This is a genomic window from Streptomyces sp. NPDC056628 (assembly GCF_042792555.1).
Lineage (GTDB): Bacteria > Actinomycetota > Actinomycetes > Streptomycetales > Streptomycetaceae > Streptomyces.
Window position 1 is genome coordinate 51742 of record NZ_JBHTWG010000001.1, and the last position, 56846, is coordinate 108587.

Annotated in this window: 51 protein-coding genes and 1 other RNA gene (1 of these 52 running past the window's edge); 33 read left to right on the top strand and 19 right to left on the bottom strand. The window is 72.9% G+C overall.

Features of this window, described 5'->3' with window-relative positions; translation table 11 throughout:
* Positions 1–145 precede the first annotated feature (145 nt).
* From ACFRAC_RS00190 to ACFRAC_RS00205, 4 genes are all read right to left on the bottom strand, one after another.
* Entirely contained in the window at positions 146–1060 is a 915-nt protein-coding gene (locus tag ACFRAC_RS00190; protein WP_382919049.1) for a carbohydrate ABC transporter permease, read from the bottom strand.
* Positions 1057–2403, bottom strand: a complete 1347-nt coding sequence (locus tag ACFRAC_RS00195; RefSeq protein WP_382919051.1) for a carbohydrate ABC transporter permease — start codon at positions 2401–2403, stop codon at positions 1057–1059. Before ACFRAC_RS00195 ends, ACFRAC_RS00190 begins: the two co-directional genes overlap by 4 nt.
* Positions 2404–2407: 4 nt before the next feature.
* Positions 2408–3784, bottom strand: coding sequence for an ABC transporter substrate-binding protein (locus ACFRAC_RS00200; protein WP_382919054.1), 1377 nt, complete (start codon positions 3782–3784; stop codon positions 2408–2410).
* 149 nt (positions 3785–3933) lie between these two features.
* Complete coding sequence (locus tag ACFRAC_RS00205) at positions 3934–7242, bottom strand: FHA domain-containing protein (RefSeq protein ID WP_382919887.1); 3309 nt, start codon at positions 7240–7242, stop codon at positions 3934–3936.
* Between the two features lie 358 nt (positions 7243–7600).
* On the opposite strand from ACFRAC_RS00205, the gene ACFRAC_RS00210 reads away from it, so the two are divergent.
* The 4 genes from ACFRAC_RS00210 (at position 7601) to ACFRAC_RS00225 (ending at position 12789) form a co-directional block, all read left to right on the top strand.
* Complete coding sequence (locus tag ACFRAC_RS00210; RefSeq protein WP_382919055.1) at positions 7601–9226, top strand: protein kinase; 1626 nt, start codon at positions 7601–7603, stop codon at positions 9224–9226.
* A 236-nt stretch (positions 9227–9462) separates the two neighbouring features.
* The gene (locus ACFRAC_RS00215) at positions 9463–10704 is read left to right on the top strand and encodes a serine/threonine-protein kinase (RefSeq protein ID WP_382919057.1); all 1242 of its coding nucleotides are present in this window, start codon (positions 9463–9465) and stop codon (positions 10702–10704) included.
* Positions 10705–10788: 84 nt separating this feature from the next.
* Complete coding sequence (prfB, locus tag ACFRAC_RS00220) at positions 10789–11895, top strand: peptide chain release factor 2 (RefSeq protein WP_382919059.1); 1107 nt, start codon at positions 10789–10791, stop codon at positions 11893–11895.
* A gap of 303 nt (positions 11896–12198) precedes the next feature.
* Complete coding sequence (locus tag ACFRAC_RS00225; protein ID WP_382919061.1) at positions 12199–12789, top strand: hypothetical protein; 591 nt, start codon at positions 12199–12201, stop codon at positions 12787–12789.
* 110 nt (positions 12790–12899) lie between these two features.
* Here the strand turns inward: ACFRAC_RS00225 and ACFRAC_RS00230 are convergent, their stop codons facing one another.
* Positions 12900–13091 carry a hypothetical protein gene (locus ACFRAC_RS00230; protein WP_361351954.1) on the bottom strand — a complete coding sequence of 64 codons (192 nt, stop codon included), beginning with the start codon at positions 13089–13091 and terminating at the stop codon, positions 12900–12902.
* A gap of 238 nt (positions 13092–13329) precedes the next feature.
* On the opposite strand from ACFRAC_RS00230, the gene ftsE reads away from it, so the two are divergent.
* From ftsE to ACFRAC_RS00260, 6 genes are all read left to right on the top strand, one after another.
* Positions 13330–14019: a cell division ATP-binding protein FtsE gene (gene ftsE, locus ACFRAC_RS00235; RefSeq protein ID WP_361351951.1), complete on the top strand. Its 690-nt coding sequence runs from the start codon at positions 13330–13332 to the stop codon at positions 14017–14019.
* Positions 14020–14056: 37 nt separating this feature from the next.
* The gene (gene ftsX / locus ACFRAC_RS00240; RefSeq protein WP_382919062.1) at positions 14057–14974 is read left to right on the top strand and encodes a permease-like cell division protein FtsX; all 918 of its coding nucleotides are present in this window, start codon (positions 14057–14059) and stop codon (positions 14972–14974) included.
* Positions 14975–15042: 68 nt separating this feature from the next.
* On the top strand, positions 15043–16209 hold the full coding sequence (locus ACFRAC_RS00245) for a S41 family peptidase (protein WP_382919064.1): 1167 nt from the start codon (positions 15043–15045) through the stop codon (positions 16207–16209).
* 59 nt (positions 16210–16268) lie between these two features.
* Complete coding sequence (gene smpB, locus ACFRAC_RS00250; protein WP_382919889.1) at positions 16269–16811, top strand: SsrA-binding protein SmpB; 543 nt, start codon at positions 16269–16271, stop codon at positions 16809–16811.
* A gap of 89 nt (positions 16812–16900) precedes the next feature.
* Positions 16901–17269: a transfer-messenger RNA gene (gene ssrA / locus ACFRAC_RS00255) on the top strand.
* 146 nt (positions 17270–17415) lie between these two features.
* The gene (locus ACFRAC_RS00260) at positions 17416–18426 is read left to right on the top strand and encodes a DUF4232 domain-containing protein (protein ID WP_382919066.1); all 1011 of its coding nucleotides are present in this window, start codon (positions 17416–17418) and stop codon (positions 18424–18426) included.
* Between the two features lie 269 nt (positions 18427–18695).
* Here ACFRAC_RS00260 and ACFRAC_RS00265 read toward each other — a convergent pair whose 3' ends face one another.
* On the bottom strand, positions 18696–18914 hold the full coding sequence (locus tag ACFRAC_RS00265) for a hypothetical protein (protein WP_382919068.1): 219 nt from the start codon (positions 18912–18914) through the stop codon (positions 18696–18698).
* Positions 18915–18983: 69 nt separating this feature from the next.
* On the opposite strand from ACFRAC_RS00265, the gene ACFRAC_RS00270 reads away from it, so the two are divergent.
* A complete protein-coding gene (locus ACFRAC_RS00270) occupies positions 18984–19967 on the top strand; it encodes an alpha/beta hydrolase family esterase (RefSeq protein ID WP_382919069.1) in 984 nt (327 codons plus the stop codon).
* A 49-nt stretch (positions 19968–20016) separates the two neighbouring features.
* A complete protein-coding gene (dacB, locus tag ACFRAC_RS00275) occupies positions 20017–21609 on the top strand; it encodes a D-alanyl-D-alanine carboxypeptidase/D-alanyl-D-alanine-endopeptidase (RefSeq protein WP_382919071.1) in 1593 nt (530 codons plus the stop codon).
* A gap of 144 nt (positions 21610–21753) precedes the next feature.
* Here the strand turns inward: dacB and ACFRAC_RS00280 are convergent, their stop codons facing one another.
* Both ACFRAC_RS00280 and ACFRAC_RS00285 read right to left on the bottom strand, forming a co-directional pair.
* Entirely contained in the window at positions 21754–22599 is an 846-nt protein-coding gene (locus ACFRAC_RS00280; RefSeq protein WP_382919073.1) for an SDR family oxidoreductase, read from the bottom strand.
* A 102-nt stretch (positions 22600–22701) separates the two neighbouring features.
* Positions 22702–23667, bottom strand: coding sequence for a helix-turn-helix transcriptional regulator (locus ACFRAC_RS00285; protein WP_382919074.1), 966 nt, complete (start codon positions 23665–23667; stop codon positions 22702–22704).
* Positions 23668–23731: 64 nt separating this feature from the next.
* On the opposite strand from ACFRAC_RS00285, the gene ACFRAC_RS00290 reads away from it, so the two are divergent.
* A complete protein-coding gene (locus tag ACFRAC_RS00290; RefSeq protein ID WP_382919075.1) occupies positions 23732–24334 on the top strand; it encodes a TIGR03086 family metal-binding protein in 603 nt (200 codons plus the stop codon).
* A gap of 59 nt (positions 24335–24393) precedes the next feature.
* Here ACFRAC_RS00290 and ACFRAC_RS00295 read toward each other — a convergent pair whose 3' ends face one another.
* The 5 genes from ACFRAC_RS00295 to ACFRAC_RS00315 form a co-directional block, all read right to left on the bottom strand.
* Complete coding sequence (locus ACFRAC_RS00295; protein ID WP_382919077.1) at positions 24394–25839, bottom strand: FAD-binding oxidoreductase; 1446 nt, start codon at positions 25837–25839, stop codon at positions 24394–24396.
* 184 nt (positions 25840–26023) lie between these two features.
* Positions 26024–27751, bottom strand: coding sequence for an NAD(P)/FAD-dependent oxidoreductase (locus tag ACFRAC_RS00300; RefSeq protein ID WP_382919079.1), 1728 nt, complete (start codon positions 27749–27751; stop codon positions 26024–26026).
* 29 nt (positions 27752–27780) lie between these two features.
* Positions 27781–29253, bottom strand: a complete 1473-nt coding sequence (locus tag ACFRAC_RS00305) for an FAD-dependent monooxygenase (RefSeq protein ID WP_382919080.1) — start codon at positions 29251–29253, stop codon at positions 27781–27783.
* Positions 29254–29432: 179 nt separating this feature from the next.
* Entirely contained in the window at positions 29433–29828 is a 396-nt protein-coding gene (locus ACFRAC_RS00310) for a PPOX class F420-dependent oxidoreductase (protein WP_361351918.1), read from the bottom strand.
* A 14-nt stretch (positions 29829–29842) separates the two neighbouring features.
* The gene (locus ACFRAC_RS00315) at positions 29843–31330 is read right to left on the bottom strand and encodes an MFS transporter (RefSeq protein WP_382919082.1); all 1488 of its coding nucleotides are present in this window, start codon (positions 31328–31330) and stop codon (positions 29843–29845) included.
* A 164-nt stretch (positions 31331–31494) separates the two neighbouring features.
* On the opposite strand from ACFRAC_RS00315, the gene ACFRAC_RS00320 reads away from it, so the two are divergent.
* Positions 31495–31914 carry a helix-turn-helix domain-containing protein gene (locus tag ACFRAC_RS00320; RefSeq protein WP_361351912.1) on the top strand — a complete coding sequence of 140 codons (420 nt, stop codon included), beginning with the start codon at positions 31495–31497 and terminating at the stop codon, positions 31912–31914.
* 4 nt (positions 31915–31918) lie between these two features.
* On the opposite strand, the gene ACFRAC_RS00325 is transcribed toward ACFRAC_RS00320, so the two are convergent.
* Genes ACFRAC_RS00325 through ACFRAC_RS00335 form a run of 3 tightly spaced genes read right to left on the bottom strand, consistent with a single transcriptional unit; the run spans position 31919 to position 34225 of the window.
* Positions 31919–32461, bottom strand: coding sequence for a flavin reductase family protein (locus ACFRAC_RS00325; protein WP_382919085.1), 543 nt, complete (start codon positions 32459–32461; stop codon positions 31919–31921).
* A 13-nt stretch (positions 32462–32474) separates the two neighbouring features.
* Positions 32475–33785: a cation:proton antiporter gene (locus tag ACFRAC_RS00330; RefSeq protein WP_382919087.1), complete on the bottom strand. Its 1311-nt coding sequence runs from the start codon at positions 33783–33785 to the stop codon at positions 32475–32477.
* Positions 33782–34225 (bottom strand): nuclear transport factor 2 family protein, encoded by a 444-nt coding sequence (locus ACFRAC_RS00335; RefSeq protein ID WP_382919089.1) that lies wholly within the window; start codon positions 34223–34225, stop codon positions 33782–33784. The genes ACFRAC_RS00330 and ACFRAC_RS00335 overlap by 4 nt, the downstream gene beginning before the upstream one ends.
* Before the next feature lie 228 nt (positions 34226–34453).
* On the opposite strand from ACFRAC_RS00335, the gene ACFRAC_RS00340 reads away from it, so the two are divergent.
* Complete coding sequence (locus ACFRAC_RS00340) at positions 34454–35146, top strand: antibiotic biosynthesis monooxygenase family protein (RefSeq protein WP_361351901.1); 693 nt, start codon at positions 34454–34456, stop codon at positions 35144–35146.
* Between the two features lie 65 nt (positions 35147–35211).
* Positions 35212–35946: a response regulator transcription factor gene (locus ACFRAC_RS00345; RefSeq protein ID WP_382919090.1), complete on the top strand. Its 735-nt coding sequence runs from the start codon at positions 35212–35214 to the stop codon at positions 35944–35946.
* 42 nt (positions 35947–35988) lie between these two features.
* On the opposite strand, the gene ACFRAC_RS00350 is transcribed toward ACFRAC_RS00345, so the two are convergent.
* Positions 35989–36684, bottom strand: coding sequence for a ScbR family autoregulator-binding transcription factor (locus tag ACFRAC_RS00350; RefSeq protein ID WP_382919091.1), 696 nt, complete (start codon positions 36682–36684; stop codon positions 35989–35991).
* A 95-nt stretch (positions 36685–36779) separates the two neighbouring features.
* On the opposite strand from ACFRAC_RS00350, the gene ACFRAC_RS00355 reads away from it, so the two are divergent.
* Both ACFRAC_RS00355 and ACFRAC_RS00360 read left to right on the top strand, forming a co-directional pair.
* Positions 36780–37895, top strand: a complete 1116-nt coding sequence (locus tag ACFRAC_RS00355; RefSeq protein WP_382919092.1) for a ScbA/BarX family gamma-butyrolactone biosynthesis protein — start codon at positions 36780–36782, stop codon at positions 37893–37895.
* Positions 37892–38914, top strand: a complete 1023-nt coding sequence (locus tag ACFRAC_RS00360; RefSeq protein WP_382919093.1) for an NAD-dependent epimerase/dehydratase family protein — start codon at positions 37892–37894, stop codon at positions 38912–38914. The genes ACFRAC_RS00355 and ACFRAC_RS00360 overlap by 4 nt, the downstream gene beginning before the upstream one ends.
* On the opposite strand, the gene ACFRAC_RS00365 is transcribed toward ACFRAC_RS00360, so the two are convergent.
* A complete protein-coding gene (locus ACFRAC_RS00365; protein WP_382919094.1) occupies positions 38851–39561 on the bottom strand; it encodes a ScbR family autoregulator-binding transcription factor in 711 nt (236 codons plus the stop codon). The two genes, ACFRAC_RS00360 and ACFRAC_RS00365, sit on opposite strands and share 64 nt — an antisense overlap.
* Before the next feature lie 587 nt (positions 39562–40148).
* Between ACFRAC_RS00365 and ACFRAC_RS00370 the strand changes: the two genes are divergently transcribed.
* The 15 genes from ACFRAC_RS00370 to ACFRAC_RS00440 all read left to right on the top strand — a co-directional run bounded on the left by ACFRAC_RS00370 (position 40149) and on the right by ACFRAC_RS00440 (position 56177).
* Positions 40149–40865 carry a response regulator transcription factor gene (locus ACFRAC_RS00370; protein ID WP_382919095.1) on the top strand — a complete coding sequence of 239 codons (717 nt, stop codon included), beginning with the start codon at positions 40149–40151 and terminating at the stop codon, positions 40863–40865.
* Positions 40866–41244: 379 nt separating this feature from the next.
* A complete protein-coding gene (locus ACFRAC_RS00375; RefSeq protein ID WP_382919096.1) occupies positions 41245–43014 on the top strand; it encodes an acetyl/propionyl/methylcrotonyl-CoA carboxylase subunit alpha in 1770 nt (589 codons plus the stop codon).
* A 234-nt stretch (positions 43015–43248) separates the two neighbouring features.
* Positions 43249–43578 (top strand): TcmI family type II polyketide cyclase, encoded by a 330-nt coding sequence (locus ACFRAC_RS00380; protein WP_086866093.1) that lies wholly within the window; start codon positions 43249–43251, stop codon positions 43576–43578.
* Complete coding sequence (locus tag ACFRAC_RS00385) at positions 43575–44846, top strand: beta-ketoacyl-[acyl-carrier-protein] synthase family protein (protein ID WP_382919098.1); 1272 nt, start codon at positions 43575–43577, stop codon at positions 44844–44846. Before ACFRAC_RS00380 ends, ACFRAC_RS00385 begins: the two co-directional genes overlap by 4 nt.
* On the top strand, positions 44843–46054 hold the full coding sequence (locus ACFRAC_RS00390; RefSeq protein WP_382919099.1) for a ketosynthase chain-length factor: 1212 nt from the start codon (positions 44843–44845) through the stop codon (positions 46052–46054). The genes ACFRAC_RS00385 and ACFRAC_RS00390 overlap by 4 nt, the downstream gene beginning before the upstream one ends.
* A gap of 43 nt (positions 46055–46097) precedes the next feature.
* The gene (locus tag ACFRAC_RS00395) at positions 46098–46373 is read left to right on the top strand and encodes an acyl carrier protein (protein WP_382919101.1); all 276 of its coding nucleotides are present in this window, start codon (positions 46098–46100) and stop codon (positions 46371–46373) included.
* 105 nt (positions 46374–46478) lie between these two features.
* Positions 46479–47267 carry a 3-oxoacyl-ACP reductase FabG gene (gene fabG / locus ACFRAC_RS00400; RefSeq protein ID WP_382919103.1) on the top strand — a complete coding sequence of 263 codons (789 nt, stop codon included), beginning with the start codon at positions 46479–46481 and terminating at the stop codon, positions 47265–47267.
* A 32-nt stretch (positions 47268–47299) separates the two neighbouring features.
* On the top strand, positions 47300–48250 hold the full coding sequence (locus ACFRAC_RS00405; RefSeq protein ID WP_382919105.1) for an aromatase/cyclase: 951 nt from the start codon (positions 47300–47302) through the stop codon (positions 48248–48250).
* A 2-nt stretch (positions 48251–48252) separates the two neighbouring features.
* Positions 48253–49734 (top strand): FAD-dependent monooxygenase, encoded by a 1482-nt coding sequence (locus tag ACFRAC_RS00410; protein ID WP_382919107.1) that lies wholly within the window; start codon positions 48253–48255, stop codon positions 49732–49734.
* A 42-nt stretch (positions 49735–49776) separates the two neighbouring features.
* Positions 49777–51315, top strand: coding sequence for an FAD-dependent monooxygenase (locus ACFRAC_RS00415; RefSeq protein WP_382919109.1), 1539 nt, complete (start codon positions 49777–49779; stop codon positions 51313–51315).
* A gap of 4 nt (positions 51316–51319) precedes the next feature.
* Complete coding sequence (locus tag ACFRAC_RS00420; protein ID WP_382919110.1) at positions 51320–52198, top strand: alpha/beta hydrolase; 879 nt, start codon at positions 51320–51322, stop codon at positions 52196–52198.
* Entirely contained in the window at positions 52195–53502 is a 1308-nt protein-coding gene (locus ACFRAC_RS00425; protein WP_382919111.1) for an MFS transporter, read from the top strand. Before ACFRAC_RS00420 ends, ACFRAC_RS00425 begins: the two co-directional genes overlap by 4 nt.
* Positions 53499–54365 (top strand): 4'-phosphopantetheinyl transferase family protein, encoded by an 867-nt coding sequence (locus ACFRAC_RS00430; protein WP_382919112.1) that lies wholly within the window; start codon positions 53499–53501, stop codon positions 54363–54365. Before ACFRAC_RS00425 ends, ACFRAC_RS00430 begins: the two co-directional genes overlap by 4 nt.
* Positions 54362–55954 (top strand): acyl-CoA carboxylase subunit beta, encoded by a 1593-nt coding sequence (locus ACFRAC_RS00435; protein ID WP_382919113.1) that lies wholly within the window; start codon positions 54362–54364, stop codon positions 55952–55954. Before ACFRAC_RS00430 ends, ACFRAC_RS00435 begins: the two co-directional genes overlap by 4 nt.
* 10 nt (positions 55955–55964) lie before the next feature.
* Positions 55965–56177: an acyl-CoA carboxylase subunit epsilon gene (locus ACFRAC_RS00440; protein ID WP_382919114.1), complete on the top strand. Its 213-nt coding sequence runs from the start codon at positions 55965–55967 to the stop codon at positions 56175–56177.
* Positions 56178–56432: 255 nt separating this feature from the next.
* On the opposite strand, the gene ACFRAC_RS00445 is transcribed toward ACFRAC_RS00440, so the two are convergent.
* Positions 56433–56846, bottom strand: partial view of an MFS transporter gene (locus ACFRAC_RS00445; protein WP_382919115.1) — the 3' portion only. The gene runs 906 nt beyond the window's last position; the window shows 414 of its 1320 coding nt (coding positions 907–1320); its start codon lies off the right edge, out of view; the stop codon is at positions 56433–56435.

The window sequence follows — 56846 nt, forward strand, 5'->3', positions numbered from 1 at the left end:
CCGGGGGGGGGGGGGCGCGGGGCGGCCCCGGGCTTTGTGTTTTTTTTGTTCCCCGCCCCGGGCCCCCCGGGGGGGGGGGGGGGGGGCGTGGGGGGGGGGGGGGCGGTCCCCCCCCCCCCCCCCTCGAAACGCGGTGCGTCAGCGTCTACTTGACCGCGCCGGCCATCACACCGGACACGAACTGCCGCTGGAAGGCGAAGAACACGACCAGCGGGATCACCATCGAGATGAACGCGCCGGGCGCCAGGACGTCGACGTTGCTGCCGAACTGCCGTACCTGCGTCTGCAGCGCGACCGTGATCGGCTGGCTGTCGGCGTCCGTGAAGATCAGCGCGACCAGCATGTCGTTCCACACCCACAGGAACTGGAAGATGCCGAGCGCGGCGACCGCCGGACCGCCGAGCGGCATCACGACCCGGAAGAACAGGCGCAGTTCACCCGCGCCGTCCAGCCGCGCCGCCTCCAGCAGCTCCCGGGGGATCTCCGCGAAGAAGTTCCGCAGCAGGAACACCGCGAACGGCAGACCGAACCCGACGTGGAAGAGGACCACCCCGATCAGGGAGCCGAAGATGCCGATGGTGCCGAAGAGTTCGGCGATCGGGATCAGGGCCACCTGCACCGGCACGACCAGCAGCCCGACCACGCCGAGGAACCACCAGTCGCGGCCCGGGAACTCCATCCACGCGAACGCGTAGCCCGCGAGCGCGCCGATGATCACCACGAGGAGCGTCGCCGGGACCGTGATCAGCACGGTGTTCAGGATCGAGTCCGTGATGTCGCTGTTGCCGAGGAGCTTGTCGTAGCTGTCGAAGGTGAGCTGGGACGGCTTGCTGAAGACCTCCCACCAGCCGCTCGCGGACATCTCCTCGGGCGGCCGCAGCGACGACAGCAGCAGCCCGATCGTCGGGACCAGCCAGAACAGGCCCACGACGATCAGGAACACCCGCACCAGTCCGCCGCTGACGAAGGAGACGAGCCGGGCACCGAGGGTGCGTTCGCCCTCGACGAGGGTGAGCGGCTCCGGCGCCGCCCCGGTCAGCCTGCCGGCGTCCGCACTCATCGCCGCACCTCCCGCCTGAGCCGACGGACGTTGAACCACATCACCGGGATCACCAGCAGCAGCAGGAACACCGAGATGGCGCTCGCGACACCGGGCTGGTCCTCGGAGAAGCCCTTGCGGTACAGCTCCAGCGCGAGGACGTTCGCGTCGTCCTGCGAGGAGCCCGGGGCGATGATGAAGACCAGGTCGAACACCTTCAGCACGTTGATCATCAGGGTGACGGTGACGACCGCGAGGACGGGCGCCAGCAGCGGCACCGTGATCCGGCGGAACACCTGCCACTCGTTGGCGCCGTCCACGCGGGCCGCCTCCAGCAGATCGCGGGGGATGCCCGCGAGCCCCGCCGCGATCAGCACCATCGCGAAACCGGCCCACATCCAGATGTACGACCCGATGATGGCCGGGGTCACCAGGGACGGGCCGAGCCAGTCCACGCCGTTGTACGGCTCCTTGAAGTTGTCGGCCGGGAGCCGCAACCGGGCCCCGTCCGCCGTGGCCGGCAGGGTGAACGTGCCGTCGTCGGCGGCCGTCGTGGAGGCCACGACCGCGCCGTCCTTGACCGCCTCGATCTTCATCCCGGCGTAGCCGAGTTCGGCCGGGTCGATACCGCCGAGGGTGCCGACGCCCTTGCCGCGTGTGAAGTCCTGCCAGGTGGTGCCGGTGACCTTGCCCGGCTCCGCCTTCGCCCGGCCGGCCTTCGCGGCGCTGTCCGGCATCTTGTCGGGGGCCACGCCGACGAGGGGCAGGGAGACCGGGGTGCCGGCGCTGACGGGGTCCTCGGTGAGGAAACCGCCGCCCGGCGCCGCCCGCAGGGGCGACTCCCGGCCCGGGTGGGCCTTGGGGAACGCCGACGACTGCGCGAACGTGTCGTGGACGCCCACCCACACCGCGTTGGCGACGCCCTTGTCCGGGTCCTGGTCGTACACCAGCCGGAAGATGATGCCCGCCGCCAGCATGGAGATCGCCATCGGCATGAAGACGACCAGCTTGAACGCCGTGCCCCAGCTGACCCGTTCGGTGAGCACCGCGAAGACCAGACCGAGCGCGGTCGCGACGGTCGGGGCGAACACCACCCAGACGACGTTGTTCTTCAGGGCGGTGCGGATGCCGTCGTCCGTGAACAGGGCCTGGTAGTTGTCGAACCCGGCGAAGCCGTCCCCGGACTGGTCGTAGAAGCTGCGGATCACCGAGTACCCGATCGGGTACACCACGAGCGCGCCGAGCAGCACCAGGGCGGGCAGCAGGAACAGCACCGCCACGGTTCTGCGGGTGCCGGTCACGCTCTTGCGCGACTCGGGAGCGGCAGGGGCCGAAGGGGCCCCCGCCGCCTGTGCCGACGCCATCGCGTCAGTTTCCGTAGGCCGCGGCCGCGTCGGCCTCCAGCTTCCGCTGGGTGCCCGCGACGTCCGACGGGTTCTTCAGGAAGTCCTGCAGCGCCTTCCACTCGCCCTTGCCGGGCGTGCCGCCGAACGCCTGCGGCGCCTGGTCGGACATGTCGAAGCGGAAGTCGTCACCGGCGTCGATGAGCGCCTTCGCCATCGTGCGCTGCACCTCGTTCGGGTACGCCGCGTTGTCCACGCTCTTGTTCGGCGACAGATAGCCGCCGAGCTTCGCCTGGATCGTCGCCGCGTCCGGGGAGGCGAGGAAGGTGGCCAGCGCCTGCGCCGCCTCGGAGTCCTCCAGGATGACGGCCGCGTCGCCGCCGGAGACGACCGGCGCGGTGTCACCGACCGTCGGGAACGGGAAGACCTTGGCGTCGGTGCCGACGTCCGCCTTCGCCTGCGTGATGTTGACCTGCGCGAAGTCGCCCTCGTAGACCATGGCGGCCTTCGGCTGGTCGCCGCCGGTGAACGTCTGGGTGACCGAGGTCGGGAAGTCCGTCTGGAGCGCGCCCGCGGCGCCGCCCGCCACGTAGTCCTTCTTGCCCCAGACCTGGGCGAGCGCGGTCAGCGCGTCCTTCACGGACGGGTCCGTCCACTTGATCTCGTGCTTGGCCAGCTGGTCGTACTTCTCGGGACCGGCCTGGGAGAGGTAGACGTTCTCGAACCAGTCCGTGAGCGTCCAGCCGTCCGCGCCGCCGACGGAGAACGGGGTGACACCCGAGTCGTACACCGTCTGAGCGGTCGTCAGGAGCTCGTCCCAGGTCTTGGGTTCGGCGGCGCCCGCGTTCTCGAACGTTTTCGCGTTGTACCAGACCAGGGACTTGTTGGCGGCCTTGTAGTAGACGCCGTACTGCTTCCCGCCGACCTTGCCGATGTCCTGCCAGCCCTGGGAGTAGTTCTCCTGGAGCTCCTTCAGCGCCTCGGCGCCGAGCGGCTTGGCCCACTTCTTGTCCACGGCCTGCTTGATGGCGCCGGGCTGGGGCAGCATCGCGACGTCCGGCGGCCGGCCGCCCGCGACCTTGGAGCCGAGGAAGTTGATGATGGGGTCCTGGGCGGGGACGAACTTGACCGTCGCGCCGGTGCGCTTCTCGAACTCCGTGAGGACCTTCTTGAAGTTGGCCTGCTCGGCACCCGTCCAGACGGCCGCGACCTCCAGGGTCTCGCCGTCGAGCTTGGGCAGGGTGACGGTGGAGGCGGACTCCTTGCCGCCGTCCTGGTCCTTGCCGTTGTCCTTGTCGTCGCCGCCGCAGGCGGTGAGGGAGAGGGCGAGGGCGCCGGCGAAGACGGCCGCCGCGGCCCTCGCGGCCCTGCGTGTCCGGTTCTTGCTGCTCGTGCTGTGCATCACTGCCCCGTTCTTCGTGCCTCGTCGAACGTTCGAGCGCTGTCCCGTGGGTCTGGTCTACGCCCTGCCCTGGGGGTCGGCAAGAGCGCGTCCTCTGTCAACCCGGGGATCGTGACCGCCTCGTGACCAGGCAACCAGCGACGGGCCGCCTACAGCAGGGAAGGCACCTCGGTGGCCGAGACCTCACGGGCCGCCCGCTCCAACGCGCTGGCCAGCAGGGCCAGATCGGTGGGGCCGTTGCCGAGCTCGCGGACGGGGCGCCTGGCCGGGGGGTCACCCATGCGGTGCCACTCCAGCGGGACGACCGTGGGCCGCAGCGTCGCCGTGCGCGGGATACGGCCGGTGACCCGGCCACCCTGGAACGGCATGGCCCGCCCGTCCGCCCGGACGAGCCGGCCCCGCCCCGGCGCCGGGGCGTCCGGGCCGGTCGTCACGGCGTCCAGCGTCACCCGCAGGGTGGCCCGCCGCGCGAGCTCCGACTCCGCCGCCCGGCCCCCGGGTCCGGTCGCGGCCACCAGATGCACGCCGAGCCGCTCGCCGTCCCGGGCCACCGCCTCCAGCGCGCGTATCACCGACCCGGCGGCCGGCCGGCCCGGCGACCCCAGGGAGGGGTGGACCAGGGCGTCCAGGTCGTCCACGACCACCACGAGCCGGGGCAGCGGCGGCACGGCGTCCGCCTGCCGTCGGGCCGCGCCCGGCCGCAGCCGGATCGTCGCACTGGGCGGCGACTCCAGATCGCCGTCACCGGCACCCGCCCCGGCCGCCCGCTGCGCGATCATCCGGCCGGTCAGCGCCCGGCCGGTGTGCCACTCGGTGAAGTCGGACCGCCCGAGCAGCTCGGCACGCCGCTTCAGCTCGGCGCTCAGCGACTGCGCGAACTCCCGCATCCGGACCGGGTCGTTGGCACTGAGGTGCGTGGTGACATGCGGGACGTCCGTGCACACGCCCAGGCCCTCGCCGTGACCGCCGCCCGCGCCGACGGTGTCACGGCCGTCGATCAGCACGACGCCCAGCCGGTCCGGCCGCTCGGCCGCGGCGAGCGACGCGACGACGGCCCGCAGCAGCTCGGTGCGCCCGGCGGCGGGCGGTCCCTCCACCAGCAGATGCGGCCCCTCGGCGCCGAGGTCCACGCCGACCGGCCCGTGCGGTCCCGCGCCGAGCACGGCACTCACCTGGCCGCCCAGCGCCTGGGTGTCGTCGGCCGCGTCGGCCCAACGCGCCATCAGGGACGCCGGGGTGGCCCGCGCCAGCCCCAACTCGTCCAGCAGCCGCGCCGACTGGGGCAGCGGCACGGACACCCGCACCCGGCCCTCCCCGGCCGCCCGGTCCGTGCGCAGTGGCGCCAGCGCCCGCGCGAAACGCTCCGCCCAGGCGAGGGACACGGCGTCCACGGTGGCCACCGTGCCGTGGCCGACCGGGCCGCGCGCCGCGCCGTCCTGGGCTGCCTCGGCCGCGCCGGGCGCACCCCCGCCGGGCGCCACCCGCATCAGCCGCAGGGCCGTCGCCACGTCACCGCTGAGCAGTGCGACCGCGCCGCAGGCGCGGAACGCCGGGGCCACCGCGCAGGCCGCCTCGTAGGTGTCCGTGACCGGGGAGGCGGGCGACGCCGCCGCCGTCTCGGCCAGACACACCACGTGGATGCCGGCCCGCGGGCCCTCCAGGGCCAGCCGGGCCACCGCCTCGCGCAGGTCCGCGCCGCCGGGGTCGCCGTCCACGACGAGCACGGAGTACGGGCCGGTGAACTCCGGTGCCCCGGCGGTCGGTTCGCCGTCCCGCGCCCAGGAGGGGCGGTGCCCGGCGGCGCGCGGTGCGGGTACCCGGCCCTCCGGTGCCCGCGCGCCGTCGTCACGGCCCGTCAGATCCTCCAGGCGCCGCAGCAGCTCCTCCACGCGCGCGGCCGCCTGTTCGCGGTCGTAGGCCAGCAGCAGCCGGCAGTCCTGGCCGTGGCCCGGGCGGACGTGCGGGAGCCAGCCCAGCCACGCCCACTCGGCGGTGCGCTCGGCCACCGGCCGGGCCCGGTCCGCGCTGACCAGCACGATCTCCAGGGTGTCCGGCGACTGCAGCGCGGCGAGCTGGGCGAGCACGGCGCGGGTCAGCCCGGCGAGGCGCTCGCGCGGCCCGGCCAGCCCCAGCGCCCCGGCCTCACGCAGATCTGCGGTCACCGGCACGGCCGGCAGCAGGCCCGAGCCGTCGGGCGCCGCGCGGTCGGTGGTGCCGAGCCGCACCGTGAGGGCCTCGGGGTGGCCGGGGGCGCGCTCCCAGAGGCGCGGGCCCGGGCCGAGGGCGGTCAGCAGCAGCGACGCCGGGTCCGGCCAGGGCTCGGGCAGCATCGCGCCGCGTCCCGCCGAGGTGGGGCCCGACGGTTCGGCCGGATCGGCCGATTCGTCGTCGTACGTGTCGTCCGCGGCGGGCTCGGACTCGCCGCGTCCGCCGGCCAGCCGCCGCGCCCAGGCCGACAGGCCGCCGCGCCTGCGCGCGCCCGCCGGTACGTCGGTGCCGCGCGGGTCGGTGTCCCGGCGTCCGGCGTCCGGCACCGGGCGGGGCCCGTCGAGCGGGCCCACCTCGAAGCCGGTGACGTGGGTGTCGCCGCCACGCGGGCGCGGGACGGAGCCGTGCGGGCCGGGCCGCCCGGCCCGCGGCGCCCCGCCCTGCGCGGGGACGACGGGCGCTTCGCCCGGGGTGTGCTCCCGGGCGGCCGGGCCGTCGGTGGGGGCCGGAGTGCCGTCCGTCACACGCGCGTGCACCGCCGGACCGGTGCCCTCACCGCCCCGCGGGCCCACGCGCACGTGTCCCTCGCCGTCCGGCTCCGTGGGCACCCGCGCGCCCGGGCCGCCGGCCGGCGCGAGCCGCAGCGTGGACTCGCCGACGCGCAGCAGCGCGCCGGGGACGAACCGCACCGGGCGGGTGGTCAGCCGGGTGCCGTCGAGCGTCGTGCCGTTCGTCGAGCCGAGGTCGGCGACCGCGACGCGGCCGTCCGCGCCGACCGTGACCGCGCAGTGCAGCCGGGAGACGTCCGGGTCGTCCAGCGGGACGTCGGCGTCGGCGGAGCGGCCGACGCGGATCTCACCGCCGTGCAGAAGGTGGACGCCGCCCGCGTCCGGGCCGGCCACGACATGGAGCTGGGTCGGGGCCTCGTCCAGCTCGGGGTGGGGCTCGGGCGCCGCCGGGGCGCCCAGGGACAGCACCGCGCCGTCGGTCAGCGGGGGCTCGCCGAGAGTGCTGCGCCGGTCGTCGAGCCGCTCGGCGCCCGCGTAGAGCACGACCGGGCCGCCGCCGCGCTCGCCCTCGCCCGTGCGGGAGGAGCCGCTCTCACCGGACACCGCGGAGGCCAGGGCCGAGGCCACCGCCGACAGGGCCGTGCCCGCGGGCGCCGTGACCAGCACGTCGCAGCTCGCGGCGGCGCCGCGAGCCGTGGAGGGCGGGGCCAGCGGGTCTACGACGGTCAGCCGGATCTGCATCGGCGTCAGCGGTCCCTTCTGCGCGCGGGCGCGGGCACGGAACCACCCCACCCCACACGAGCACATCGGCCAGTACTCCCCGCATCCTCGCACCTGCCACCGACAACCCGCCCCCCACCCGAAGACAAGTGATCTTGATTGGTCGGCTCTGCCCGCAAAAGTGCCGGACAACGGCCCTGCCGGTGATCACTTGAGATCGCTCACGTCCGTTCGCGGCAACCACGGGACTGAGCCGAGCGTCTTTCCTTCGAACATGAACGGGAGGCCGTACGTAAGACGCACAGAATGATGACCGCCGGTGCCCCGGGGCACGGCACTACAGTGGGTCGGAACGTAGGCAAGCAGCAGGGAGCGCGACGTGCGGCCGGTAGGCAGCAAGTACATCCTCGAGGAGCCGCTGGGTCGCGGCGCCACGGGGACCGTCTGGCGAGCCCGCCAGCGGGAGACCGCGGGCGCCGAGGCGGCCGTGCCGGGCCAGCCCGGCGAGACGGTCGCGATCAAGGTCCTCAAGGAGGAGCTCGCCGGCGACGCGGACATCGTCATGCGCTTCCTGCGCGAGCGGTCCGTGCTGCTGCGCCTGACCCACCCCAACATCGTCCGGGTCCGCGACCTGGTCGTCGAGGGCGAGCTGCTGGCCCTGGTCATGGACCTCGTCGAGGGCCCCGACCTGCACCGCTACCTGCGGGAGAACGGCCCCTTCACCCCGGTCGCGGCCTCCCTGCTCACCGCCCAGATCGCCGACGCGCTCGCCGCCAGCCACGCCGACGGCGTCGTCCACCGCGACCTGAAGCCCGCCAACGTCCTGCTGCGCCAGTGGGGCGGCGAGATGCACCCGCTGCTCACCGACTTCGGCATCGCCCGCCTCGCCGACTCCCCGGGGCTGACCCGCACCCACGAGTTCGTCGGGACGCCCGCCTACGTCGCGCCCGAGTCCGCCGAGGGCCGCCCGCAGACCTCCGCCGTCGACATCTACGGCGCCGGCATCCTGCTGTACGAGCTGGTCACCGGACGTCCGCCGTTCGGCGGCGGCTCCGCCCTCGAAGTGCTGCACCAGCACCTGAGCGCCGAACCGCGCCGCCCCTCCACGGTCCCCGACCCGCTGTGGACCGTCATAGAGCGCTGCCTGCGCAAGAACCCCGAGGACCGGCCCAGTGCCGGGAACCTCGCCCGCGCCCTGCGCGTGGTCGCCGACGGCATCGGCGTGCACGCGAACTCCGCGCAGATCGCCGCCGCCGAGGGCGTCGGCGCCCTCCTCGCCCCGGACCCGTCCCCGGCCCCCGTGCCGGGCTCGGCCGACCCGACCCAGGTGCTGCCGCACGGCGCGGGCTCCTTCGACCCGAACGGCGCGACCAGCGTCCTGCCGCACACCGGCGCCGCCGACCCGACGGCGGTGATGCCGCCGGTGTCGCACGGGCCGCCCGGCGGGCCCGGCCCCGAGGACCCGCACCCCTGGCAGAACCAGCTGCGGGCCGCCCGGGACCGCAACGAACAGACCCAGGTCCAGTACCTCGACCCGAGCCAGGACCCGCTGCGCCGCCGCCCCCAGCGGCAGGTGGCCCGTCCCCAGCCGCAGCCCCAACAGCCCCCCCAGCCCCAGCAGCGTCCGCCGCAGCGCGGCCGGCAGGGCGGCTACGCGCAGCCGCAGCAGCACCAGCCGCAGCCCTACGCCCCGCCGCGCCAGCCGCAGCAGGCTCCGCAGCGCTACGCGCCCGAGCCGCAGCGCCCGCAGCGCGAGCCGCGTGAGCCGCGCCGCCGCGGCGGCAACCCGATGCGCATCCCCGGTCTGGGCTGCCTGAAGGGGTGCCTGTTCACGATCGTCATCCTCTTCGTCGCCGGCTGGCTGGTCTGGGAACTGAGCCCGCTGCAGGAGTGGATCGGCACGGGCAAGGGCTACTGGGAGCAGCTCAGCAGCTGGGTCGGCACGGTGACCGACTGGATCGGCGACCTCAGCGGGGGTTCGGGCGGCGGCTCGGGCACGGGCTGACCCACCCACGCGACGACGACCGCGCACGGCCGTACGGACCCCACCGGGACCGTACGGCCTTTGCGTGTCTGGGGATTTGTCGACACCCGGCGGGTGATTTCCGCCTCCGCGGTGAAGGCCGGCCACCCGACCGCGTAGTTTTGTCGACCGGGGGTTCCCAGGGTCTGCCGGCTGGGGGTCCGGGGGTCGGCCCCCGGGAGGACGCAGCGGCGGCACAACGGTCGGTAGGAGCAGTCTTGGCACGGAAGATCGGCAGCCGGTACACCGCCAACCAGATCCTGGGGCGGGGCAGCGCCGGCACGGTGTGGCTGGGCGAGGGGCCGGAGGGCCCCGTCGCCGTCAAGCTGCTGCGCGAGGACCTCGCCTCCGACCAGGAGCTCGTGGGGCGGTTCGTGCAGGAGCGCACGGCCCTGCTCGGCCTCGAGCACCCGAACGTCGTCTCCGTCCGCGACCTGGTGGTCGACGGCAACGACCTCGCGCTCGTCATGGACCTGGTCCGCGGCACCGACCTGCGCACCCGGCTCGACCGGGACCGCAGGCTCGCGCCCGAGGCGGCGGTGGCGATCGTCGCCGACGTCGCCGACGGCCTGGCCGCGGCCCACGCGGCCGGTGTCGTGCACCGGGACGTGAAGCCGGAGAACATCCTGCTGGACATGCAGGGTCCCCTCGGCCCCGGCGGCGCCCACCCGGCCCTGCTGACCGACTTCGGTGTGGCGAAGCTCATCGACTCCCCGCGCCGCACCCGCGCCACGAAGATCATCGGCACCCCCGACTACCTGGCACCGGAGATCGTCGAGGGCCTGCCGCCCCGCGCGGCGGTGGACATCTACGCCCTCGCCACCGTCCTCTACGAGCTGCTGGCCGGCTTCACCCCGTTCGGCGGGGGCCACCCCGGCGCGGTGCTGCGCCGCCACGTCACGGAGACGGTGGCGCCGCTGCCCGGCATCCCCGACGAGCTGTGGCAGCTGATCGTCCAGTGCCTGGCCAAGGCCCCCGCCTCCCGGCTGCGCGCCTCCGAGCTCGGGGCGCGGCTGCGCGAGCTGCTGCCGCTGGTCGCCGGGATGCCGCCGCTCGACGTGGACGAGCCCGACGGGGAGCCGGAGCAGGAAGAGGTGCCGGCCGCGGGCCCGGCCGACCCGGCGGGGGAGCGGGTGCGGCGCGGGGGCGCGGTGCCGCTGGTGCCGGGCGCCCGGCCGGCCGGCTCCAACCGGGACACCCACACCTCGATGCGGGTCCCGGCCCCGGACGAGCTGGCCGGCGGCGCCCGCGGCACGGCACGGGTGCCGCGCGCGGCGGGCGCCCCGCGGCCGGGCTCGGCCCGCCACCGCGCGGCGACCCGGCGGCGCCGGCTGGCGCTGGGCGGGGCCGCGGTGGTGCTGGTGGCCGCAGCGGGCGTGGGGACCTGGCTGGCGGTCTCGGACGACGACGCCGGGGCGAGCCCGCGGGACACCCGCACCACGGCTCCCGCGACCCCGTGACGCGCTCCCTGCGGGGCGGGGCGGTGCGCCCGGCCGGGGCGGCACCCGGAGCTCGCCGCCCGGCGGAGCCGTTACGCTGGAGGCGTGGCAGTCGTCGATGTATCCGAAGAGCTCAAGTCCCTCTCCTCGACCATGGAGTCGATCGAGGCCGTTCTGGACCTCGACAAGCTGAGGGCAGACATCGCCGTGCTCGAGGAGCAGGCGGCCGCGCCGTCCCTGTGGGACAACCCGGACGAAGCGCAGAAGATCACCAGCAAGCTCTCCCACCTCCAGGCGGAGGTGAGGAAGGCCGAGGCCCTGCGCGGGCGGATCGACGATCTCGCCGTGCTGTTCGAGATGGCCGAGGAGGAGGACGACCCGGACACCCGTGCCGAGGCCGAGTCCGAGCTCGTCGCCGTCCGCAAGGCGCTGGACGAGATGGAGGTCCGCACGCTCCTCAGCGGTGAGTACGACGCCCGTGAGGCGCTGGTCAACATCCGCGCTGAGGCCGGGGGCGTCGACGCCGCCGACTTCGCGGAGCGCCTCCAGCGGATGTACCTGCGCTGGGCCGAGCAGCGCGGCTACAAGACCGAGATCTACGAGACGTCGTACGCGGAGGAGGCCGGCATCAAGTCGACCACCTTCGCCGTGCAGGTGCCGTACGCCTACGGCACCCTCTCGGTCGAGCAGGGCACGCACCGGCTGGTGCGCATCTCGCCGTTCGACAACCAGGGCCGCCGCCAGACCTCGTTCGCCGGTGTCGAGGTGCTGCCCGTGGTCGAGCAGACCGACCACATCGAGATCGACGAGTCCGAGCTGCGCGTGGACGTGTACCGGTCCTCGGGCCCCGGCGGACAGGGCGTCAACACCACCGACTCCGCGGTGCGGCTGACGCACATCCCGACCGGCATCGTCGTCTCCTGCCAGAACGAGCGGTCGCAGATCCAGAACAAGGCCACCGCGATGAACGTCCTCCAGGCCAAGCTGCTGGAGCGGCGCCGCCAGGAGGAGCGGGCCAAGATGGACGCCCTCAAGGGCGACGGCGGCAACTCCTGGGGCAACCAGATGCGGTCGTACGTGCTGCACCCGTACCAGATGGTCAAGGACCTGCGGACCGACTACGAGGTCGGCAACCCCGAGGCCGTCTTCAACGGTGAGATCGAAGGCTTCCTGGAGGCCGGGATTCGCTGGCGCAAGCAGCAGGAGAAGTAAGAGAAAGTCATATGTCGACAAGGCAACTGCCGCCGGACCGGCGGCAGTTGCCTTTTGTGTACCTGCATGTCTGGGTTTTACATCACACTCACAGCTTCCAACCCCAGTCAAAGAGCCCGTAGTTGGACATCGCGCCCGCATTGGCCTTGACGTGCTCTTGAAAAATGGGAAGGGTGAAGCGTGGCATGCGTATCTCTGGGGCGCATGTGAACCGGGGGGCTCGAGTTGCGTTACCTCCGTCGATCACGGCCGGCCCCTGAACGCCGCCTCTCTGACGATTCAGCTACTGGGGGTAGCAACCAGATGACCAAGAAGACGCGGATCCGTATCGCGCGCCTCGCCGCCGGTGCCGTGATCGCGGCCGGCGCCTCGCTGACCGCCGCGGGCGCCGCCTCCGCCGCGGAGACCGAGGACTGCATCCTCGGCATCCTGTGCGGTGACGAGGACCCGACCACTCCGCCCACCGACGAGCCGACGGACCCGCCCACCGAGGTCCCGACGGACCCGCCGACCGAAGAGCCCACGATCCCGACGGAGCCCACCGAGGAGCCGACGGAGCCGCAGGAGCCGACCGACCCGGCCGAGCCCACCGACGAGCCGTCCAACCCGGGCAACGGGAACGGCAACGGCGGCGGCAACGGCGGCGGCGGCAACAACGCCGACCCCGACGGTGGCACGTCCACCCAGGAGGAGGGCTCCTCCTCCCTGACCGACACCGGTTCGGCCGCCACCGGCACCAGCACCACCGCCCAGGGCGGCGGCGCCGAGCTGGCCGAGACGGGTGCCGCGCAGACCACGTTCCTGCTGGTCGGCGCCGCCACCATGATCGCCGGCGGTGTCGGCTTCCGCTTCCTGCCGCGCCTCGTGGGCGGCCGTGGCGGTGCCGCTGCCTGACGGTAGCCGTCACGCCCACACCGCGTGACCGGCGCCTTACGGCCGAGGGGCCCGGAGCGATCCTTCGCTCCGGGCCCCTCGGCATGTCGGCTCGTGGGGGAGGCGGTGCCTCACACCGTCTGGTGCGCCAGCAGGGCCACCGCCGCGATCAGCACCGCGAGCAGGGCGACCAGCGCCATCGGGTTCAGATTCGCGAACGGGTTCTCCTGCTGGAGCCGCTGGCGGTTCGCCCGGCAGACGGGGCAGCGGCCCTCGCTCACGGGTGCGGCGCAGTTCGCGCACACCAACCGGTCGTACGTCATGCGCCGCCCTCCTCGCGCTGTCCCTCCGAGAGGTTCAACGGGTCCGGTCCGGGATACGTTCCCCTCCCTCCCTACTGTGCCAGGTTCCCCCGCAAAGGGCGCGGGCGCTCTCTCAGGGCGTATTCGGCACCGGTACAAATGCGCACAACTCTTTACACAACCCCTACGGTGCCTGCGCTCCCCCGCCCGGTTCGCGTATGGTCACGCACACCTACCCCCGGCGACCCGTGGTGCATCCGTGATCCGATTCGACAACGTCTCCAAGGTCTACCCCAAGCAGACCCGCCCCGCACTCAGGGATGTCTCCCTGGAAGTGGAGAAGGGCGAGTTCGTCTTCCTCGTGGGGTCCTCCGGCTCCGGAAAGTCCACCTTCCTGCGGCTCGTCCTCCGCGAGGAGCGGTGCAGCCACGGACAGGTGCATGTCCTGGGCAAGGACCTCGCCCGCATCTCCAACTGGAAGGTGCCGCAGATCCGCCGCCAGCTCGGGACGGTGTTCCAGGACTTCCGCCTCCTGCCCAACAAGACCGTCGGCGAGAACGTCGCCTTCGCGCAGGAGGTCATCGGCAAGTCGCGCGGCGAGATCCGCAAGTCCGTGCCGCAGGTGCTCGACCTCGTCGGGCTCGGCGGCAAGGAGGACCGGATGCCGGGCGAGCTGTCCGGCGGTGAGCAGCAGCGGGTGGCGATCGCCCGTGCCTTCGTGAACCGGCCCAAGCTGCTCATCTGCGACGAGCCCACCGGCAACCTCGACCCGCAGACCTCCGTCGGCATCATGAAGCTGCTGGACCGGATCAACCGGACCGGCACGACCGTCGTGATGGCCACGCACGATCAGAACATCGTGGACCAGATGCGCAAGCGCGTCATCGAGCTGGAGAAGGGCCGCCTCGTCCGCGACCAGGCACGCGGCGTCTACGGCTACCAGCACTGACCCGTACCAGTCCACGGAAAGGCCTGAAAGAGACGCCATGCGCGCCCAGTTCGTACTCTCCGAGATCGGTGTCGGTCTCCGCCGCAACCTGACGATGACGTTCGCCGTCATCGTCTCCGTCGCCCTGTCGCTCGCCCTGTTCGGCGGGTCGCTCCTGATGAGCGACCAGGTCAACACCATGAAGGGCTACTGGTACGACAAGGTCAACGTCTCCGTCTTCCTCTGCAACAAGAGCGACGCGGAGTCCGACCCCAACTGCGCCAAGGGCGCGGTCACCGAGGACCAGAAGAAGGAGATCCGCGCCGACCTCGGCAAGATGACGGTCGTCGACAGGGTGACGTACGAGTCCCAGGACCAGGCGTACAAGCACTACAAGGAGCAGTTCGGCGACTCCCCGCTGGCCGCGTCGCTGACGCCGGACCAGATGCAGGAGTCGTACCGGATCAAGCTGAAGGACCCCGAGAAGTACGAGGTCGTCGCCACCGCCTTCGACGGGCGGGACGGCGTGCAGTCCGTGCAGGACCAGAAGGGCATCCTGGACAACCTCTTCGGGCTGCTCAACGGCATGAACTGGGCCGCGCGGGCGGTGATGGCGCTGATGCTCGTCGTCGCGCTCATGCTGATCGTCAACACGGTGCGGGTCTCCGCGTTCAGTCGGCGCCGCGAGACCGGGATCATGCGCCTGGTCGGCGCCTCCGGCTTCTACATCCAGGCGCCGTTCATCATGGAGGCCGCCGTCGCCGGGCTCATCGGCGGCACGGTCGCCTGCGGCTTCCTGGTGGTCGCGCGGTACTTCATCATCGACCACGGCCTGGCCCTGTCGGAGAAGCTCAATCTGATCAACTTCATCGGCTGGGACGCGGTGTTGACCAAGCTGCCGCTCATCCTCGCCACGAGCCTGCTGATGCCGGCGCTGGCGGCGTTCTTCGCGTTGCGCAAGTACCTCAAGGTGTGACCAACGCCAAGGGGGCCGTACGGGGATCGGACCGTGCGGCCCCTTCGCGTTGTCCTAGACTCACCGGCATGTCAGGCCGTGACCCGTTCTGTCAGCCCCGCCGCTTCGGCCGCGGGGCCGCCCTGACATTGGTGTTCGCGAGCGTGCTCGTCGCCGGTGCGGCGACCGGCTCCCTGCCCGGACCCGAGCGGAAGTCCCCGTCCGGCACCGCCCGTTCGGCGGGCCCCGGGCCCCGGCAGGAGGACGTCGCCGCGGCCGCCGCCGACGCCATGGCCGCCGGCACGTCCCCCGTGGAGGCCGCCGAACGGGCGGTCAGCCGCAGCGGGGACCGCTGGGGGGCCATCTACTCCCGCGGCGAGTACGAGGAGTTCCAGGAGGCCCTCGACGGCCGGTACACCGGGGTCGGGCTGTGGGCCCGGCGCCAGCGCGACGACGCCGTCGAGGTGACGAAGGTGCGCGCCGGCTCGCCCGCGGCCGAGGCGGGCATCAAGGTGGGGGACCGGCTGCGCAGCGTCGACGGCGCGACGGTCGACGGCCGCCCCGTCAGCGAGGTCGTCGCCCTGCTGAGGGGCGACGCCGAGGACGCGGCCGCCGGCACGTCCGTCGTGGTGGGCCTGGAGCGCGGCGGCCGCGTCTGGGAGCTCACCCTGCGCCGGGCCAGGCTCTCCACCGACCCGGTCACCGTGCGGAAGGGCGCCGACGGTGTCACCGTCATCCGGATCGCCTCCTTCACCAAGGGCAGCGGGGACGCCGTGCGCGCCGCCCTGCGCCGGGCGCCCTCCGCCGCCGGGGTCGTCCTCGACCTGCGCGGCAACTCCGGCGGCCTGGTCACCGAGGCCGTCACGGCCGCCTCCGCCTTCCTCGACGGCGGGCTCGTCGCCACCTACGACGTCGACGGCGACCAGCGCGCCCTGCACGCCGATCCGGGCGGTGACACCGACCGGCCTCTCGTCGCGCTGGTCGACGGCGGCACGATGAGCGCCGCGGAGCTGCTCACCGGCGCCCTCCAGGACCGCGGACGCGCCGTCGTCGTGGGCAGCCGCACCTTCGGCAAGGGCTCCGTGCAGATGCCGAGCCGGCTGCCCGACGGGTCCGTCGCCGAGCTGACCGTCGGCCACTACCGCACCCCGTCCGGGCGGACCGTGGACGGGCGGGGCATCGCCCCCGACCTGGAGGCGGACCAGCAGGTCCTGCAGCGGGCCGAGACGGTCCTCAGCGGCCTCGGCGACTCGTAAAACGGCTTCCCGCCGACCCCGTCCGTAGTGCGAAAATGGACGGCACTATGAGCAAGGGAATGTACGTACCGAAGGAGTCCCAGCCCAAGCAGGGCGGGTCCGCAGCGAAGTCCAGGGACGGCGAGAAGGGCGGCAACAAGAAGATCGTCGCCCAGAACAAGAAGGCCCGGCACGACTACGCGATCATCGACACCTACGAGGCCGGTCTGGTGCTCATGGGCACCGAGGTCAAGTCGCTGCGCGAGGGCCGCACGTCGCTGACCGACGGCTTCGTCCAGATCGACGGGGGCGAGGCGTGGCTGCACAACGCCCACATCCCGGAGTACCACCAGGGCAGCTGGACCAACCACTCCGCGCGCCGCAAGCGCAAGCTGCTCCTGCACCGGGAGGAGATCGACAAGCTGGAGGCGAAGTCCCAGGAGACGGGGCACACCATCGTGCCCCTCGCCCTGTACTTCAGGGACGGGCGCGCCAAGGCCGAGATCGCGCTCGCGCGCGGCAAGAAGGAGTACGACAAGCGGCAGACCCTGCGGGAGAAGCAGGACCGGCGGGAGTCGGACCGCGCGATCGCGGCGGCCCGGCGCCGGCAGCGGGGCCAGTGACGGGCGGGAATGCACTGGCATCGTCCGGCGTTGGTCACGTACGATGGCATCGCACCTCGCAGAGGGTGCGGCTTTTGAAAACACCACATGGGGATGATCGGTTTCGACAGCGGATGTCGAAGCAGGGGAAGCGTGTCGAGGAAGCGGCAATGATCTCGTAAACCATATGTCGCAAAAAATAATCGCCAACACCAAGCGCGATTCCTTCGCCCTCGCTGCCTAAGTAGCGACTTGCGAAGTGTCAGCCCGGGGCTGTTCCCGACCCGGATCCTGGCATCAGCTAGGGAACTAAACCTTGATCCCGGTCACGGGGTGAAGAGGGAAACCAAACAGTGACTGGGCCCGTCGGCGACTTGTTCGCGTGATCGCCGGGGCCGAGAAAAGCGCAGCGAACTGCACACGGAGAAGCCCTGCTTTTGCACCGTTGGACGCGGGTTCGATTCCCGCCATCTCCACGATCGAGAAGGCTCCGGCCCTCTCACCCATGTCGGCACAGGCCCCGTCGCTTCCGAGCGGCGGGGCCTGCGTCGTTCGTGACACCGCTGTGACGGCCGGTGTGGGGTGCGTCACAGCGTTGGGAGCGCTCCCCTGGTGGGGTGGGGGGATGTCCAGCCTCCCGCGTGCCGTCCCCCCTGTCCTGCTCGGCCTTCTGCTGCTGACCGCCTGCGGCTCCCCCGCGGCCTCATCGGGCGCGGACATCCCCGACGCGCGGGTCCGTGCGCAGGAGCTGTGCCCCTCCGACCACGCGCGGTACGGCGCGACCCCGTCGGCCGGCCGGCCCACGGTGACCCCCTCGGGCACCCCGGTTTCCCTGCCCCTGCCGTCCCCCCGCGCGGACGAGAACGGCGTGCGGATCACCGGGCTGTACGCCTGGGGTCCGGGCAGCGGGTGCGCGGGCGTCGACTACAGCGCGGAGTTCGAGGTCGTGAACAACACGGCCGCTGCCGCCACGTACACGGTGACCCTCGCGTTCGGCTCGGCCTCGGGGGAAGCGGCCGGCACCGCGGAGCGGGTCGTCGAGGCGGTCGGACCCGGACGGACCGGCAAGGCCGTCGCCGCCATGGAAGGGACGGCCATGGGCGCGGCCGGGGTGACGGGCGTGAAGGTGCTCAAGGTGCGCAGCGTTCCCGTCGCCGAGGCGTCGTCGGCCTCGGGGCCGTGCCCGGCGTCGGGAGTGCGGGTGTACGCCGACCAGGGGGACGCGGCCATGGGGCTGCGGGTCGTGGGGCTGCACCTGGTCAACTGCGGGACCCGGCCGTACGCGCTCGACGGCTATCCGGAGCTGGAGGTCCAGGACGAGGACCACGACCCCGTGAAGGACGTACGGATCCTGCGGGGGACCGAGCAGATCGGCTCCGGGATCGGCGGTCAGGGCGCCCCGCGGCCCGTGACACTGCGTCCGGGGGAGGCCGCGGCGGCCACGCTGGCCTGGCGCAACACCACCCAGGCCGGCGCGCCGGTGAACGCGCCGTACGCCCGGGTGCGGGCCAGGCCCGGTGCGGACCCGGTGACGGTCGTCCCCGAACTCGACCTCGGGACGACGGGCCGGCTCGGCGTGGGGCCGTGGCGCCGGGACGAGACGTACCGGGACCTGGACGCCGGCGCCCGCCCGTGACCTCCGCCCTCGTCGTCCCCGACGGGGCCGCGGTGTACCTCTCGGCCGGTCGCGGGTGCCGCCCGGCATCAAGGTCGCCGCGGTCGCCGTCGGCGCGGTCCTCCTCGTGGTCCCGGTCGCGCCGAACGGGCTCCTGGAGCGCCCCCGGCTGCCGCCGGCGGTGAAGCTGACGGTGTTCGCGACCGTGCCGGGGCCGCGCCGGCCTGGCTGCTGGTCGTCACCGCGGACGACACCCTCAAGGACCCCGGCGAGGACCCGTGTTCCCGCCACTACGGCGGCACCGGCGTCTCCGAGGCCTTCCCGCCGCGGGCGTACTGCCGCTTCACGGACGGCAGGACGCCCGGCCTCGCTCCGGTCACCCAGACCGTGTTCCGGGTCTGCCCCGCCGTCGGCGTGGCGCTGCTCGTGACCGGGCCGACCTGGGCCGTACGGGATCCGCGGGCGGTGGCCCACCGGATCCCGCAGGCCGGCCGCGGCTGAACCACCATGCGGCAGACGCCCGTTGTGGTGTCCGGCCCCATATCGGCGTCCGGCCGGCGCTTCTACGGTCCCTCCGCATGACACCGACCAGAGCCGCACGCCCTCGACTCGCCGTCCTGGTGACCCTGCTGGTCGCCCTGACCGCCGCCTTCCTCACCCCCGGCCGGGCCGCCGCCGCCTCGCTCCAGGAGGTGACCGGGTTCGGGTCCAACCCCGGCGCCCTGCGCATGTTCCGGTACGTCCCCGACGGGCTGCCCGCCGGCCGGCCGGTGGTCGTCGCGCTGCACGGGTGCACCCAGGACGCCGCCGGGTACGGCACCGGCAGCGGATGGACCCAGCTCGCCGACCGCTGGAAGTTCTCCGTCGTGCTGCCGCAGCAGCAGACCGCCAACAACCTCTCGTCCTGCTTCAACTGGTTCCAGACCGGGGACATCGCGCGCGGCCAGGGCGAGGCCGCGTCGATCGCGCAGATGGTGGACCGCCAGCTCGCCGACACCTCCGGTGACGCCTCCCGGGTCCAGGTGACCGGCCTGTCCGCCGGGGGCGGCATGACCGCCGTGATGATGTCGGCCTACCCGGAGAAGTTCGCGGCCGGGGGGATCGTGGCCGGGCTGCCGTACGGGTGCGCGCAGGCCGCCGGGTCGCCGTACGTCTGCATGTACGTCGGCGCCACCCAGACCGCCCGGCAGTGGGGCGACCGGGTGCGGGCCGCGCGGCCCGGGTACACCGGGCCCTGGCCCACGCTCGTCGCCTTCCAGGGCACGGCCGACTACACCGTGAAGCCGGTCAACATGACCGACCTGACCCGGCAGTGGACCGACGTGCACGGCACCGACCAGACCGCCGACGCCGGCGACACGGTCGCCGGGTTCCCGCACCAGGTGTTCCGGGACGCCTCCGGGCGCGCGGTCGTGGAGACGTACAGCCTCACCGGGATGGGCCACGGGCAGCCCGTCGATCCCGGCAGCGGCGCCGAGCAGTGCGGGACCGCCGGGGCGTATCTGCTCGACGTGAACCTGTGCGCCGCCTACCGGATGGGCCGGGCCTGGGGGCTGGGCTGAGGCGAGGCGGTCTGTCGCCGCGGCCCGTCGTCCGGGATGCTGCTGAGGCATGAGCAGACCCGTGAACGATCGTGGGACAGGACCCGCCTCCCGTGCCCGCAGGTGGGGATGGCCGGTGGCGCTGGCACTGGTCGCCTCCGTCCTCGGGCCCGGGGCGCAGGCCGGCGCGGACTCCGACCGCTCCGGCCTGCCGGAGGCCGTCGACGCCGTCCTCGGGGACCCGCGGATGGAGGGCGGGACGGCGAGCGTCGTCGTCGCGGACGCGGCCACCGGGGACGTGCTGTACCAGCACCTGCCCTCGACCCGGCTGATGCCCGCCTCCAACACCAAACTGGCCACGTCGGCCGCCGCGATGGACGTCCTCGGCCCCGGACACCGGTTCGGCACCGACGTGCTGACCACCGGGCGCCGCCACGGCCGCGTGCTCGACGGGGACCTGTATCTGCGGGGCACGGGGGACCCGACCCTGCTCGCCGAGGACCTCGACGGGCTCGCCGCCCGGCTGGCCGCGTCCGGCGTCCGCCGCGTCGAGGGGCGGCTCGTCGCCGACGACACCCGCTTCGACGACCGGCGCCTCGGGCGCTCCTGGGCCGCCGACGACGAGTCCGCCTACTACTCGGCGCAGATCAGCGCTCTGAGCCTGGCACCGGACACCGACTACGACACCGGCACGGTGATCGTCACCGTGCGGCCGGGGGCGTCGGCGGGCGACGCGCCCGTCGTCACCGTCACGCCCGACACGGGGTACGTCGACATCGAGGTGGACGCCAGGACCGTCGGCGCCGGCGGGGAGGACACGCTCACCGTCGAGCGCGAGCACGGCACGAACACCGTGGTGGTCTCCGGGGCCACTCCGGCCGGGGGCTCCGGCACCAAGGAGTGGATCAGCGTCTGGGAGCCCACCGGCTACGCCGCCGCCGTCTTCCGGGAGGCGCTCGCGGACCACGGCATCGCGGTCACCGGGCCTACCCGGCTCGGCCGGCCGACCCCCGCGGGCGCGCGGCGGCTGGCCTCGCACACCTCCATGCCGCTGAAGGACCTGCTCGTGCCGTTCATGAAGCTGTCCAACAACATGCACGCCGAGATCCTCACCAAGGCCATGGGGTACGCGGCCGCCCGGGAGGGCACCTGGGAGGCCGGGCTCGCGGCGGTCGGCGGCTATCTGGAGCGGGCCGGCGTCGACAGGGACCGGATCCGGCAGGTCGACGGCTCGGGGCTGTCGCGGATGGACGCCTTCCCGGCGGACCAGCTCGTCCGGCTGCTGCGGGCCGTGCGCGCCGAGCCCTGGTACGCCGACTGGTACCGCGCGCTGCCCGTCGCCTGCCATCCCGACCGGTTCACCGGCGGCACGCTGCGCTCGCGGATGTGCGGGACGCCGGCCGCGCTCAACGCCCGCGCGAAGACCGGGTCGTTGACCGGCGCGTCGGCCCTGTCGGGCTATGTCACCGACGCGGACGGACGCGAACTCGTCTTCGCCGTCGTCCTCAACAACTACCTCGCCTCGTCGGTGAAGGCGCTGGAGGACGCGATCGTGGTGACCCTGGCCGGGTCGCGGGAGGAGGCCGCGGTGCCGGCTCCCGCGCTCAGGAGCGGGGGGCACGGCGACCTCGAGTGCGCGTGGCGCAAGCCCGCCCTGTGCTGAACGGAGGATGGCCCGCCCCGGACCCGTACGGGGGATTTCCGGATCCGGGGCGGTGCCGGTGCCACGGCCGTGTGGGAGAGGCCGCGGCTGTTCGGGGCGCCGGCGACGGGGGAGGACGCCGGCGCGGCCCTCAGGGGACAGGGGTCACGCGAAGGCGGGCGCGTTGCGCTTGGCCCAGCCCGCGAAGGAGCCCGCGGGACGGCCGAGGAGGCGCTCGACGTCGGGGCTGACGCGCTGCTCGGCGGGCAGCGGCTCACCGAGGATGTCGAGTGTGCCGTCGATGACCGGCTCCGGCATGAACCGCGCCATGTGCTCGCGCGCCTGCTCGCGGGTCAGCTCGACGAAGCCGACCTCCTCGCCGATGGCCTCGGCGAGCGTGGCGGCCTGCTCGCGCGGGGTGACGGCGGCCGGACCGGTCAGCTCGTACGTCCTGCCGGAGTGGCCGTCCTCGCGCAGCACCACGGCCGCCACGGCGGAGATGTCCGCCGGGTCGACGACGGGCAGGGCCACGTCGGCGAACGGGGCGATCACCGCGCGCTGGGTGCGGACCGCCTCGATCCAGGCGTAGGCGTTGGAGGCGAAACCGCCCGGGCGCAGGATCGTCCAGTCCAGGCCGGAGCCGCGCACGGCCTCCTCGAACTCCCGCAGCCGGCCGTGCGAGAGGGCGTCCGGGCGGGTGGCGTTGATCTGCGAGGACAGCAGCACCACGCGCCGCACCCCGGCCTCCCGGGCCGCGGTCAGCACCTCGGTGGCGGGTGCGCCGCCGCCCAGCAGATCACCGGCGAGCAGCAGGAACAGGGCCTCGGCGCCCTCCAGGGCGGGGCCGAGTGTCGAAGGGTCGGCGAGGTCGGCGCGGACATGCCGCGCTCCCTCCGGCAGGTCGTGGGAGAGGGGATTGCGGGAGACGGCCGTAACCTTCTCGCCCGCGGCGGCGAGCGCCTCGACGAGGGGACGGCCGACATTCCCGGAGGCTCCGGTGACAACGATCATGAGAACTCCCAAAAGCGTGTGAACAAGGATGAGTTGGTGCCAAGCGGTGCGATGTCTTCGACGTTAGCATCCTCGGTATAGTAGGTACCTAGAGGAAAGTGACTAGGGAGTCGCCGCGTCCTCCAGTTCCTCGTAGCGGACCAGCAGAGCGCGGCCCAGCCGGGCCAGTCGGACGCGGGCCGCGGGCGGGCCCACCACCTCCACCCGGTCGGCCAGACCCGCCAGCTGCGCCGCCAGCACCTCCAGGGACGGCCCGGCCGCCTCGATCTCCCGGCGGCCGTCGCGGAGCAGCCGCCCGATCCGCAGCCGCCCGCCGAACAGCCGCTGCAGCACGGGCAGGGCGTCCTGGTCGGCGTGTGCCGTCACGGTCGCCGCGAGCAGCCGGTCCTCCAGCCGGCCGGCCAGCGACCGCCAGGCCGCCGCCAGATCGAAACCGGCGGGCCGCCGCACCGGCTCACCGGTGGGCTCCGCCGAGGAGACCCGGCCCAGCCGGAAGGACCGCAGGCCGTGCGCGGTGCCGGCCACCAGGTACCAGTGGCCCGCCTTGTGGACGAGACCGAGCGGGTCCACGGTCCGCTCGTCCGGCTCCTCGCCGGGGCGGGCGTATCCCAGCCGGACCCGCACCCCGTCGAGGACCGCGTGCTCCAGCGCCGCCAGATGCGGATCGGCCGCCGTCACGGCGGTGCCCGACCAGTCCAGCTCGTCGACGATCCGCGCCCGGGACGCCGCCTCCGCGTGCGGCCGCAGCGGCTCCGGCACCGCGCGCAGCAGCTTGCGCAGCGCCGAGCGCAGTTCGGGGGAGGCGCCCGACGAGCCGGCCGCCAGGAACAGGGCCCGTACCTCCGGCGAGGTCAGCCCGGTCAGATCCGTGCGCGCCCCGCCGACCAGTTGCCAGCCGCCGCCCCGGCCGCGCTGCGCGTAGACGGGGACGCCGGACGCGGTCAGCGCCTCCAGGTCGCGGCGCGCGGTCCGCTCGGAGACCTCCAGCTCGGCGGCGAGCTCCGCCGCGGTGACCCGGCCGCGCGCCTGGAGGAACAGCAGGGCCGCCACCAGCCGGTCAGCGCGCATCACTGATCACCTCTTCGGGAAAATAGGCCGGAGGGTGGCCCATTTCGCCGGAAGACTCGACGGCATGACCGATCCCGTGAACACTTCCGCCACCCCGCTCGCAGACCCCCGCGACGGCCTGTTCAAGGCCGTCGACCTCGCCGGTGACGTGCTCGCCTCCGTACGGCCCGAGGAGTACGACCGCACCACGCCCTGTCCTGACTACTCGGTGCGCCAACTGTCCCTTCACCTCGTCTCCGTGCTCCGCCGGGTCGCCGTGATCGGCGCGGGCGGGCAGTTCTTCTCCGTCCCGCACTTCGCCGAGGACGTCGCCGACGGCGCCTGGACCGAGGCCTGGGCCGCCGGGACGAAGGAACTGCGCTCCGTCTGGTCGGATCCGGCGATCCTCGGCCGGGAGATCGGGCTGCCCTGGGGTCCCGTCCCCGGCGCCGCCGCCGCGGTCATCTACACCAATGAGTTCGTGCTGCACACCTGGGACCTGGCCAAGGCGACCGGCCGGGAGCCCGCGTGGGACGACGCCGTCCTGGCGGCTCCGCTGGCCGTGATGCACCGGGCCGTGCCCCGCGAACCGCGCGGCGGGCAGGTGCCGTTCGGTCCCGTCGTCGACGTCCCGGACGACGCCCCCGCCATCGACCGCCTGGTCGGCTGGTACGGCCGCAGGCCCTGACCCCGTGGCCGCCCGCGGGTGCCCGGAGGGGAGGGCACCCGCCGGCGGCCGGCCGGCGCTCAGGCGCCTATGGACTGCGGGAAGCGGAAGAACCGGTGCGGGTCGTACGTGTTCTTGACCCGGGCCAGCCGCGGGTAGTTCTCCGCGTAGTACGACTGCTTCCAGTCCGTCAGCGAGGGGTCCATCCAGTTCTGGTAGCTCTCGCCGTTGGACAGCGGGTCGATCGTGGCGAAACCCCGGTCGACCCAGGCGTTCGCGACCGCCTTGGCCTCGTCGGTCACCTGGGCCGGATCGTTGATCAGGACCCGGTAGTTGACCGAGAAGAGCGTGTCGCGGTGCACGTACGCGGTCGCCGTGCGGGACAGCTCGTTGGCGGCGCCGCCGAAGAAGTGGAAGTCCAGGTAGCGCGCCTGGCCCGCCCTGCGGTCCGCGTCGAACGCCCTCATGACGTCCGCCCAGCCGCTCGCCGCGTACGGCGCGCTGCCCAGACGGGTGCGCTCCAGGCCGTAGGCGGGGCGGGACAGGGTGCCGGCGGGCGTCTTCTCGGAGCGCTGGCACTGGTCCTCGGTGAGGGTGGCGCAGCCGAAGATCATCATCATGAGCTGCTGGTACGTCATCACGCCGTCCTGGCGCTGGACCGGCGCACCGGTCAGGGCGAGCAACCGGGCGGCCTCGGCGCTCAGTTCGGCCGGGGTGCCGCGGGAGGCGAGGAAGACGTTGGCCTGCGGCACCGAGCCCGGCGCCGCGTCGGGCTGCACCACGTAGGCGCCGCCGCCGATCGTGTGCGGGGCGTCCACCAGCCAGCGGGCCACGCCGTCGAGGACGTCGGCCATCCGGTCGTAGGGGAAGATCAGGTTGCTGATCGCCATCTGGTCCCCGGTGTGCGGGGTCACCGTGAACCGGGTGACGACGCCGAAGTTGCCGCCGCCGCCCCCGCGGATCGCCCAGAACAGGTCCGGGTTCTGCTTCGCCGAGGCGGTCACCACGCGCCCGTCGGCCAGCACCACCTGCGCGGCGGTCACCGCGTCGCAGGCCATGCCGGTCGGCCGGGTCAGGAAGCCGAAGCCGCCGCCCTGCAGGAAGCCGCCCGCGCACACCGTCGGGCAGCCGCCCTCGCTGACCACCAGGTGGTGCGGGGCCAGCGCGTTGAGGATGGTGACGTTCTTCGCGCCGGGGCCGATCTCCACCGACGAGGCGCTCTTCACCGTCACGGCGCCGAGCTGGGACACGTCGATGATCAGGCCCGGCGTCGTGGACCAGCCGCCGTAGTTGTGGCCGCCGCTGCGGACCGCGGTGCGCACACCGTGGTCCTGGGCGAAGCGCACACACAGCGAGACGTCCTCGGCGCTGCGGCAGTAGGCGACGGCCTGCGGGTTCACCGCGTCGAACTGCCCGAGCTCCAGCTGCCGGGCGACGGTGTAGTAGGGGTCGGACGGCAGCACGAGCCGGCCCGAGAGGCGGGCCGCGAGCCGGCCGTAGGGCACGCCCGAGCCTTCGGCGGCCACCGGAGCGGAGGGTACGAGAGCGAGACCGGCGGCTGCGGAGCCGGCACCGAGCAGGGTTCTACGACTGATCACACGGTGTCCCAGAGTCGATTACGGGTGACGGACGGTCGGGGGAGCGGCCCGCACAGGGTGCGGCGCTTGGGGGTGACACCACGCCCTGTGCGGGCCGGATCGGGGGCGGCGGTCAGGAGACCTTCTTGCCGCGCACGGCGGACTTGGCGACGCCCTTGAGCATCGCGCGGCCCAGGTCGCGCATCTCCTTGGGGCCGTTGGTGCTGGCCCACCACATGAACTTGATCATCGTGGGGGTGGTGGCCCGGTAGAAGCGGTGGTCCTCGCCGTCCTTCCAGCCGAACGGCGTGTTGACCGACTCGCAGTCGTTGATGGCCTGGAAGACGATGTCGGCCGCCTTGTCGCCGTCGATCTCGCCGGCCTCGTACTTCAGGCAGGTCTCGTGGGTGACGTCGAGCAGATGCTTGAAGGCGTGGCTGTCCGGCCACCACAGGCCCGGGTAGGGCGCCTTCTCCATCTCGCGGAAGTGCCGGTCGTCGCCGTCCAGGACGAACTCCTGGCGGGCCTGGATCTGGCGCATAGTGGCGGGCGTGGTGAAGCAGGCCCACACCCGGAACACCGCGTTCCAGAGCCGGAAGTGGGAGAACGCGATGTACGAGCTGTTCACGATCATGTCGTTGTACGTGAGCAGGCCCTGCTCCAGGCGCTCCACGTACTCGAAGCGCTCGGCGGAGAAGTCGTCGTCGCGCAGCGCCTCCAGGACGCGGTAGCACAGGGCGTCCACCACCTCGAAGGTGTTGGACAGGCCGCGCGAGTACAGAGGGTCCACGAAGCCGGCCGCGTGCGACATCAGGCACCAGCGGTCGCCCACGGTCTGCTTCGAGGAGTACTGGATCCGGTCCGGCGTGGAGATCCACTCACGCACCCGGCGCGCGCCCTCGAACTGGCGCTTCACGGCCGGGTACATGTCGAGGTAGTGCTGGAACTCCTCGTCCGGCGTCTTGTCCTTGGGCTGCGGGTACAGCCGCTCGTCGAAGGTCAGCCCGACGCTGCACATCGGGTTGCGGGAGTCCTTGTAGTTGTCGAACGGGATGATCCAGAACCAGCCGCGCTCGATCAGATGGTGCAGGGTGCCGCCGTGGAAGGGGGACTCGGCGGGCGGACGCAGCGCGTCGGGGTAGTTGCACACGTCGTCGTAGGGCTTGATGCCGACGTAGTGCGTGAACATGGAGCGGGCGTGGTGCCGGATCCGCGACGGCTTCTCGCGCAGGTCGAACTTCTGGGCGAGCGGGGAGCGGAAACCGCTGGCGTCGATGAGGTACTTCGCGCGGAAGACCTCGCCGTTCTGCCCGGTGACCGTGACGCCCTCGTCGTCGAAGTCCAGGTCGGTGGCCCGCCAGTTCTGGCGCAGCGTGCAGCCGTACTTCGCGGCCACGTTGAAGTAGTAGGTGTCGGTGTCCTGGCGGAACATGTGCGACGCCTCGGTGAGCATCTTCGGGATGACGAACATCGTCGCCTCGCGCGGGTCAGGCTCCCGGTCCGGGACGTGCCGCACGAAACCGAAGCTCTGCTTCCTGCCGTGATGGGCGCCGATGTACTTGGTGACGGCCTTGATGTCGAGCAGGTGCTTGAGCTCGGGCACGTCGTAGCGCACGGCGAGGATGTGCAGCCACTCGACGAGCTGCGGGTTCTGCGACTCGCCGACCGCGAACCGCGGGTGCTGGCCGGCGTCGACGAGCACCACCTTCGCGCCCTGCCGGGCCAGGATCGCGCCGGTGATCGAACCGCCGATCCCGGCGCCCAGGATGATGACGTCGCACTCGGTCGCCTCGCCGGGCCTCGGCGCCGTCTTCTGCGTCTCGGCCTTGCTGGGCATCTCTGTCTCGGCCTTGCCGGTCAACTCGGGACTCCTCTTCTGGCGGTGGGGGCTCAGCCGGCGGCGGGGGCGCCGAACCAGCGCTGCAGGGCGGTGGCCAGACCGTCGGCGGTGCCGTCCGTCCCGACCCAGGCGATGTAGCCGTCGGGGCGCACCAGCAGGTCGGCGGCGGGGGCCTCGGGGTCGGGCCGGGAGGCGGCGACGACGTCCACGCGGTCGGCCCAGCCGGCGGCGGCCTTCGTCAGGGCCTCGCCGCCGCGCAGGTTCAGCAGCAGCGGGCGGCCGCGTGTGAGCAGCTCGTACGTGCTGGTCTTCTCGTCGCCGGCCAGCAGGTCCTGGTCGGGCAGCCGGCGGCCGAGCAGCGGGTGGCCGCCCTCGCCCATGTCGTAGGTGATGTCGAGGCCGGTGACCAGGCCGACCAGGTGCTTGCGGACCGCCTCGATGCCGACGAGTTCGCCGAACAGCTCGCGCAGCGGCTGCATCTCGGGGCCGCCGAGGTAGAGGGAGCGCTGCACCAGGGTGTTGGCGACGATCCGGCCGCCGACCGGGTGGCGCTCGGTGTGGTACGTGTCCAGCAGCCCCTCGGGGGCGTGGCCCTTGAGGGCGGCGGCGAGCTTCCAGCCCAGGTTCACCACGTCGCCGACGCCGGCGCTGATGCCCTGCGCGCCGATGGGGAGGTGGATGTGGGCGGCGTCGCCGGCCAGGAAGACGCGGCCCGCGCGGTACTCGGCGGCCTGCCGGCTGGCGTCGGTGAAGTAGCTGGTCCACAGCGGCCGGTAGCCGGTGATGTCCTCACCGGTGACGCGCTGGAAGGCGGCGGCCACCTCGGGGAAGGTGGGCGCCTCCGTCGTCGGGCGGACCCCGGCGCCGCGCTCGAAGACGACCACACGGGTGGCCTGCGGGCCCAGCGGCAGCACCACGACCATGCCGGACTCGCCGACCTCGCCCGTCGGGCGGATGCGCAGCTCGTTGGTGGCGACGTCGGCCATCAGCATCTCGATGGTGGCGCTCGTGCCGGGGAAGTCGATGCCGGCCAGGCGCCGCACGGTGGAGCGGGCGCCGTCACAGCCGACGAGATAGGCGGCCCGCAGCGTCTCGACGCCGTCGGGTCCGGCGACCTCCACGGTGACGCCGTCGTCGTCCTGCGTCATGCCGACGACCTCGTGCCCGCGGCGGACCTCGGCGCCGAGGCCGGTGGCCCACGTGTGCAGGATCGCCTCGGTCCGCGACTGCGGAACGCCCCGGACGCCGAAATTGCCGCCCTCGATGATGTGGTAGTCGATGGGCAGTCCGCCGAAATGGCCGAAGGGTATCGTCTCGAGTTCACCGAATTCATCGAGAAGTCCGCGCTGCCCGAACTCCTCGATGGTGCGTGCGGAAAATCCGAGGGCGCGGGACTGCTGCATCGGTGCGGTCAGCCGGTCGAGCACCAGCACCTCGTGGCCCGCCAGGCGGAGTTCACCGGCGAGCATGAGTCCGGACGGGCCGGCCCCGGCGACAATCACGTCGGCATGAAAACGGTTCATGTTTCCTCTCCCAGTGGATTTTTCACCAGTATTCCGGGGGAGTCGGGGAAGCTGAACTGCCCTAAGTACAGGTCTCTGACAAGTTTCGTCAGAGGTTCTTCAGCAGGGTCAGGGGGTGGAAATACGCCGAGGACGCCGGCGGTTTCGCGTCCGGCGCCCTCGGCGGGTGTGCGGCCCGCTCACAGCAGGCCCAGGACCCGGTCCACGTCGATCTCGATGACGACCAGGCCCGGCGGCTCAGGCGGCGGCGACCAGTACCGCTTGGCGTACCGCCGGGCGCCCTCCTGGACCCGGAACGGGTCGTCGTGCACGGTGGCGGTGCCCTCCAGGGTGATCCAGCGGGGCCCGGCGGTCTGGCACAGGGACACCCGGCTGCCGGGCGCGGCCAGTACGTTGCGGGCCTTGCGCCGGGTCACCGCGGTCATCACCCGGGCCAGTCCCGCCTCACCGTCCCAGGTGAAGCGCACGGGCGTCACATGGGGCGAGCCGTCGGGGCGGAGGGTGGTGAAGGTGCACAACTGGTTCTCGGCGAGGAAGTCCTCGGCCGCGGAGGACAGACGCGGTGACGTCGGCATACCGGGGTCCGATCTCAGGCGTTGGGGGCGGTGGCCGGCTGGTCCGCGGCCTTGGTGAGGGGCAGCAGGATCAGCGTGAGGACCAGGCCGGCCGCGGCGAAGCAGCCACCGGCGAGGAACGCGTCGTGGAAGACCTCGGTACGCGCCTCGGTCACCCGCGCGGGCACCCCGTCCGCCCACTTGGTCAGCTCCTCGACCTGGCGGAAGGCGTAGGTCGCGGCCACGGCGAGGCCCAGGGCGCCGCCGACCTCCTGCGCGGTGTTGATGAGACCGGCGGACAGACCGGACTCGTCCTCCTCGGTGCCGGTGAACGCGGCCACCTGCACCGGCACGAACGACAGGCCGAGACCGAGGCCGGAGATCAGGAAGGCGGGCAGCAGGTCCACCGCGTACGAGGCGTCGGACGGGGCCCGCCACAGCAGGAACATGCCCACGCTGGTCAGGGTGAGGCCGACCATCAGCACAGGCTTGGCGGCGACCTTCGTCACCAGCTGGGAGGCGACCCCCGCGCCGACCGCCACGATCACGGCGAGCGGGACGTACGCCAGACCGGTGCGCAGCGCCGACCAGTTCAGGACCTGCTGCATGAACAGGCTGGCGAAGAAGAACAGGGTGACGCAGGTGCCCAGCAGCAGGATCGCGACGACGTTGGAGGCCCGCAGCGACTTGCGCTTGAAGACGCCGAGCGGGATCAGCGGCGCCTGGGCGCGGCGCTCGATCAGCAGGAACGTGATGAGCAGGACCGCGGAGAGGGCGAAGCCGCCGTAGACACGGGCCGTCGGGACGTCGGAGTCGTCGACGGTCTGGCCCAGGCTGAAGATGAGCAGGACCAGACCGGCGGTCAGGGTGACGGCGCCGGCGATGTCGAAGGACCTGCTGCGCTCGGCGGCCCGGCTCTCCGCGACGACCCTGGGGGCGAGCACGGCCAGGACGAGGCCGATCGGCACGTTGATGAAGAAGATCCAGCGCCAGCCCGGGCCGTCGGTCAGCAGACCGCCGAGGGTGACACCGGCGACGGCGGCGATGCCGCTCAGCGCGCCCCACGCGCCCAGCGCCTTGTTGCGCTCGGCGCCCTCCTCGAAGTTGTTGGCGAGCAGGGACAGCGCGGCGGTCGCGATGAACGCGGCGCCGAGGCCCTGGGCGCCGCGCGCCACGATCAGCATGGCCGCGCTCTGCCCGAACCCGGCGAGCAGCGAGGACAGGGCGAACAGGATCAGGCCGGTCTGGAGCATCCGGCGGCGGCCGAAGGCGTCGGCGAGTCGTCCGGTCAGCAGCAGGAAGCCGCCGAGCAGCATGCCGTAGGTGGTGACGATGTACTGCAACGACGTCTGGGAGATGTTCAGTTCGTCCTCGATCGTCGGCAGGGCCACGTTGACGATCGACACGTCGAGGAAGGTCATGAACCCGGCCAGGCAGAGGAACGCCAGGATGAGTCCCGGGCGCCTCGGCGGGGCCGACGCATCGGTGGAGTGGGGAAGGCGCAGCGACTCTTGGGTCGACATGTCGCTCCTAGTGGGAGGTGAACGGAAGGGTTCCGTAGGGACGGGACAAGGAGGGAAAGGACATGGCGCGGGGCCGGGAGCGGGGAAGCTCACCGCCTTCCGGGAAGCTAGCATCCTGGGTAAAGTAGGTACCTAGAGGAAAGTGGCTTCCTAGGAGGATCCGCATGGACAGCACGGGCACCATGGGCGGCGCCGTGAAGCACGGCGCCGGGGTCGACTCGGAGCTGGCGTGCCCGGTCTCCCCGGTGGTCGACATCGTCTTCAGCCGCTGGACGACACCGATCCTGTGGACGCTGAACGAGTTCGGCCGGCAGCGCTTCGTCGAGCTCCAGCGCAACATCCGCACCATCACCCCGAAGGTGCTCACCCAGCGGCTGCGCCAGATGGAGCGCGACGGCCTGGTGGTGCGCACGTACCACCCGGAGGTGCCGCCCCGGGTCGAGTACGAGATCAGCGAGCTCGGCCGCAGCCTGGCGCCGATCTTCGCCCACCTCGCCGACTGGTCCGCGGAGAACCTGCACAAGGTCGAGCGGGCCAGGCGGGAGTTCGACGACGCCGACCTGCCGGCCGCGGCGTCGCGCTGACGGCTCAGCCCCGTGCCGGCGCCGGGGCGTCCAGGGCGCGCATCGCGCCCTGGTAGAACACCAGCGGATCGGCCTCCTCCTCGGAGGTGCCGAGGGCGGTGACCTCGCCGACCACGATGGCGTGGTCGCCGCCGTCGTACTCCTCGGCGAGGCGGCACTCCAGGAACGCGAGCGCCTCGGTGAGGACGGGCAGTCCGCCGCCCGAGCGGTGGTGCGGGACCTCCGCCAGCCGCGCGGACTCACGGCCCGCGAACTTCCAGGCGAGACCCTCCTGGCGGTGCGTCAGGAAGTTCACCACGAAGCCGCGGGAGCGCTGGAGCACCGGCCGCAACCGGGACTGCCGGTGCAGGCAGAACAGCACCAGCGGCGGCTCCAGCGAGACGGACGTGAAGGAGTTCACCGTGGTCGCGGCGCCGTCCTCCGGGCCGCCGGTGGTGATCACGGTGACGCCGGTGGCGAAACTGCCGCACACCGTGCGCAGCGCGCGGCCGTCGACCGGTGGTCGCGGCTGCCGCTCGTGCGGGGACAACGGCTGGACGGGTATCACTGGATCCCCCTCGTCAGGTGCGCGGCGCGGTCGCGTCCGCGACGGGTGTGGGTGCCTTGGGGAGGTCGCCGGCCGTGAGGTGCTCGCGCCGGGACAGCAGCGGGGCCGCCATCGCCGTCGTCACGAGGGCCATGATCACCAGCATGGTGAACATCCGCCCGTCGAGCACGCCGAGGCTCACCGCGGCGTTGAGGATGATGAGTTCGGTCAGGCCCCGGGTGTTCATCAGCACGCCCAGGTCCTTCGCCTCGCGCCAGGACAGCCCGGACAGCCGGGCCGGGGCGATCGCGCCGAGCAGCTTGCCCGCGCAGGCCACGGCGATGACCAGGGCCAGCGACAGGCAGTCGGCCGCCGTCAGCGAGCCGAGGTCGACACCGAGGCCGGTGACGATGAAGAAGACCGGCAGCAGGACCACGCTGACGTCGTCCAGCGGCCGGCGCAGATGCGCCGCGAGCACCCGCCGGGGTTCGCGCGGCATCACGAAGCCGAACAGGAACGCGCCGAAGATCTGGTGGATGCCGATCCAGGACGTCAGCCACGACGAGGCGAACACGCCCGCGCACAGCACCGCGAGCAGTGCCGCCCAGCGCTCCGTGGCCGCCCACCGCCAGACCAGCCGCGAGATCAGCGGCCGCACGACGACGAGCATCACGGCCACGTACACGACGCTCAGCGCGCCGATCCGCGCCAGGTCCGCGTAGTCGCCGTCCGAGCTGACCAGCGCCGAGACGTACGCCAGCAGACACCAGGCGAGGACGTCGTCGATCGCGGCGCTCGCCAGCGACAGGGCGCCCACCCGGGTGTCCATCAGCTTGTTCTCGGTCAGGATCCGGGCCAGCACGGGGAACGCGGTGACGGACATCGCGGTGCCCATGAAGGTGGCGAACGCCAGGAACGAGATGTGCTTCCCGGCCACCGTGTCGTGGTGCGGGTACAGCACGGCGGCGGCGGCCACCCCGAGTCCGAAGGCCAGCACGATCGACGACAGCGAGACCCCGGCCGCCAGGCGGGCGTGCGGCCGGATCAGCCGCCGTTCGAACTCCCAGCCCACCACGAACATGAAGAGCACCAGGCCGACCTGCGACACCGCCGACAGCAACGGGCGTACGTCCGCCGGAAACAGTCGGTTCGTCAGATCACCGGGGAACAGGCCCAGCAGGCTCGGACCGAGCACGATGCCGGCCGTGATCTCCCCGATCACCTTCGGCTGGCCGACCTTGCGGGCGAGCGCCCCCAGCCCGGCGCCGACCAGCAGGATCACCCCGATGCCCAGCAGCATGGCGGCGATCTGGTCCTCCTGGACGCCGGCCGCCAGGGCCCTCATCGGGCGTCCGCCGGGCGCGGCGGACTGCCCGTCGACCACACCAGCCGGAACGACAGCTCCGTCAGCCGCCAGCCGTGATCGGTACGCCGGGCCGCCCCCCGCACGAGCGTGCCGGAGACGAACAGCGGATCGCCGGGGGTGTCCGGGTGGTGCACATGCGTGGAGACCAGGTTGGCCCGCAGCACCGCCCGCTCGTCACCGGTGAGGTCCACGACCGCCGGCGAGTTGAGGTGCTGGGTGCGGGCGAACGCGTCCAGCGCCCGCCGGTGCCAGTCGGCCAGACCCCCGACGCCCTCGTGCCGGGCCATCGGGAACTCCACGCGGGCGTCGTCGGTGAACAGCCCGCGCGCCCAGTCGTCGTCGAGCTTTTCGTCGTCGAGACCTATGAGATATCGGTCGAGCAGCCCGCCGATTTCGGCTTTCGCAGTGAGGGAATTCATTACCCGAGCATCGCGTGCGGGCCAATGGGCGCCCAAGAGCACTTGTCGAAGACCTGACGTTGCCGCAGAAGATCTGACGCTGCTGGGAAAGACCTGACAATCCGCGCGGAGTCCTGAACACAACGCCCTTCACCAGCGGTTGCGGCCTTGTCATGCTGGTTCGGAAGCACCGATCACCATTCGAGTTCTGCTTCTTTCATCAACCGATCGACCGGAAGAGAAGAGAGAATGCCGAAGATCGCCGCCGATGGTAAGAACCTGACCGTCCTCAACCTGTTCTCCACCGACTCCGCGGAGAAGCAGGACAGCCTGCTCGCCGCGATGCGGGAAATCGTCGACTCCGCGGCCTACGAAGGCTGGCGGTCCAGCACCGTGCACAGCGGGCAGACCAAGTTCGGCACCGCCAACTTCATCCAGTGGCGCTCCACCGAGGACCTGGAGGCCCGGTACGCCGGCGAGGAGTTCAAGCACCGCACGCTCCCCCTGTTCGGTGAGATCACCACCGCCATCCGGCTGCTGCAGAACGAGGTGGTCTTCACCCAGCAGAAGCCCGGCGCCGACGAGACCGAGATCTCCCCGGAGCGCGACGACTACACCGTCATCGACCTGTACGGCGTCACCGAGAAGCACCAGGACGACCTGGTCGAGGCGCTCGGCGCGTCCCAGGACTGGCTCCAGAAGGTCCCCGGGTACCGCAGCCACACGGTGCTGCGCGGACTGCGCGGACGCAACGTCGAGGGCAAGTGGGTCGTCGTCTACTCGCAGTGGGACAGCAAGGAGGCCTACGACGCCTTCCTCGCGCAGCCGGCCGCCGAGCGCTCGGCGGAGCGGCAGAAGGTCGACGCCGCCGTGGACGCGCTGGCCACCTGGCGGGACTCCAACACCTACCGCGTGGTGCACACCCGGTCGGCGGGCGAGTGAGGGCAGGGGGTGCCGGCCGGGCGGGGCCACCCGCCCCGGCGTGACGGCCCCCCGGTGGAGTCCAGATGCGCGTACTTGTGATCGACCCGGATGACGGGTCCGCCGAACCCCTGGTCTGCCGCCTGGTGCGCAACGGGCACCAGGTCCGGCGGGCCCGCACCGGCCGGGCGGGCCTGCAGGCGTGGGAGCAGGCCGAGGTCGTCCTGCTCGACCTGGACCTGCCGGACCTCGACGGTCTGCAGGTGTGCGCCGAGATCAGGGCGCGCGGCAGCACTCCGCTGATCACCTTCACCGGCCGGGACTCCGAGCTGGACCGGGTGCTGAGCCTGCGCTCCGGCGCGGACGACTGCCTGGTCAAGCCGTACGGCTTCCGGGAGCTCGCCGCCCGGATGGAGGCGGTGACCCGCCGCGTCGCCACCGGCGGCGGCCCGGCCGGGGTGTCCTGCGGGCTCCTGCGGCTGGACCCCGGCACCCGCGAGGCGTGGCTGGGGGAGCGGCCGCTGGAGCTGACCCGCAAGGAGTTCGACATCCTGCTGCTGCTCGCCTCGGCGCCGGAGACCGTGATCTCCCGCCGGAACCTGATCGCGGGTGTCTGGTCGGACGAGTGGGCCATCTCCACCCGCACCGTGGACACCCATGTCAGCGCGTTGCGCGCCAAGCTGGGCGAAGGCTGGATCACCACGGTCCGCGGCGTCGGCTACCGGCTGGAGGACACCGCCCGCACCGCCCAAGACCGCGGCCGTGCGGGGCCCGGCACCGGGGCGGGTCCGGCGGGACACCTCGACGGGATGGCCGGCTGAGCACCGGCGGCCCCCGGGTGCGGGGGCCGTGCGGGCCGCCCGTCAGGCCGCGCTGTCCCCGTCGGCCTCGGCATCCTCCGCCTCCAGCGCGGCGTCGCGCGAGGCGAGGAGGGCGACGGCCCGCTCCTCGGTGAGTTCCAGCGTCGGCAGGATCTGCGGCATCGCCACGCTGGGCAGCAGATGCCGGAACATCGCGATGACCCGGCGGGTGAGATCCCGCCGCTGGCACAGCACCTGCGACGTCCACTGGATGCCGGTGAAGGCCCCGGACAGCAGCTCCGCCGTCTCCGCCGGATCGACGTGCGGCAGCAACTCCCCGCGCTCCCGCGCCGCCACGAGCAGCTCGGTCAGCCGGTCCGCCCACTCCTGGAACGGCCTGCCGTGGAACGGGTTGCCGGCCTCCCCGTTCTCGCTCCACTGGTCCATGGCGAGCCCGACACTGGCCCGGGTGAGCGGGTCGTGCTGCAACTGGTGGGCGAACAGCAGCCCCTGGTCGGTGAGTTCCTGCAGCTTCGTGCGCTGGGCGGGCAGCGGTCCCAGCTCCAGCTGCGCCGCTATCACCCCGAGGGCCAGGTCCTCCTTGGACGAGAAGTGGAAGTACAGGGCCCCCTTCGTCACGCCGGCCCGCGCGATGATCTCCGTGATGGTGGCCGTGCTGTAGCCACGCTCGTCGAACACCTCCGCCGCCGCCAGCAGGATCGACGTGCGGGTCTGGATCGCTCGTGCTTGACGTGCCATGCCCCCGTGCCTGTTTCTATGTCAGAGCTTGGTCAGGTTCCCCCGCAAAGAGAACCGGACTGCCAGTCTTTTGTCGAGAGGGGAACTATTTCCGCATGCATCGACTCAGGGGGCACTCCATGGCTGATCCTGCTATATCCGTAGTCGACAGGTTCGTCGGTCCCCGTCCGCATCTGAGCCGGGCGCAGGAACGATCCGACACCACCTCGGTGGCCTCACCGGCCCGTCCGGTCCGCCCGCGCCCCGAGAACGCCACGGCGCACCGCTCCGAACAGACCCTCGTACGCCTCGCATACCAGACCGACTCCCCGGTTCTGATTGCCGACGGCCGGGCCACCGGAGAGCTCTGCCACCGCCCCGACGCCGCCGACCGCTTCCCCGTCGACTGGCTGCGCCTGTCCGAGCACCGCTTCCTCGTCACCGTCGACTGGCCCGCCGACCACCGCTTCTTCACACCGCGGCCCGGCGGACGGCAGGACCCGATGCTGGTCGCCGAGACCACCCGGCAGGCCACGATGATGCTGGCGCACGCCGAGTACGGGGTCCCGGTCGGCGACCAGTTCCTGATGCAGGAACTCGGCTACCGGCTGCTGACCGAGGACTTCACCGTGCTCGCCGCCTCGGGGCCGATCGACGTGGTCGTCGAGTGCTCGGACGTGCAGCTGCGCGCCGGACGCCTCGTCGCGATGCGGGTCGACCTGCGCTTCCAGCGGCTCGGCCGGGTGCTCGCCACCAGCATGGGTGTCCTGTACTGCACCTCCGCCCGCGTCTACCGCAGACTGCGCGGCGCGAGCATGGGCGCGGCGGGCGGCGCGGTGCCGCTGCTGCCCGCCGTCCCCGCCCACGAGACCGGCCGCACCGACCCGGCCGACGTCGTCCTCGCCCGGTCCAAGCACCGCCCCGGCTGGCGGCTGCGCCTGAACACCGCGCACCCGACGCTCTTCGCCCGCCCGAACGACCACGTCCCCGGCATGGTCCTCCTCGAAGCCGCCCGCCAGGCCGCCACCGCGCTGACCCCCGGGCACGACTTCCACCCGGCCTCGATGCGGATCACCTTCCACAAGTACTGCGAACTGACCGAGCCCTGCTGGCTCCTGGCCGGCCACGAGACGCACACCGAACAGGGGCCGGTGGTGCGGGTGCGGGGCGTCCAGGGGGAGGAGCCCGTCTTCACCGCGACCCTGGGGACCGCCGTACGGGGCGACGGGTGAGCCCGCACGTCCTGGTGACGGGGTCCGGTGGGTTCGTCGGCGGCCACGTGGTCGCCGCGGCCGGCGCCGCGGGGGGCGTACGGCTGCGGCTGCTGGTCCGCACCGACCCGTCCGGCCCCGGCCCGGCGGCCGGCACCCCGGTCACCCGTGTACGCGGCGACCTCACCGAGCCCGCCTCGCTCGCCGGCGTCTGCGACGGCGTCGACGCGGTCGTGCACTGCGCGTCCCGCGTCGGCGGCGACCCCGAGGAACTGCGGCGCACCAACGACCTGGGCACCCGCGCCCTGGTCGAGGAGGCACGGCGGGCCGGCGTCCGGCGGTTCGTGTACCTGAGCACCGCGGCGGTGCACGGCAGGGGCCCGTTCCGCGCGGTCCGGCCGGGCGAGGTCCCCCTCGCGCCGGTGTCCGGCACCAGCAGGACGCGGGCGGCGGCCGAGGGCCACGTGCTCGCGGCGGGCGGCACGGTCCTGCGGCCCCACCTCGTGTACGGGGCGGGCGACCGCTGGGTGGTGCCCGGTGTGCTGACGCTGCTGCGCACGCTCGGCGCCCCGCCCGAGGGGCTCGGCCGGCAGTCGACGGTCGACGCCGCCGCCCTGGGAAGGGCACTGCTTTCGGCCGCGCTCGCCCCGCCGGACCGCGTGGGCGGTGTCCGGTTCGTCAACCATCCCCGGCCGGTGGCGGGTGAGGATCTGTTGACCGCGGTCGCCGAAACGTACGGTCTCTTTCCGGGGGCCGTGCCCGGCCTGCCCCTGGAGGAGGCGCGCGCCCGGCTGCGCGGTCATCCGGTCGCCATGCACCACCTCGAACTGCTCGCGGTGGACCACTGGTTCGACGACGCGCCGGTCTGGGACGCGCTCGGCTGCTCCCCCGGCCCGGCGTTCGCCGAGGGCTTCCCCCGGTACGCGGCCCGGTACCGGAACGCGGAGCCGGTCCCGCCGCCGGAGCCCGGCCGGGCTCAGTACACGCCCGACGCCGCCCGCTCCGTGCCCAGCGCCTCCTCCGGGGAGCAGGGCAGATAACGGGAGGCGGCCAACGCGTACTCCACCACCTCGGTGGTCCCGCCGGGGTTCAGCCGGCCGAGCAGATCGGGTACGGCGAGCCCCGGCAGGAAGCCCTGCCAGAACCCGGTGAAGGCGAGCTGTGTCCGCTCCGCCTCACCCCCCTTGATCAGCACCCCTATACCGGTCGTGGCGGCGACGATGGCGCAGGTCACGGCCTGGAGGTGGACCTGCTGCGCCAGGCTGCCCTCCTGCCGCGCCCGGTCGAGCAGACGCTGCACGGCGGCGTGCCAGGCGTGCAGGAACTGCTCCCGCCCGCGCCGGGACCGGTCGTTGTCCAGCCGCAGTCCCGCCCGCGCCACGACGTCCCAGGAGAGCAGCTGGCTCAGGGTGTGGGAGACGTCGGTGAGCGCCTGGAGCGGCTCCGAGTTGTGCTCGTAGGCACTGCGGGCGGCGTGCCACAGGGTGCCGCGCGCCTCGCTCACGACGGCCTGGGCCAGCTCCTCCTTGTTCGCGAAGTGGAAGTGCAGCGCGCCGGTGCTCATATTGGCCCGTGCGCTGATGTCGGAGAGTCTGGCCGAGGCGTAGTCCTCGCGGTCGAAGACCTCGGCCGCCGATTTGAGCATCAGCCGCCGGGTGCGGATCGCCCTCTCCTGTTGTAGTCCCACCTGCGTGCATCCTCTCATCCCGCCCGTCCCGAAACGGACTTGAAGGTCTGTTTGGCGGGCGCGAGTGCCCACCCCGGGGGTGCGTCGGGGTGGTCGGCGGCCCTCAACGTTATCGACACTCCGTCAGTACTGCCCAGAAGATCACACTTTTCCACCTCAGGACCAGGCCGAGGGCGAAGTGGAAGCGGGGAATCAGACGGCCGAGAACGTTCTGGACGGTATACCACCGCGTCCGGAGGAGCGGAACACATGCGGCGCGACCGTTTTCAGCTCTCTACCTGCGCACCTCTGGATGCGCAGGGAGAGGTCAAGAACATACCGCGTCCGCCGTCAGTGACTCTTCGCTCCTGGTTCACGGTCGAAAATTACTCGCGAGGCGAAGTGAAGATCTTGAAAGAGGTAACGCTACGCGGCGGAATTGCTCCTTCAGTTCGTATCAACTCAGGCGAACTTCGCATCTGTTGTGACGGATGGTGAGTTTACCTAGTCTTTTTTTGACAAACCGAGAGGTAGGTTTTTAGGCTCGACCAGCGAAGTGCTCGAGCGGGAACTACGTGTTCAGGGGGAGAGCAGTGAGTCAACGCGTCATGAGCAGCACTCTGGAGATCCGTCAGTCCATCCCGTCCCACATCCGCAAGCCGGCCACCAACTGGCGGGTCCTGGTCGTCGAGAACAACACCGGCGACCGGGAGGCGCTGGCCGCCGGACTCCGGCGGCACGGTCACCATGTCGAGGGGGTCGCCACGGGGAACGCGGCCCTCCAGTCGTACCAACTCTCGGACATCGTCCTGCTCGACCTCGAACTGCCCGACGTGGACGGCCTGGAGGTGTGCCGTTCCATCCGCGCGCTCAGCGACGTGCCGCTCATCGCCGTGACCGGGTGGGGGACGGAACTGGACCGCGTCCTCGGCTTGCAGGCCGGCGCCGACGACTACCTCGTCAAGCCGTACGGGTTCCGGGAGCTGATGGCCCGCATGGACGCGGTGATGCGCCGCTCGCGTCCGCAGATCCAGGCCGAACAGGTGGTCCTGCGCGGTCCGTTACGCATCGACGCGGCCTCCCGCGAGGTCAGTCTGCACGGCCGCGTCGTGGAACTCACCCGCAAGGAGTTCGATCTCCTGCACCTGCTGGCCTCCCACCCGGAGACCGTGATCTCGCGCAAGCGCATCATGCAGCAGGTCTGGGGCGGCTCCTGGTCCCGCCGCACCGTGGACACCCATGTCAGCAGTCTGCGCGGCAAACTCGGCGGCAGCGACTGGATCGTCACCGTGCGCGGGGTGGGCTTCCGCTTCGGCAGCGGCTGACGGCACGAACCGGCGGGACGCGACGCGCGTCACCGCCGGCCGAGGTGAAGGGCGGGCTCCGTATGACGGAGCCCGCCCTTTCGTCTGCCCGGCACCCTTTTCGAGCCCCGGAATCCATCCCTTCCGTGCAGCCCGGAATCCCCGTACCGCCAGGGGCCCGACGGGCCGTCTGACGCTTTTCTGACACGTGCCTGGCCCTGCGCCAACAAAGCGGTAGCGGTCCTGTCGATCTGGTCCGAAGGCTTAATGGGCGACCGTTGAAGACCACCCTCTCCCGAGCCGACGATGGACAGGTATTCGGGCGCCGGCCCAGGAAGTCGAAATACCCCGGGCGCGCTCGATCATCCCTGAATTCCAGCCGAGCGAGGAGAGGGCCGTCGTGCGCAAGGTGCTCATCGCCAACCGTGGCGAAATCGCTGTCCGCGTGGCCCGGGCCTGCCGGGACGCCGGGATCGCGAGCGTGGCCGTCTACGCGGATCCGGACCGTGACGCGTTGCATGTCCGCGCCGCGGATGAGGCGTTCGCCCTGGGCGGTGACACCCCGGCCACCAGTTACCTGGACATCGGCAAGGTCCTGGCCGCCGCCCGTGAGGCCGGGGCGGACGCGGTCCACCCGGGGTACGGGTTCTTGTCGGAGAACGCCGACTTCGCCCAGGCCGTCCTGGACGCCGGGCTGATCTGGATCGGCCCGCCGCCGCAGGCCATCCGCGACCTCGGGGACAAGGTCGCCGCCCGGCACATCGCCCAGCGTGCCGGTGCCCCCCTGGTCGCCGGGACGTCCGACCCGGTCTCCGGCGCCGACGAGGTGGTGGCCTTCGCCGAGGAGCACGGCCTGCCCATCGCGATCAAGGCCGCCTTCGGTGGCGGTGGCCGCGGCCTGAAGGTGGCCCGCACCCTGGAGGAGGTCCCCGAGCGCTACGACTCCGCCGTCCGTGAGGCCGTCGCCGCGTTCGGCCGGGGCGAGTGCTTCGTGGAGCGCTACCTCGACAAGCCCCGCCATGTCGAGACGCAGTGCCTGGCCGACACCCACGGCAACGTCGTGGTGGTCTCCACCCGTGACTGCTCGCTGCAGCGCCGCCACCAAAAGCTCGTGGAGGAGGCCCCCGCGCCGTTCCTGTCCGAGGAGCAGGTCCGCCAGCTGTACTCGGCGTCGAAGGCGATCCTGAAGGAGGCCGGGTACGTCGGGGCCGGCACGGTGGAGTTCCTGGTGGGTGTGGACGGCACGATCTCCTTCCTGGAGGTCAACACGCGTCTGCAGGTCGAGCACCCGGTCACCGAGGAGGTCGCCGGGATCGACCTGGTGCGGGAGATGTTCCGTATCGCCGACGGTGAGGAACTCGGCTACGGCGACCCGGTCCTGCGGGGGCACTCCTTCGAGTTCCGCATCAACGGCGAGGACCCGGGGCGGGGCTTCCTGCCCGCTCCCGGCACGGTCACCACGTTCGCGCCGCCGTCCGGTCCGGGCGTGCGTCTGGACGCGGGGGTGGAGTCCGGCAGTGTGATCGGCCCGGCGTGGGACTCCCTGCTGGCCAAGCTGGTCGTCACCGGTGCCACCCGTGAGCAGGCCCTGCAGCGGGCCGCGCGTGCCCTGGAGGAGTTCACGGTCGAGGGCATGGCCACGGCCATCCCGTTCCACCGGGCCGTGGTCAAGGATCCCGCGTTCGCTCCCGAACTGACCGGGTCGAGCGAGCCGTTCACGGTCCACACCCGGTGGATCGAGACCGAGTTCGTCAACGACATCAAGCCCTTCACCTCCCCCACCGACACCGACACCGACGAGGCGGGACGCGACACCGTGGTGGTCGAGGTCGGGGGACGGCGCCTGGAGGTGTCGCTGCCGGCGTCCCTCGGGATGGCCCTCGCCCGCACCGGCCTCGCCGCCGGGGCCCGGCCGAAGCGCCGCGCGGCGCGGACCTCGGGCCCCGCCGTCTCCGGCGACACCCTGGCGTCCCCGATGCAGGGCACCGTCGTCAAGGTCGCGGTCGAGGAGGGCCAGGAGGTCGAGGAGGGCGACCTGATCGTCGTCCTGGAGGCCATGAAGATGGAGCAGCCCCTCACCGCGCACCGGTCCGGCACCGTCAAGGACCTGACCGCCGAGGTGGGCGCCTCCCTCACCTCCGGCGCGCCGATCTGCGAGATCAAGGACTGAGGACGTCCGAGGAGGTGCGAACCGTGACATACGACGACGGGCGCGAGCCGCCCGCCCCCCAGCCGCCCGCGTGGCTCCTGGCCGGCGAGGACGACGAGAACGACAGCGAACAGCCGCACATCTGCCGGGGCATCGACTGACGAAAGCGCGCTCCGTCCTTTCCCGGACGCGGGGCGATTCCGCCCGCCCGCACGCCTCCTTCATCCCACGCACCCTTTTCCAAGGAGAGAGCTCATGCACAGCACTTTGATCGTGGCCCGGATGGAACCGGGCTCCGCGGTCGATGTCGCCAAGCTGTTCGGCGCGTTCGACGAGACCGAGATGCCGCATCTGATGGGCACCCGGCGCCGGCAGCTCTTCCAGTACCGGGGGCTGTATTTCCACCTCCAGGACTTCGACGCCGACAACGGCGGCGAGCTGATCGAGAAGGCCAAGTCCGACGAGCGTTTCGTGCGGATCAGCGAGGACCTGAAGCCCTTCATCGAGGCGTACGACCCGGCCACCTGGCGGTCGCCGGCCGACGCCATGGCCCAGCGCTTCTACTCCTGGGAGGCGTCCCGATGAGCGGTCGTCGTGTCGTCATCACCGGGATCGAGGTGCTCGCTCCCGGGGGCGTCGGCAAGGACGGCTTCTGGGGCATGCTGAGCGAGGGCCGGACCGCCACCCGCGGGATCACCTTCTTCGACGCGAGCCCCTTCCGGTCCCAGGTCGCGGCGGAGATGGACTTCGACCCGGAGCGGCACGGACTCACCCCGCAGGAGGTCCGCCGGATGGACCGGGCCGCCCAGTTCGCGGTGGTCGCGGCCCGCGGCGCGGTCGCGGACAGCGGCATCGACCTCGCGGCCCACGAGCCGCACCGGGTGGGCGTCACCATCGGCAGCGCGGTCGGCGCCACGACCGGTCTCGACGAGGAGTACCGGATCGTCAGCGACGGCGGCCGGCTGCACCTGGTGGACCACGCCTACGCCGTACCGCACCTGTACAACTACCTCGTCCCGAGCTCCTTCTCGGCCGAGGTCGCCTGGACGGTCGGCGCGGAGGGCCCCAACACCGTGGTGTCCACGGGCTGCACCTCCGGCATCGACTCCGTCGGCTACGCGGTCGAGCTGATCCGGGAGGGCTCGGCGGACGTGATGATCGCCGGCTCGTCGGACGCGCCGATCTCCCCGATCACCATGGCCTGCTTCGACGCCATCAAGGCGACGACCCCGCGCAAGGAGGACCCCGAGCAGGCGTCCCGGCCGTTCGACGGCACCCGCAACGGGTTCGTGCTCGGCGAGGGCTGCGCCGTCTTCGTGCTGGAGGAGCTGGACAGCGCCCGGCGCCGCGGGGCCCACGTCTACGCCGAGATCGCGGGCTACGCCACCCGCAGCAACGCGTACCACATGACCGGTCTGCGGCCGGACGGCGCCGAGATGGCGGAGGCCATCACGGTGGCGCTGGACGAGGCCCGGATGAACGTGGACCAGATCGACTACATCAACGCGCACGGCTCCGGCACCAAGCAGAACGACCGGCACGAGACGGCCGCCTTCAAGAAGAGCCTCGGCGACCACGCGTACCGCACCCCGGTCAGCTCCATCAAGTCGATGGTGGGCCACTCGCTCGGCGCGATCGGCTCCATCGAGATCGCCGCCTCGGCGCTGGCCATGGAGCACCACGTGGTCCCGCCGACCGCGAATCTGCACACCCCGGACCCCGAGTGCGACCTCGACTACGTGCCGGTCACCGCCCGTGAGCAGCTGACCGACGCGGTGCTGACGGTCGGCAGCGGGTTCGGCGGCTTCCAGAGCGCGATGGTGCTCGCCCGTCCCGAGAGGAGCATGACATGAGCGCGGTGGTGGTGACGGGTCTCGGCGTCACGGCACCCAACGGCCTGGGCGTCCAGGACTACTGGGCGGCGACCCTCGCCGGGAAGAGCGGCATCGGGCGGATCACCCGCTTCGACCCCTCGCAGTACCCGGCCCGCCTGGCCGGGGAGATACCCGGCTTCGCGGCCGAGGAGCACCTGCCGAGCCGGCTGCTGCCGCAGACCGACCGGATGACCCGGCTGGCGCTGGTCGCCGCCGACTGGGCGCTGGAGGACGCCGGGATACGGCCGCAGGACCTGCCCGACTCCAGCATGGGCGTGGTCACCGCCAGCTCGTCGGGTGGCTTCGAGTTCGGCCAGGGCGAGCTCCAGGCACTGTGGAGCCGGGGCAGCCAGTACGTCAGCGCGTACCAGTCGTTTGCCTGGTTCTACGCCGTCAACAGCGGCCAGATCTCCATCCGGCACGGCATGAAGGGCCCCAGCAGCGTGGTCGTCAGCGACCAGGCCGGCGGTCTGGACGCGGTCGCGCAGGCCCGCCGGCAGATCCGCAAGGGCACGGCCGTCGTCGTCTCCGGGGCCGTGGACGCCTCCATCTGCCCGTGGGGCTGGGTCGCCCAGCTCGCCGCGCAGCGGCTGACCACCCGGGACGAGCCGGCCCAGGCGTATCTGCCCTTCGACGCGGCCGCCGACGGCTACGTCCCCGGCGAGGGCGGCGCGCTGCTCGTCATGGAGTCCGAGGAGTCGGCGCGCTCCCGCGACGCGCGGATCTACGGCGAGGTCGCCGGGTACGCCGCCACCTTCGACCCGGCGCCGGGCAGCGGGCGCCCGCCGGGGCTGCGCCGGGCGATCGAACTCGCCCTGGCCGACGCCCGGATGGCCGCCGGCGACATCGACGTCGTGTTCTGCGACGCCGCCGCCGACCCCGAGCTGGACCGGGCCGAGTCGGAGGCGATCACGGCCGTGTTCGGCCCGAACGGCGTCCCGGTCACCGCGCCGAAGACGATGACCGGCCGCCTGTACTCGGGCGCGGCCCCCCTGGACCTGGCCACCGCGCTGCTGTCCCTGCGCGACGGGGTGATCCCGCCGACGGTGCACGTCACGCCGTCGCCCGAGCACACCCTCGACCTGGTGGTCGACCGCCCGCGCGAGGCCGGACTGCGCTCGGCGCTGGTCCTGGCCCGCGGCCACGGCGGCTTCAACTCGGCGGCGATCGTCCGGGCGTCCGCCTGACCGACCCGCCACGACCCACGCGAACGAACGAGAGGAACCCCACGTGTCCACACAGCAGTTCACCCTCGACGACCTCAAGCGCATCCTCATCGAGGGCGCCGGCGCCGAGGAGACCGTCGACCTCGACGGCGACATCCTCGACGCGGACTTCGAGCACCTCGGCTACGAGTCGCTGGCCCTGCTCGAGACCGGCGGCCGGATCGAGCGCGAGTACGGCATCACCCTCGACGACGACGTCCTGTCCGAAGCCAACACGCCGCGCGCCCTGATCGACGCGGTCAACGGGCAGCTGCGGGGCGGGTCGCAGGCCGCCGCCTGACCCTCCGCGACACCCGGCACTCCCTGACCCGCCGCCGTCGGCGCCCCCTGCGGCCGACGGCGGCGCACCCCTCGTAGCCATGACCGCAAAGGAGTTGGAAGAGACATGCCGCAGCAGCAGACGCAGCGGGTCGCACTGATCACCGGGGCCACCAGTGGCATCGGACTGGCGGCCGCCCGGCAGCTGGGCTCCGCCGGACACCGGGTGTTCATCGGGGCCCGCAACGCCGACAACGTGGCCGCGACGGTCAAGCAGCTCCAGGAGGAGGGCGTCGAGGCCGACGGCGCCGCGGTGGACGTCCGCTCGCGGCACGCGGTCCGCGCCTTCGTGCAGGCCGCCGTCGACCGGTTCGGCGGCGTCGACGTCCTCGTCAACAACGCGGGCCGCAGCGGCGGCGGTGTCACCGCCGACCTCGCGGACGAGCTGTGGGACGACGTCATCGACACCAATCTCAACAGCGTCTTCCGGATGACCCGCGAGGTCCTCACCACCGGCGGCATGCGCGACCGCGGCTGGGGCCGGATCATCAACATCGCCTCCACCGCCGGCAAGCAGGGCGTCGTCCTCGGCGCCCCCTACTCCGCCTCCAAGCACGGCGTCGTCGGCTTCACCAAGGCCCTCGGCAACGAGCTCGCGCCCACCGGGGTCACCGTCAACGCCGTCTGCCCCGGCTACGTCGAGACCCCCATGGCCCAGCGGGTCCGCCAGGGCTACGCCGACGCCTACGGCACCAGCGAGGACGCCATCCTCGAGAAGTTCCAGGCGAAGATCCCGCTCGGCCGCTACTCCACCCCGCAGGAGGTCGCCGGGATGGTCGGCTACCTCGCCTCCGACACCGCCGCCTCCGTCACCTCCCAGGCGATCAACGTCTGCGGTGGCCTCGGCAACTTCTGACCCCCGACCACCGAGAAGAAGAGGACGAGGACGTGACCACGACGGACGCAACGACCCGCGAGGTGGCGCACGAGATCACCGTCTCGGCCCCCGCCGACGCCGTCTACCGGCTGATCGCGGAGGTGGAGAACTGGCCGCGGATCTTCCCGCCCACCATCCACGTGGACCATCTGGAGAAGGGCGGGCGCGAGGAGCGCATCCGCATCTGGGCCACCGCCAACGGCGCCCCGAAGAGCTGGACCTCGCGCCGCACACTGGACCCGGAGAACCGCCGGATCACCTTCCGCCAGGAGGTCTCCGCGCCCCCCGTCGCCGCGATGGGCGGCGCCTGGGTCATCGAGGAACGCCCCGGCGGCGAGTCGCTGGTGAGGCTGCTGCACGACTACCGGGCCGTCGACGACGACCCCGAGGGCCTGGCCTGGATCGACGAGGCCGTCGACCGCAACTCCCGCTCCGAGCTCGCCGCCCTGAAGGAGAACGTCGAACGGGCCCACGCCACCCGCGAGCTGACGTTCTCCTTCGAGGACACCGTGCTCATCGAGGGCGCCGCCAAGGACGTCTACGACTTCATCGACCAGGCCGACCGCTGGGTCGACCGGCTGCCGCACGTGGCCCGCGTCCGCTTCGAGGAGCCCGCGCCCGGCCTGCAGGTGCTCGAGATGGACACCCGGGCCAAGGACGGCTCGACGCACACCACCAAGTCGTACCGGGTGACGTTCCCGCACCGCGCGATCGCCTACAAGCAGGTGACGCTGCCGGCGCTGATGACCCTGCACACCGGCCTGTGGACGTTCGAGGAGTACCCGCGCGGGGTCGCCGCGACCTCCCAGCACACGGTCGTGCTCAACCCCGACAACATCCAGAGGATCCTCGGCCCCGACGCGACCGTGGAGGACGCCCGCGAGTACGTCCAGGGCGCGCTGAGCACCAACAGCCGGGCCACGCTGGGCCACGCCCGGGACCACGCGGAGAAGAGCCGCTGACCATGGCCACCGACACCTCCGGAGCCGGCCGGGTCGTCGTGGTGGGAGCGGGCCCCGTCGGCCTGTTCCTCGCCGGGGAGCTGCGCCTGGGCGGCGCCGACGTCGTCGTCCTCGAACGGCTGCGCGCCCCCACCACGGAGTCCCGCGCCTCCACGCTGCACGCCCGCACGGTCGAGCTGTTCGACTGCCGGGGCCTGCTGGACGCGCTCGGCGACCCGCCCAGGGAGCCGCGCGGCCACTTCGGCGGCGTCCCCATGGACCTGACCGTGCCCGGGCCGTACTCGGGCCAGTGGAAGGTGCCGCAGACCCGGACCGAAAAACTGCTCCAGGACCGGGCCCGCGCCCTCGGCGCCGACGTCCGGCGCGGCTGGGAGGTCCGCGGACTCGTCCAGAGCGACACACACGTGGAGCTGACGGTGGCGGCCCCCGACGGCGAACGGCGGCTGCGGGCGGCCTACGTCGTCGCCTGCGACGGCGAGGACAGCACCGTTCGCGCCCTGACCGCAGCGGCCTTCCCGGGCTCCCCGGCGGCCCGCGAACTGCTGCGGGCCGACATCGCCGGGATCGACATCCCGAACCGGCGGTTCGAACGCCGGGAGCACGGGCTGGCCATCGCCGCCACGATGCCCGGCGGCACCACCCGGGTGATGGTGCACGCCTTCGGCCGGCCCGCCCGGCCGCGCACCGGACCGCCCGCGTTCGCCGAGGTCGTCGACGTCTGGCGGCGTGTGACCGGGGAGGACCTGAGCGGCGGGCACCCGGTGTGGCTCAACGCGTTCGGGGACGCCAACCAGCAGCTGGAGCGCTACCGGCACGGCCGGGTGCTGTTCGCCGGGGACGCCGCCCACCGGCAGATGCCCAGCGGCGGCCAGGCGCTCAACCTCGGTCTGCAGGACGCGGCCAACCTGGGCTGGAAGCTCGCCGCGGTGGCCCGCGGCCGGGCCTTCGACGGGCTGCTCGACACCTACCACGACGAGCGGCACGCCGTCGGGCGCCGGGTGCTCGCCAACATCCGCGCCCAGGCGCAGCTGCTGCTCGGCGGGCCCGAGGTGGAGCCGGCGCGCGCCCTGCTCGGCGAACTCATCGCCGCGGGCCCCACCCGGGACCACCTCGCGGCCATGATCACCGGGCTCGACATCCGGTACCCCGCGGGCGGCGGCACCCACCCCCTGCTCGGCGCCCGGCTGCCGCTCGGCACGCTGCCCACGCCGGACGGCCCGGTCGGCGTCGCCGGGGCACTGCGGGACGGGCGCGGGCTGCTGCTGGTCGCCGACACGGCCCGGGCGGAGCTGCGCTGGCTCGGCAAGATCTGGGCCGACCGCGTCACCCCGGTGGCGGTACGGGCCGGCACCGGCGCGCCGCTGCACGGCGCCGAGGGGCTGCTGGTGCGCCCGGACGGCCATGTCGCCTGGGCGGGAGCGGACCCGTGGGCGGCCACGGCGGCGATCCGGCACTGGTTCGGACGGCCGGATCCCGGGCTGTGATCCCGCGCGAGGCCGAACACCGCAAGTCACGGCAAGTCGTACATGTTCCTATCGATTCGGGCGACGCGCAGAGAGGGAAGCACTGTGGACACGGATGTGATCGTGGTCGGTGCGGGGCCGACCGGCCTCATGCTGGCCGGAGAACTGCGGCTGGGCGGAGCCCGGGTCGTGGTCGTGGAGAAGCTGGCCGAGCCGACCGGGCAGTCCCGCGGACTCGGCTTCACCGCCCGCGCCATGGAGGTGTTCGACCAGCGGGGCCTGCTGCCGCGCTTCGGAGCGCTGGAGAAGAGCCCGATGGGCCACTTCGGCGGCATCCAGTTCGACTACACGGTCCTGCAGGACGCCCACTTCGGCGCGCGCGGCGTCCCGCAGTCGCAGACCGAGGCCGTCCTGGAGGAGTGGGCCGGTGAGCTGGGCGCCGACATCCGCCGGGGCTGGGAGCTGACCAAGCTGTCCGAGGACGGCCACGGCGTCGAGATCGTCGCGGCGACCCCCGACGGTGAACAGCGGCTGCGCGGCGCCTACCTGGTCGGCTGCGACGGCGGCCAGAGCGTCGTGCGCCGGGCCGCCGGCTTCGACTTCCCCGGGCTGCCCGCCACCCGCCGGATGTACCTGGCGGACGTCACCGGCTGCGCCATCCGCCCCCGCTTCCTGGGCGAGCGGCTGGAGCACGGCATGGTGATGGCCGCTCCGCTCGCGCCCGGCGTCGACCGCGTCATCGTCTGCGAGCACGGCACCCCCGCAGGGGACCGCCCGCAGCACGTCGAGTTCGAGGAGGTCGCCGCCGCCTGGGAACGCATCACCGGCGAGTCCCTGGCGGGCGGCGGCGCCGACTGGGTCAGCTCCTTCACGGACGCCACCCGGCAGGTCTCCGCCTACCGCAAGGGCCGCGTCCTGCTCGCCGGCGACGCCGCGCACGTCCACCTCCCCGCCGGCGGACAGGGACTCAGCACGGGCGTGCAGGACGCCGTCAACCTGGGCTGGAAGCTGGCCGCGGTGGCCCGCGGCGCCCTGCCGGACACCCTGCTCGACACGTACCACGACGAACGGCACCCGGTCGGCGCACGCCTGCTGATGAACACCCGGGCCCAGGGCATGATCTTCCTCGGCGGCCCCGAGGCCGACCCCGTCCGCGCCGTGTTCGGGGAGCTGATGGAGCTGGAGGAGGTCCGCCGCCGGCTCGCCGGCATCGTCAGCCACCTCGACGTCGGCTACGACCTCGGCCCCGGCACCCACCCCCTGCTCGGCCGCCGCCTCCCCCCACGTCCGCTGGAGCTGCCCGACGGCACCCGCACCGGCACGGCCGACCTGCTCCACCCGGCCCGCGGCGTCCTGCTCGACCTGTCCGGCGATCCCGCCCCGCGCGAGACGGCGGCCCGCTGGGCGGACACCGTCACCGTGGTCACCGCCCGCCCCGAGGACCCCGACGCCTTCGCAGGGGCCACCGCCCTCCTCGTCCGCCCCGACGGACACGTGGCCTGGGCGGCCGGCGGCGACAGCGCGCAGGACGACGTGGCCGCCGGCATCGACCGCCTCGTGAGCGCCCTGCACCACTGGTTCGGCAGCCCGGAGGTGGCGTAGCACGATGACCACCGCGCCCCTGTCCGTCGGCCCCCGTGTACGGCGGATCACCCTGAACGCCGCCGGGCACACCCTGTCCGCCCTGCTGAGCGCGCCCCCGGACACGCCGCCGCGTGCCACCGTGGTCGCGCTGCACGGGGCCGGGATGAGCGCGGGGTACTTCGACGGCGGGGCCCAGCCCGACGCCTCCCTGTGCGCGCTGGGAGCGCATCTCGGCTTCCAGGTCCTCGCCGTCGACCGGCCCGGCTACGGCGACTCCGCCGCCGGGTTCCCCGAGGGCCTGGACCTCGCCGGGCAGGCCCGCGTCCTGGGGGCCGCGCTCGACGACTTCCGCGCCGGGTACGACACCGGCGTCGGAACGTTCCTGCTCGCGCACTCCTTCGGCGGCAAACTCGCCCTGACCCTGGCCGCCGAGGCCCCGCCGCCCGGACTGCTGGGCCTGGACATCTCCGGCTGCGGGCACCGCTACGCCCCCCGCTCCGAGGAACTGCTCACCGGCACCGACCGGGCCCGCTGGAAGCACAACTGGGGCCGGCTCGCCCTGTACCCGCCGGCCACCTTCCGCCGCAGCGCCGACTTCGTCCGGCCGGTGCCCGAGCGGGAACTGCGGGCCGCGTCCGCCTGGCCCGACGTCTTCGACGCCCTCGCCCCGCGCGTGCGCGTCCCCGTACGGCTGACGTTCGCCGAGCACGAACTGTGGTGGCGGCACGACGCCGACGCCCTCGACGACCTGCGCACACGGCTCAGCTCCGCCCCGCGCGTCGTCGTCGACCGGCAGCCCGACGCCGGGCACAACATCAGCCTGGGCCGCACGGCCCGCGCCTACCACCTGCGCGCGCTCGCCTTCTTCGAGGAGTGCCTGCCCGAACGGGACGGTCCATGACCGGGTCCGCCACCGGGAAACGGGGACCCGGGCGGCTGCTGGCCACCGGGACGCGCTCGCTGGGCGTGCGCAACTTCCGGCTCTTCGCCACCGGGCAGGTCGCCTCCGTGACCGGCACCTGGATGATGGTCGTCGCCCAGGACTGGCTCGTCCTCGACCTCACCGGCGACTCCGGCACCGCCCTCGCGACGGTCACCGCCCTCCAGTTCACCCCGATGCTGCTGCTCACCCTGTACGGCGGCCGCATCGCCGACCGGTACGACAAACGGGCGCTGCTGACCGGGGCCAACATCGCCTCCGGGCTGCTCGCGCTGCTGCTCGGCCTGCTCGTCACCGGCGGCGCCGCCCGGCTGTGGCACGTGTACGCCTTCGCCCTGGCCCTCGGCGTCGCCAACGCCGTCGAGGTGCCCGCGCGGCTGTCCTTCATCGCCGAGCTCGTCGGACCGGAGCTGGTGCCGAACGCCTCCGCGCTCAGCGGCGCCTACTTCAACATCGCGCGCGTCCTCGGCCCCTCGCTCGCCGGGCTGCTGATCGAGGCGGCCGGCACCGGCACGGTGATGCTCCTCAACGCGGCCAGCTACGCGGCGACCGTCGCCGGGCTGCGCGCCATGCGGCCCGGCGAACTGCACCGGTCCGCGCGGCCCGCCGCCCGCGACGCCCGCGTCGTGGAGGGACTGGCCCATCTGCGGTCCCGGCCCGACCTGGTGGCGACGCTGTCCCTGCTCGCCGCCGTCTCCCTGTTCGGCCTCAACCTGCAACTGACGCTGCCGCTCATGGCCCGGACCGTCTTCCACACCGACGCCGCCGCGTTCGGCCTGCTCACCGCCGCGCTCGCGGCCGGCTCCCTGCTGGCCGCCTTCACCAGCACCCTGCGCCGGGGCCGCCCCCCGGCCCGGCTGGTCATCGGCTGGGCCTGCGCCTTCGGCGCGCTGGCCGCGGCCACCGGCTGGGCGCCGAACCTGACGGTGGCCCTGCTCCTGCTCGTCCCGACCGGCTTCGCGTCCCTGTACTTCGCGCAGGCCGCCAACCACCGCGTCCAGCTGGGCAGCGACCCCGCCTACCGGGGCCGCGTCATGGCCCTCTACACCCTGATCCTGCAAGGCACCGCCCCGCTCGGCGCCCTGTTCGTCGGCGCGGTCACCCAGTACCTGGGCACCCGCTCCGCGCTGTGGGCGGGGGGACTGATCTCCCTGGCGGCCGCGCTCGTGGCGGCGGCCGCCGACCGCGGCGGCGCGCGCGCCGGCGCCGCCGCCGGGACCGAGCCGGCGCCCCACCCCACCACCCGCACCGGGAGCCGCCCGTGAACCTCCCCCTCGGCCCGCACCCCGCCCGCGGCGCCCGGCAGCTCGGCCCGTCCGACCTGCACCTGTGGCTGCTGCCGGCGCCGGAATCGTCGCGCGACGCGCCCGTCGGCGAACTCGACGAGGACGAGCGCCGGCGCGCCGCCGCCTACCGCCGGCACGCCGACCGGCAGATGTACGTCGCCGCCCATGTGGGCCTGCGCCGGGTGCTGTCCGTCTACACGGGCGTCGCGCCCCGGCGGCTGGTCATCGGCCGGGAGTGGTGCGAGGAGTGCGGGGAACGGCACGGCCGGCCCGTCCTGGTCGACCTGCCGGGCGCCCCCGAGTTCTCCCTCTCCCACAGCCACGGGCTCGCCCTGGTCGCCGTCGCCCGCACCCGGGTCGGCGTCGACGTGCAGGCGCTGCCGTCTCCCGCGACCGTCGACGCCTGCCTGCCCCTGCTGCACCCGGCCGAGCGCCGGGAGATCGCCCGCGTCCCGCCCGAGCGGCGGCCGACGGCCTTCGCCCGGCTGTGGTCCCGCAAGGAGGCGTACCTGAAGGGTCTCGGCACCGGGCTCGCCCGCGCCGCCGACCTCGACTACCTGGGCGAGGGCGCCGAGTCCTGGCGCCCGGCCGGCTGGACGGTGCGCAACATCCCGCTGTGCGAGGGCCACGTCGGCGCCGCCGCGCTGGCCGGCGCCGGCGACCGGCGGGCCGCCCTGCACCCGGTGCCCGCCGACTGGCTGCACGCCCGGGACGCCGTGGACCGCGTCCACGCCGTCGAACCGGGACTGCGCACGGTGCTGCGCGCCCACGACCCGTCGTCCGTCCGCCCGCACGACCTCATCGACACCAGGAACAGGAAGGAAAGGGCCCAGGCATCATGACCGTCGTCGATCCCGAGACGCTCCTGCCCGACACGGACGCCCCCGAGGCGGACCGGTTCTCCGAACTGGCGGCCATCAAGGAGCTCGCCCGCACCGGCCCCGACCCGAGGGCCACCGAACGCCAGCACGCCAAGGGCAAGCTGACCGCCCGCGAACGCATCGAACTGCTCCTGGACCCCGGCTCCTTCAGCGAGGTGGAGACCCTGCGCCGGCACCGCGCGCAGGGCTTCGGGCTCGAGGACAAACGGCCGTACACCGACGGGGTGATCACCGGCTGGGGCACGGTCGAGGGCCGCACGGTCTTCGTGTACGCCCACGACTTCCGCATCTTCGGCGGCGCCCTCGGCGAGGCCCACGCGCAGAAGATCCACAAACTGATGGACCTGGCCATCGCGGCGGGCGCCCCGCTCGTGTCGCTCAACGACGGCGCGGGCGCCCGGATCCAGGAGGGCGTGTCGGCCCTCGCCGGCTACGGCGGCATCTTCCGGCGCAACACCAAGGCGTCCGGGGTGATCCCGCAGATCAGCGTGATGCTCGGCCCGTGCGCGGGCGGCGCCGCGTACAGCCCGGCGCTCACCGACTTCGTCTTCGCGGTCCGGGACATCTCCCAGATGTTCATCACCGGGCCGGACGTGGTGAAGGCGGTGACGGGGGAGGAGATCACCCAGAACGGCCTCGGCGGCGCCGACGTCCACGGCGGCACCTCCGGCGTCGCCCACTTCGTCTACGACGACGAGCGCACCTGCCTGGAGGAGGTCCGCTACCTGCTGACCCTGCTGCCCTCCAACAACCGCGAACTCCCGCCCGCCCACCCCACCGGCGACCCGGCGGACCGCCCCGGCGACGCCCTGCTCGACCTGGTCCCCGCCGACGGCAACCGCTCCTACGACATCCGCAAGGTCATCGAGGAGATCGTCGACGACGGCGACCACCTGGAGGTGCACGCCGCGTTCGCCACCAACCTCGTGTGCACGCTCGCCCGGATCGACGGGCACGTCGTCGGCATCGTCGCCAACCAGCCCGCGTCCATGGCCGGCGTCCTCGACATCAAAGCCAGCGAGAAGGGCGCCCGGTTCGTACAGTTCTGCGACGCCTTCAACATCCCGCTGGTCACCCTGGTCGACGTGCCCGGCTTCCTGCCCGGCGTCGACCAGGAGCACGAGGGCATCATCCGGCGCGGCGCGAAACTGCTGTACGCGTACTGCAACGCCACCGTGCCCCGCGTCTCCGTCGTCCTGCGCAAGGCGTACGGCGGCGCCTACATCGTCATGGACTCCCGGTCCATCGGCGCGGACATCGCCCTGGCCTGGCCCACCAACGAGATCGCCGTGATGGGCGCCGAGGGCGCCGCCAACGTCGTCTTCCGCCGCGAGATCGCCGCCGCCGACGACCCCGAGGCGATGCGCCGCCGCAAGATCGAGGAGTACCGCAGCGAACTCGTCCACCCCTACTACGCGGCCGAGCGCGGCCTCGTCGACGACGTGATCGACCCCCGCGAGACCCGTCTCGCCCTCAGCCGCGCCCTGACGATGCTCGCGACCAAGTCCGAGTCCCTGCCCACCCGCAAGCACGGCAACCCGCCCCAGTGAGGAGCACTCCATGACCCCGACCCCGGCCGACCTGCTCGCCGCCACCTCGGTACGTGTCCTGCGCGGCGCCCCGAGCCCCGAGGAACTGGCCGCCTTCACCGCGGTCCTCACCCTCCGGCTCGCCCCGCCCCCCGCCGCGGCCCCGCCCCGCCGGTCCACAGCCCCCTGGACCCGCCCCGACCGCACCCGCCCCTACACGAGCCCCCGGGCCTGGCACACCTGACCCCGGCCGGCACCAGGCTGCTCCGGGTCGGCCCCCGGTCACACCGGCGCGCCCGGGCTCCCTCGGGGCGCCCGGCACCTGGCCCGGCGTGCGACCGGGGGCCGGGGGCCGCCGTCGGCCCCCGGGGGCCGGCGCTCGCCCGTCGGAGCGGTCCGCCCTCCGGCTTCCATGAGCGTCCGGCCGTACCACCCGCCCCGGCGCCCGAGCCCCGCCGCGATCGGGGGGTGGGCCGGCCGGCGTACGTGCCGGGGCGCGTCACGCACCCCGCCCGCGCCCCAGCATCCGTGCCCCCACCGACACGAGCAGGGCCGTCGCCGCCGCCGTCACCGGGACCGCGTAGCCGGTGGACGGGGACGTGTGTTCCACCGTCCATCCGCCGGCCGCGCTGCCGCAGGCGATGCCGCCGAGCAGGGCCGTCACCGCCAGGGTCATGCCCTCGTTGAGACGGCCCGGCGGGGTGCGCCGCTGTACCAGGGCCATGTTGGTGATCATCGTGGGGGCGGTGGCCATCCCGGCCAGCAGGAGGGCCCCGGCCAGCACCACGAGCGAGCCGGTGCCGGAGGCGGCCAGGGCCGGCAGGAGCAGCAGCGCGGTCATCGCCGCCACGCACCACGGGTAGCGGCGCTCGGGGGAGCCGGTCAGCCGCAGCCGGCCGTACACCAGACCCGC

Coding starts and splice junctions, on each gene's coding strand:
- ACFRAC_RS00190 (WP_382919049.1), bottom strand. CDS start 1,060: ATGAGTGCGGACGCCGGCAGGCTGACCGGGGCGGCGCCGGAGCCGCTC.
- ACFRAC_RS00195 (WP_382919051.1), bottom strand. CDS start 2,403: ATGGCGTCGGCACAGGCGGCGGGGGCCCCTTCGGCCCCTGCCGCTCCC.
- ACFRAC_RS00200 (WP_382919054.1), bottom strand. CDS start 3,784: ATGCACAGCACGAGCAGCAAGAACCGGACACGCAGGGCCGCGAGGGCC.
- ACFRAC_RS00205 (WP_382919887.1), bottom strand. CDS start 7,242: ATGCAGATCCGGCTGACCGTCGTAGACCCGCTGGCCCCGCCCTCCACG.
- ACFRAC_RS00225 (WP_382919061.1), top strand. CDS start 12,199: ATGACCAAGAAGACGCGGATCCGTATCGCGCGCCTCGCCGCCGGTGCC.
- ACFRAC_RS00230 (WP_361351954.1), bottom strand. CDS start 13,091: ATGACGTACGACCGGTTGGTGTGCGCGAACTGCGCCGCACCCGTGAGC.
- ftsX (WP_382919062.1), top strand. CDS start 14,057: ATGCGCGCCCAGTTCGTACTCTCCGAGATCGGTGTCGGTCTCCGCCGC.
- ACFRAC_RS00245 (WP_382919064.1), top strand. CDS start 15,043: ATGTCAGGCCGTGACCCGTTCTGTCAGCCCCGCCGCTTCGGCCGCGGG.
- smpB (WP_382919889.1), top strand. CDS start 16,269: ATGTACGTACCGAAGGAGTCCCAGCCCAAGCAGGGCGGGTCCGCAGCG.
- ACFRAC_RS00260 (WP_382919066.1), top strand. CDS start 17,416: ATGTCCAGCCTCCCGCGTGCCGTCCCCCCTGTCCTGCTCGGCCTTCTG.
- ACFRAC_RS00265 (WP_382919068.1), bottom strand. CDS start 18,914: ATGGTGGTTCAGCCGCGGCCGGCCTGCGGGATCCGGTGGGCCACCGCC.
- ACFRAC_RS00270 (WP_382919069.1), top strand. CDS start 18,984: ATGACACCGACCAGAGCCGCACGCCCTCGACTCGCCGTCCTGGTGACC.
- dacB (WP_382919071.1), top strand. CDS start 20,017: ATGAGCAGACCCGTGAACGATCGTGGGACAGGACCCGCCTCCCGTGCC.
- ACFRAC_RS00280 (WP_382919073.1), bottom strand. CDS start 22,599: ATGATCGTTGTCACCGGAGCCTCCGGGAATGTCGGCCGTCCCCTCGTC.
- ACFRAC_RS00285 (WP_382919074.1), bottom strand. CDS start 23,667: ATGCGCGCTGACCGGCTGGTGGCGGCCCTGCTGTTCCTCCAGGCGCGC.
- ACFRAC_RS00290 (WP_382919075.1), top strand. CDS start 23,732: ATGACCGATCCCGTGAACACTTCCGCCACCCCGCTCGCAGACCCCCGC.
- ACFRAC_RS00305 (WP_382919080.1), bottom strand. CDS start 29,253: ATGAACCGTTTTCATGCCGACGTGATTGTCGCCGGGGCCGGCCCGTCC.
- ACFRAC_RS00310 (WP_361351918.1), bottom strand. CDS start 29,828: ATGCCGACGTCACCGCGTCTGTCCTCCGCGGCCGAGGACTTCCTCGCC.
- ACFRAC_RS00315 (WP_382919082.1), bottom strand. CDS start 31,330: ATGTCGACCCAAGAGTCGCTGCGCCTTCCCCACTCCACCGATGCGTCG.
- ACFRAC_RS00320 (WP_361351912.1), top strand. CDS start 31,495: ATGGACAGCACGGGCACCATGGGCGGCGCCGTGAAGCACGGCGCCGGG.
- ACFRAC_RS00330 (WP_382919087.1), bottom strand. CDS start 33,785: ATGAGGGCCCTGGCGGCCGGCGTCCAGGAGGACCAGATCGCCGCCATG.
- ACFRAC_RS00335 (WP_382919089.1), bottom strand. CDS start 34,225: ATGAATTCCCTCACTGCGAAAGCCGAAATCGGCGGGCTGCTCGACCGA.
- ACFRAC_RS00340 (WP_361351901.1), top strand. CDS start 34,454: ATGCCGAAGATCGCCGCCGATGGTAAGAACCTGACCGTCCTCAACCTG.
- ACFRAC_RS00345 (WP_382919090.1), top strand. CDS start 35,212: ATGCGCGTACTTGTGATCGACCCGGATGACGGGTCCGCCGAACCCCTG.
- ACFRAC_RS00350 (WP_382919091.1), bottom strand. CDS start 36,684: ATGGCACGTCAAGCACGAGCGATCCAGACCCGCACGTCGATCCTGCTG.
- ACFRAC_RS00355 (WP_382919092.1), top strand. CDS start 36,780: ATGCATCGACTCAGGGGGCACTCCATGGCTGATCCTGCTATATCCGTA.
- ACFRAC_RS00370 (WP_382919095.1), top strand. CDS start 40,149: ATGAGCAGCACTCTGGAGATCCGTCAGTCCATCCCGTCCCACATCCGC.
- ACFRAC_RS00380 (WP_086866093.1), top strand. CDS start 43,249: ATGCACAGCACTTTGATCGTGGCCCGGATGGAACCGGGCTCCGCGGTC.
- ACFRAC_RS00385 (WP_382919098.1), top strand. CDS start 43,575: ATGAGCGGTCGTCGTGTCGTCATCACCGGGATCGAGGTGCTCGCTCCC.
- ACFRAC_RS00390 (WP_382919099.1), top strand. CDS start 44,843: ATGAGCGCGGTGGTGGTGACGGGTCTCGGCGTCACGGCACCCAACGGC.
- fabG (WP_382919103.1), top strand. CDS start 46,479: ATGCCGCAGCAGCAGACGCAGCGGGTCGCACTGATCACCGGGGCCACC.
- ACFRAC_RS00410 (WP_382919107.1), top strand. CDS start 48,253: ATGGCCACCGACACCTCCGGAGCCGGCCGGGTCGTCGTGGTGGGAGCG.
- ACFRAC_RS00415 (WP_382919109.1), top strand. CDS start 49,777: ATGTTCCTATCGATTCGGGCGACGCGCAGAGAGGGAAGCACTGTGGAC.
- ACFRAC_RS00420 (WP_382919110.1), top strand. CDS start 51,320: ATGACCACCGCGCCCCTGTCCGTCGGCCCCCGTGTACGGCGGATCACC.
- ACFRAC_RS00425 (WP_382919111.1), top strand. CDS start 52,195: ATGACCGGGTCCGCCACCGGGAAACGGGGACCCGGGCGGCTGCTGGCC.
- ACFRAC_RS00435 (WP_382919113.1), top strand. CDS start 54,362: ATGACCGTCGTCGATCCCGAGACGCTCCTGCCCGACACGGACGCCCCC.
- ACFRAC_RS00440 (WP_382919114.1), top strand. CDS start 55,965: ATGACCCCGACCCCGGCCGACCTGCTCGCCGCCACCTCGGTACGTGTC.